Source organism: Hyphomicrobium sp. B1, assembly GCF_049532635.1.
In the GTDB taxonomy this organism is placed as follows: domain Bacteria; phylum Pseudomonadota; class Alphaproteobacteria; order Rhizobiales; family Hyphomicrobiaceae; genus Hyphomicrobium_B.
Window position 1 is genome coordinate 2209894 of sequence record NZ_CP134871.1, and the last position, 56004, is coordinate 2265897.

Sequence of the window (56004 nt, forward strand, 5' to 3'; positions counted from 1 at the left end):
ACCGGCACGACGAACGAGGAGAAGGACGTCTGGTTCATGGGCTATACGCCGACGATGGTCGTCGGCGTTTACATCGGCTACGACATCCCCAAGCCGCTTGGAAAAGGCAACACCGGTGGCGCGATTGCAGCGCCGATCTTCGGTGAGTTCGTCAAGGATGCGCTGGGTGACACGCCTCCCGCACCGTTCCGCGTTCCGCCTGGCATCAAGTTCGTGCGTGTCGATCTGAAGACAGGGTTGCGTGCCTCGGCTGACGATCCGAACACGATAATGGAAGCGTTTAAGCCCGACGAAGAACCCGACGACGCCTACTCGATGATCGGTGTTAACGGCATGACGGCAGACGCGTCTTCGTCGATGTCACCGCCGCCGGTCAGTGAACGTGTGGCGCGTCCCGCACCGCCGATGAGTCGGCCGGACAGCGGCTCTCTCACGCCGAACGGATTGTGGTAACCAAATGCGCGCCGATTGCCGCGCCGCCGAACGCGCGCGTTTACACGGCGACCGCGCGTCACTATACGTCCGCACCTGATTTCTGAGATTGATCCACTTTGCCGGCGAGAGCCGGCGTCGGAGGCTCCCATGCGCGCAGAAGCGCAAAAACTTTCGGACGGCATCGAGGAGGCGTTCGCCCTCCTGAGGAGGTCTCTTTGACTGGGAGACGGCCGAAGACCGTCTCGCCTCGCTGAACGCGAAAGCCGAAGACCCCAATCTCTGGAGTGATGCCAAGGCTGCGCAGAAGGTCATGCGCCAGCGCAATTCGCTTGAGCGCTCCGTCTCCGAATTCAAACGTCTGCAGCGCGACTACGAAGATGCATTGACGCTGATCGAGCTTGGCGAAGCCGAGAACGACGAGGCTAGCGTCAGCGAAGGCGAGTCTGCGCTGGAACGGATCGACCACGAAGCGCAGCGCCGCTCGATCGACGCCATGCTGTCGGGCGAAGCCGATGCGATGAACACCTACATCGAAGTGCACGCCGGCGCCGGCGGCACCGAGAGCCAGGATTGGGCGTCGATGCTTGCGCGCATGTACGTGCGCTGGGCGGAGCGGCGCGGCTACAAGGTCAAGCTGATCGACGAAAGCCCGGGTGAAGAAGCCGGCATCAAGTCGGCGACCTACGAGATCGAAGGCGAGAACGCCTATGGTTGGCTGAAGACCGAGGCCGGCGTCCATCGTCTTGTGCGCATCTCGCCATACGACTCGAACGCCCGCCGCCATACCAGCTTCGCGTCAGTCACCGTCTATCCGGTCATCGACGACACGATTGACGTCGATATCAATCCTGCTGACGTCGACATTTCATACGCGCGTTCGTCCGGCGCTGGCGGTCAGCACGTCAACCGGACGGAATCGGCCGTCCGCCTCGTGCACAAACCATCGGGCATCGTCATTTTTGCCCAGGAGCAGCGGTCGCAGCACCAGAACAAGGACATCGCGTTCAAGCGCCTTAAGGCGCGCCTGTACGAGATGGAATTGAAGCGCCGAGAGGAAAAGGCGAGCGCTGAGCAGGCGGCAAAGACCGACATCGGCTGGGGACACCAGATCCGCTCTTACGTGCTGCAGCCGTATCAGCTCGTGAAGGACCTACGCACCGGCGCCCAGTCTACCAATCCCGATGAAGTCCTGGACGGCGATATTGACCAGTTCATCGAGGCGGCGCTGTCACAGCGCATTAAAGGCGGCGGTGAAGCCGTGACAGTCGAAGATCTGGAATAACCGGATGAGCCGGAAATCCGGCTCAGTTGCGATCGCGAAGAATGGGTGTGTTGAAGGGCGAGGCGGGCTCGGCAGAGGTGCTCTGCGAGCCGGTGAAGCCGAAATTCGGCGATCCCGGTCCGTTCAGCCAATTCGTCCGCGCGCCGTCGGCATTATCCGGTGCGGACCCGGCTGAAAAATTGAAATTGCCGAAGGGTGACGACGAGGACGTCGATGGCGCGAGCGCCGCGCCCAGTTCGTCCGGATCCTTGTAATTGGCGGTCCCTGATCCCGGAGCACCACCGATAGACGTCGTTTCAAAGGCGTTAGCGCCGCTCGTCACCAAGAGCGCCGTGGCAAAAACGGCCGCCGCAATGGAACGATGAAATTGCATCAAGACCTCCGGTAACGTCCCGCCAACGCGCACCATCCTATTGTCGGCTAACGCTGATTTGCGGACGGATCTAGGCGGCGACAGACTTTTCTCGAAAGTGTTGCAACCATGCCGCGCGGTGGGCGGCGTCTAGGCGCTCCGCCAGATCGCCGGCAGCCGCCGCTTCAAGCCGATCTTGGCCGCAGCCGCGTGAGAACCGCCCGTCGCCTGCGCGTCGAATTTCGCGCGCGCTGTTTCAACGGTTCGCCGATTCTCGACGGCCCAGTCGCCGAGCGGTTTCAGAATGCAGATCAGCGTCCGGCCAAGCTCGGTCAGCTCGTAATCCACCCGCGGCGGAATGGTCGGATAGACGGTCCGCGTGACGAGGCCATCGCGCTCGAGACCGCGCAGCGTCAGCGTCAGCATCCGTTGCGAGATGCTGCCCACCGCCCGGCGTATCTCATTGAAACGCATAGGACCATTCGAAAGCAGCCCGACGACGTAGACCGTCCACTTGTCGCCGATCCGAGACAGCACGTCGGAGACCGCACGGCAGTGCTCGGTTTCATGTTTGATACCGGCTTCCAAAAATGTGCCTCCTTGCGGGGTTTTTGCCAGTGAACAATTTAGCTCTGGTCACAAAATGTGACTGGCTGAGGCTCGGCTGTCAAATGGCCCGCTCCAGTCTCCGCCCAACCGTCATGGATGGAGATCCTCCTATGAAACTTTTGCATGTCGACTCGAGCATTTTGGGTCCGGGCTCGGTCAGCCGCCAGCTTTCGGCCGAGATCGTCACTGCCGAGCAGCGCCTGCACCCCGGTATCGAGGTCGTCTACCGAGACCTCGCGGTCGCCCCGGTCGGCCATTTGTCCGGTGCGCATCTCGCAGCCGCCCAGGGCGCCGCTCCGGAAACAGTTGATGTTCAACAAGATGTCGCGGCGGGCCAGGCAGCGCTAAACGAGTTCTTGGCGGCTGATATCGTGGTCGTCGGCGCTCCGATGTACAACTTCGCTATTCCGAGCCAGCTCAAGGCCTGGATCGACCGCCTCGCCGTTGCCGGTAAGACCTTCCGCTACTCCGAGAAAGGCGCTGAGGGCCTCGCAGGCGGTAAGAAAGTCATCATCGCGTCGTCGCGCGGCGGCTTTTACGGCCCGCAGACACCCATCGCCTTCCTGGACCATCAGGAAACCTATCTCCGCAATATTTTCGGCTTTTTCGGCATCACGGACGTGACGTTCGTTCGCGCCGAGGGCCTGAATCTCGGCCCCGACCAGCGGGCGCAATCGATTGCAGAGGCGCAAAGCGCCATCGCTGGGCTGGCGGCCTGAATTCCCGCGCGGCGGAGGCTGCGACAGTCTCCGCCGATATCCGCCGGACGTTTGATTTCTCGACATAAGCGACAGTCGTGTTAAAGCGCGGACCCGTCTTTCCGTTCGAACCGTCCGCTGCCGATGCCACCGCCCGATCATTTGCACCTCGTCACATCCCAAGGCTTCTCCGACTACGCCCTGCTTGATTGCGGTGCGGGCCGTAAGCTTGAGCGCTTCGGCAAGGTCGTCGTCGATCGTCCCGAGCCGCAGGCTCTCTGGCAGCCGAAGCTCGCGAAGTCCGAATGGGCAAAAGCCAATGCCGTCTTTTCGGCATCCGGCGAAGACGACGAAAAAGGCAAATGGCGCATCGACAAGCCAGTGCCCGATGCCTGGCCGGTCAAACTTGCACTTGGCGATACCAACAAGAGTTCCCCTCACCCTCGCGGGGAGGGATTAGGGGCGGGCGGCTCCCAGCCCGTCACCATGCTCTGCAAACTCGCGGGCCTCTGGCACTTAGGCCTCTTCCCCGAGCAGGAACCGCACTGGACATGGATGCTCGATCATCTCGCCAAAGTGAAAGGCGAGACGCCACGCGTCCTGAATCTCTTTGGCTATACGGGCGCGGCGTCGTTGCTCGCCGCGAAAGCTGGCGCTGAGGTGACCCACGTCGATGCCTCCAAGAAGGCGATCCAATGGGGCAAGGAGAATCAGGAAGCCTCCAAGCTCGGCGCCGCGAAAATCCGCTGGCTGCTCGATGACGCCGCGAAGTTCGCAGCGCGCGATGTCCGTCGTGGCAAGACCTATCACATGATCCTCGTCGATCCGCCGAAGTTTGGGCGCGGCCCCGAAGGCGAAATCTGGGACCTGTTCCAGAACTTGCCGTCGCTGCTCGCCGATCTGGCGAAACTGCTCGCACCCGAACAGGCTGCGATGGTGCTGACGATCTACGCCATTCGCGCCTCATCGCTCGCCTTTGACCAGCTGCTGCGCGAAGCATTGGCGAAGCGCGGCGGCACATTCGACAGCGGCGAGCTTGCCATTCAATCGCGTGCCGGCCCGCTCGTGCCGACATCGCTGTTCGTGCGCTGGGTTCAGACATCATGAAGCCAAACGCCAATACGCCAAAGATCATCACCAGTCTGACGAACGATCGGATCAAGGCGATCCGTGCGCTGGAGATGCGCAAGGTGCGCAAGGAAACGGGCCTGTTCGTAGCCGAAGGCACGTCGCTGCTCGTCACTGCACGCGATCATGGTTTCGCTCCCGAAACACTCGTCTATCAAGCGGGCGCTGCGGCGGGCGGCGTCGCGCGCGGGCTGGTGAAGCATGCGCTTGAAGCGGGCTCGGAAGTTCTCGAAGTCTCCGAAGCCGTGCTCGCGAAACTTGCCTCGAAAGACAATCCGCAGTCGTTGCTTGGCGTCTTCAAGCAACGCTTCGTGCCACCCCCGGATCCCGCCAAGCTCACAAACGCCGACACGTGGCTCGCGCTCGAAGAGATCCGCGATCCCGGCAACCTCGGCACGATCATTCGCACTGCGGATGCCGTCGGCCTGTCCGGCATCATCCTCGTCGGCACGACCTGCGATCCATACGCATTAGAATCTATCCGCGCCACAATGGGCTCGATCTTCGCCGTGCCGCTTGTGAAGCTCGACCGCGAAAGCTTCTTCACGCTTGCGAAGGCATGGCCCGGCGAAGTCATCGGCACGCACCTCGATGCGCGCGAAGATTTCCGTCAGACGCAATATAATGGCCGTGAACTGATCGTCATGGGCAGCGAGGGGCCGGGCCTCTCGGGCGGCGCCGCCGCAGTCTGTTCGACGCTCGTGAAAATTCCGATGGCGGGCGCGCTGGACTCTCTCAACCTCGCGATCGCGACCGCCCTGATTCTCTATCAAGTCCGCGGCCCTAGTCTGAAGCTCTGATCATGCGCATCGAATATCACCGCACACTGATCGCCGATCAGGTCCGCAACGAAGCGTTCTTCGCCGCGCTGAAGGCCGCCATCGTTCCCGGCAAATCCGTCGTCGCGGACATCGGCGCGGGAACGGGCCTGCTCGGGCTCATGGCATCGAAGCTAGGGGCCAAGGAAGTCTTTCTGTTCGAAACCGCTGAAGTCGCGGGCGTCGCCGCCGCCGTGCTCAAAGCCAACAAGGCGAAACGCTGTCATCTGATCCCATGTCACTCTACGGAGTTTCAGGACAGGCTCGCTGTCGACATCATCATCTCGGAAACGCTCGGCAACTACGCGCTCGAAGAAAACATTATCGCGACGCTGGCGGACGCTCGTCAGCGCTTTCTGAAACCGGGCGGCACTGTCATTCCCGACCACATCATTCAATACGTGGCGCCCGTCGTTACGTCACGTATCGACGCCGATCTGCGCGCCTGGGACCGCGTCGGCCACGAGCTCGATCTCTCAGTCGCGCAGACGATGTCGCTGAACAACGCTTACGTCCGCGCGTTGCAGCCCGCCGAAATCCTCGATGGCTGCCGCAGCGCCATGGTCTGGGACGAAGTCGATCTGACGACGGAGACGAAATCGAAGCGCCGCGGCGAAGCGGAATGGCGTCTGCCGCGCCCGGCGAAGATCTATGGCTTCGCGACCTGGTGGAAAGTCGAGCTGGTGCCGGGCATCGGCTTTTCGACCGGTCCGCTATCTCCGCGCACGCATTGGGAGCAGCTCTATTTCCCGCTCTCCGCGCCGATGGACGCCGACGCCAGCGATCTCATCGCTATCGATCTTCGTTCAAGTTCGTCCGAGGAAGCGGGCACCTATCTCGCGTGGACGGCCATTCACAAGAACGCCGGCGGCAAGGTTCTGGCGCGCCAGGCGCACGATCTCGACAAGGGATATCTGCCCTAGCCGCCCCTAGGCCTTGAGCCTGGCTGGCCGCGGCCCATTTATGATGCTATCGGGGCGAGCAATTTCCAGGGGAGGGCCTATGCCATGATGGTGCTGATCGTCGGTTTGATTTTATTTCTCGGCATTCATCTGTTGCCCACATCACCCGAGCTTCGTGACGGATTGAAGGAACGCCTTGGCGAGACGACTTACAAAATCCTGTTCTCGTTGCTGTCGCTGGCCGGACTGATCGTCATCGTCCTCGGCTTTCACAAGCTGCAGCTTCACCCCGGCAAGAACCCGATCCTGTGGTATCCGCCGATCTGGACGCGCCACATCGCCGTTGGATTGATGCTGCCCGCGATGATCCTGCTTGTTGCTTCGCTCATTCCTTCGCGCATTCGTACGGCGACGCGGCACCCGATGTTGATCGCTATTAAGATCTGGGCGCTGGCGCATCTTTTGGCGAACGGCGATCTCGCAGCGCTTCTGATCTTCGGATCGTTCCTCGCGTTCGCGGTTTACGACCGGATCTCGGTGAAGAAGCGCGGCGCGGCGGGTCCGCTCGGTACGGCGCAGCCCACAAGCGCATTGAACGACGTGCTCGTCGTCGTCATCGGTATTGGACTTTATGCAGCGCTACTCTTCGGCGGCCATCAATGGCTGATCGGCGTCTCGCCGATGCCCGAGCTTGGCTGAACCGGCGCAAAGACTTTCGCTGGTATAATGCGCTTGATGACAAAGCCGATCACAAGCGCAATCCAGGTTCCGCAGCCGATGATCCAGGCGACCGGATCGATGATGTAGTCCCAGAGATTCCTGCTTGCGCCAGCCTCGAGCAGGAACCCCGCAATTCCGACGTTCAGCGCCAAGGCGGTGATGAAATATCCGCGCCATAGCGCATAGGCGATCACAATCGCGACCGCCGTCGGCAACAGATAGCCGCTATAGCCGATGACATACGGGTCCGCATTCAAAAAGCCCGTTGCGCCGGGATAGAGCGCGATGCCTGCCAGCGCCAGCATCAGTGTCGCAAAGCGATATTCCGCTGACGTTGCAACCCGCCTGCCGGTCGTTGCCGAAATCGCGAGCACGGCAAGCAGCACGAAGCCAGGAAACGATGGCCGCTCGATCGCGGAAACCATCCACGCGAAAAGCGAACGCGGCCCGGCCGAAACGCATAAACTTGCCGCGACAACAGCAAGTCCGGCACCAAAACGGAGGGGCGGTGATTTCGTGAACGCGGCGGCAAGCGCAGCCGCAACGGTAAAGAGGATGAGCGCCGCATTGGTGCTGTTCAGCAGCATGTTCAGTGTGTGAGTCATTGTTGCGCCGTGCTCTGCTGTAAGCCGTGTTCGATCCAGGCGCTCGACACGCGCACATGGTTGATCGTCTTTATCGGGCGCGAATACATCACGTCGAATTGCCCCGGTCCGGACTGGATCAGAAACGGATAGGCAACGATGTGGTCTTGTCTATCCGTATCCATGCGCGCAATGACGCCGATGCGGCGGAACGTCTTTCCATCGAGATCGGCAAGTGCCAGCGTGATGTTTCTCTCCATCTTGGCATCGTCGTTGAACGCCATCAGGATATGCGTTGCATCATACCGGATTGCCGAGATCGGGCCGCCGGGGTTGGGAAGGTTGGTGGGCTCGACTGGCGTCCATGTCTGGCCGCCGTCGGTCGTCCGGGTGATGAGAATTTCCCGCGGTCTTCGGCTCTTCAGCGGACGAACGAATGCGATGGCTGTCGACTGTCCGGTGGCCACGATCATCGGTTGGTAACCGATCTTGCCGGCCTTTCCCATGCGTCGCCGGTCGATGACATGGCCATCTGCATCGAGAACGAGCAGAACCGGGAATTTCCGGTTCATCTCCTGGTAGACAGGCAGACCGATGCGTCCGTCCGAAAACAGGAACGGCGTCGATTTCGTGAGGTGAGACATGTTGAAGAACGGCGTCGCATAGAGGCTTTCAGCCGGTCCCCACGTCGCGCCGTTGTCGAAGGAGCGTATCAATCCGATTTCGCAAGTCGCCCAGCCGCTGAGACGCGACGTTGCGAAGAACAGCCAGATTTCTTTGTCGGAACGGCGAAATGGCACAGGGTTGGCGAGCGACTTGATCCTGATTGCCAAATCGTGGCTGACGCGTGCGCTCGTCGTCACGACATGCGTCGGCGACCATTCCTTTCCGTCGAAACGCGCTGACACCAGTTCGGCATCGTTGGCGCCCTCGTAAGGCGCGCGATACCAGAACGCCTGCAAGCCGCCATTTGGCATCGCGACGGCGGAGGCGCCATGTACGAATTCGCTCTCACCCTTCGGCGTTACGATTTCGCTGCTCAGATCGAGCGGTCCTCGGACGGGTTGCTCAGGAATAGAGACGGCAAAGGTCCACGGCTCCGAGCTTGGCCGCATCTTTTGAAACAGCAGAACCATCAACGCTGCCGAGCACAGCAGTATGGCCCAGCCCACGAGGGTGCGCGTTCCGCGATCTAAAATCAAATGTGGTCACCGCCGATTGTGCGTGGCTTCGGTTGAGGGCCAAGCCGTCCCGCTTCAAGTAGCAGGTGGAACGTCGCAAGAGAGGCTGTTCCAGCGCAACTGAAAAAAAGTACCGTGCAAGTGTGGCTAACGGGTCAGCACGACAAATTCAGTACCGCTCCCGTTTTCGTGGAGCGGCAGTTCGCGGTCCGATACGATCAGCGACGAGCCCGGCCGCGCCAGCTCCGAGATTGTCTGCTGAATATCGTCCGGAATTGTAAACGCATTCAGCGCCTCATTCGCCATTTGGACGTCAAGCTCGCGCCCCCGCGCCAGCGCGGTCCGGCGGCGTTTCTTCTTGCCCTCGTCGAATGCTTGGCCGGGCGAGGGTGTTTGCGCGCTGACCAGACGCCAATCGAACGTGTTCGGATCGGTGCCGTAGTTCATGGCCGTGAACACGTGTGTTCCGACCTTATGCTTGAGCGGAGCAACCTCGATCGGCGCTTCGAGCAAGGGCTCGAAGCCCTGGCGCACATAGATCCTTTGAGCGCGCAGGCTGATGAGCACCGCGACGGGCTTCGAACGTAGCCGCATTTCCTTGTTGACGTCTGTCAGCGCCGCCTTCGCCGACTTCAGATCCGACTGCGCATCGCGCAAAGCATCCGCGGCGCCATCGCGCGCACTCTGTGATGACGAGTAGGCACCTTGCACGCCGGCAAAACTTAGTTCGTTCGCCGCAGCATCGGCCCGCGCCTTATCGGCTTCGATCGTGGCGTCGAGCAGGGCGTCTTCGAGATCGCTCTCCCGGTCCATGTCAGCATTTTCGCCAGCAGACGCGGACTTGCTGTTATCCGCCGCGTCCGCCATGTAGGCCTCGAATGCCTTCATCGCCGCCGTCTGCAGGGCTTCTGCCGATTTGACGGCTGCTCTTAACGGTTCAATCGAACGCCGCGCGGTTTCGAATTTCTGGTTCACGTCCGTGAAGTCTTTCGCGGTCTGCTGGGCTTTTTCGTCGGCGGACTTAAGCGCGGCTTCCGCGGTTTTGACGGCCGCCCGCGCGCGATCAAGCTTTTCCTGCATGATCTGATCGGCTTCGGCCCGTGTCGTCGGCCGCCGCTGCAGATCCTTGGGCATGTCCGCGACGGCGCGCAGCAGCGCCGGAGAAATGCCGATCAACCGCACGCCTGCGCCCGCTGCCGAATGATCATCAGGCCGGTCGTTCACCGCGATGAGCTGCGGTTTCGCCAATCCGCCTTGCATCGCCGTTGCGTCGTCGAGCGGCAGCGGCTTGAACAGCTTCGGGCTGTCGAAGGGAATCGGATCGGGATCGTCATACGAAACGACCACGCGGTTGCCGATTTTGGTTAAGCCGTAGAGTTTGCGCGCAAAGCTATAGGGCAGCCGGATGCATCCGTGCGACGCGCGGTAGCCCGGCAGATCGCCGGCGTGAAACGCGATGCCCGACCACGTGATGCGCTCCTGATAAGGCATCGACGCGCCGGAATAGATATTGCTGACGTGATAGACGTTCTTCTCCAGGATCGAAAACACGCCCGTCGGCGTATCGTGGCCCGGCTTGCCCGACGAAATTTTCGACGATGCGATTTCGCCGTTCATGTCGTACACGCGAAGGCGCTGCTTCTTGATGGAAACGACAATGAGAAGCGGTGATTTCGACTGCGCGGCGGCGGAAGCGGCGGCCTGCGATTGAAGTCTCAGCAGACCGGTTTTGGACTTCGCGTCGGCTGCGATCGGATATGCTGCTATCGCAGCCGCGACCGCATAAACCGCGATCGAACGCAACGCCGGAGATATTCTGCCGCTGACATTCTCTGCACGACGCACGCAACCACCCCGACGTTAAAACTAACGAAACCGTCGCAGCGACATGATCAGGCCGGAAACTGGCCCCCGATTTTTGGCGCTGATGATTGGCTAACAGACGCCAGTCAGAGCGCGCAACGAACTACCGCTCAGGCGGAGCATTCGACATTCGCGATGTTGCGCCAATTCAACGCTTTCGCGGGCTTTACAGAAATACTTGTGGACGGGACGTGGAAAAATTTACCATTCCGCCGGTTCTTCGTCGCCCCTGTGGGCACTGGCCAGAAAGCCTGGGGTTTCGTAAACTCTGTTTAGCTGACCTGGGGTGACGTTGAAGCGTGCAAACCCCACATTATGACGGCTTATCGCTCGACTTGAGAGCGCCTGAACGGCCTCGGGCCGATGGAGTGAGATGTCTATTCACATCAAGCGTCGGCGGCTCATGGCGCCGGATATTGCGGGCCGCAAAGGCGGCGACCCGATTGTCGCGCTGACCTCCTATCACGCCCACACGGCGGCCATCGCCGACAACCACTGCGATTTTCTCCTCGTCGGCGACAGCCTCGGCATGGTCATGCACGGCTTCGAGACGACGGTGCCGGTTCCCCTTGAGCTGATGATCATGCACGGCCAGGCAGTCGTGCGCGGTTCGAAAAAAGCCCTTGTCGTCGTCGACATGCCGTTCGCAACCTACGAGGAAAGCCCTCAGGTCGCGTTCCGTAACGCCGCCCGCGTTATGAAAGAGACCGACTGCGGCGCCGTGAAGCTCGAAGGCGGCCGCCGCATGGCGGAAACGATCCGCTATCTCGTCGATCGCGGCATCCCGGTGATGGCGCACATTGGCTTGACGCCGCAGTCCGTGAACGTGCTGGGGGGCTTCAAGACCCAAGGCCGGACGGTCGATCAGTGGGACGCCATAGAGGAAGACGCCCGCCTGGTTGCGGAAGCCGGGGCCTTCGCCGTCGTCCTCGAAGCCATGACCGCCCCTCTCGCCGAGCGCATTACCAGGGCAATCCCGATCCCGACCATCGGTATCGGCGCCTCCGCCGGCTGCGACGGGCAGATCCTTGTCATGGAAGATATGCTCGGATTGTCTCCAAACGTGCCGAAGTTTGTGAAGAAGTTCGGGGCCATAGCTTCCGCGATCGACCGTGCCATTGCGTCCTACGCCGACGAGGTCCGCGCCCGGACGTTTCCGGCCCCCGAGCACACCTACGCCCTGAAATCCCCCGATATGGAGGCGTCGGTCTCGCCGGTGCGAGCCACGAAAAAGCCGAAGACGACGAGCACTTAGCGTCGTCGGGCCTAAATTCAGGCGAGGATTGCGGCGCGAAACGCGCAGGAAACTTGCGGTCAGGGCTTGCCCGGAGCGCTTGCTCAGTTATCTATGCCCCCGAACCGGCGTGGCCGTGGGAAACCCCGCGTTCCGAGTTTCGGACTGAATGAGGTTAATGGTTTAATGGCCGAGAACGACGACAGTCTGTTTCGCGAAATCAAAGAAGAAATTCGCCGCGAGCAGATGGAGAGAATTTGGAAGCGTTACGGCGGCCTGATCCTTGGTGCTGCAGCACTGATCGTGCTTGGCGTTGCCGGCTTCCAGTATTGGCAAACGCACCGCGTTGCGTCGGAAGAGGCCGCAGGCGCTAAGTTCGCCGCCGCCGAGACGCTGAGCGACGACAAGAAGAAAGACGAAGCCGACAAGGCCTTCCAGGCGATCGCTGACGGCGGTCCGGCCGGTTATGCAGCGCTCGCAAAATTGCGCTTGGCCGGTGCCGAGGTGAAGGAAGGCAAAACCTCAGACGCCATTGCAACTTATGACGCGCTCGCCAAGCAGCCGGGTGCGGATCGTCTGTTGAAAAGCTTTGCAGAACTGCAGGCGGCATCACTGCGGATGGCCGATGCCGACTATACCGAAATCCAGAATCGCCTGACACCTCTCATGGGCGATGGCGAACCCTTCGCCAATACGGCGCGCGAATTCCTTGGAATTGCCGCTTACAAGGCCAAGAAATACGACGAGGCACGAAAGTATCTGGAGCCGCTTCTGATCGATCCGAACGCATCTGCTGACCTGCAGGAACGTGTTAAGATCATCATGGGAGAGATAGCGGCGGCTGAGGTCGCAGCGAAAAACCCGGCACCCGCAGCAACGGCTGCTCCGGTACCAGGGATTTTGGCGCCAGAAGCCACGGCACCGGCACCGGCAGCTCCTGCCGCTTCGGCGGCGCCGGTCAAACCGGCCGAGCCGGCCACGACGACGGAGGCGCAGCCCAAGACGGGAGAGGCTGCGGGAACCGACAAGAAATAAGCCGCGAAGCGGTGTGAGGGGAGATTGGGGTTGAGATCAGGGGGAAGGCAAATGCGTTTCGGCGCCGCGTCGCTTTTGGCGGCCGCTGCCGCCGTTTTGCTCGCCGGCTGCGCCAGCGACGGGCCGACACTTCCCAAGATCAGCGAACTCAATCCGTTCAAGACCAAGCAGACGCCGCTGCCCGGACGCCGCATCCCGATCGTGGAAACGACGGAAAGCATTGGGTCCAATCTGGCGGAGGCCAACAAGCCCATCTCGCTGCCGTCACCGCGTATGAACCAGTCCTGGTCGCAACCGGGTGGCGACGCCAACAACGCCCCCGGCAATTTGGCCCTGACTGGCTCACTGCATCAGCTCTGGAGCGCCAGTGCAGGTGAAGGATCGTCGAAGACCGGCCGCGTCACCGCCAGTCCGATCGTCTTCGGGGATCGTATCTATACGCTCGATGCCGCCGCCAACGTCGCCGCCTTCACCCTGACTGGCAGCAGCGTTTTCACCGTTTCGACCAAGCCTGAGACTACTGTCGGCCTCGGCGGTTATGGCGGCGGTCTTGCCGCTGATAACGGCCGCCTGTACGTCGCCAACGGCTACGGCGTCGTATCCGCGCTCGATCCCGGCACGGGCAAGGCGATCTGGACGAAAAACCTCGACGTGCCGGTGCGCGCTGCGCCGACCGCAGCCGGTGACCGGCTTTACGTCATCACCATCGACGGGCGCTTTTACTGCTTGAGCGGCATCGACGGCTCCGAGCTTTGGGCGGCACGTGGCCTGCCGCAGAGCGCCAGCCTCATGACTTCGACAAGTCCCGCGGTAGACGGTGATGTTGTCGTGGTTCCCTATCCGTCTGGTGACATCATGGCGTTCAAGCTGTCCGACGGCTCGACCGTCTGGACGGAAAATTTGGCCCGCACGCGCCAGACCTCGCAAATCGCCTCAATGAGCGATGTCGCGCGCCCTGCAATCGACGACGGCGTCGTCTATGCGATCGGTCACGCGGGCCGCATGGTGGCAACGCAGGCGAAGTCCGGCGATCGGGTCTGGTCGTTGAGCATTCCCGGCTCTGAGCCGCCGTGCGTGGCGGGAGACACCGTGTACGTCGTCGATACCGGCGGTCGCCTGATGGCGCTGCAGAAGTCCGACGGTAAGACCCGCTGGCTCACCCAGCTTCCGGCCGCGAAAAACTACGCCGGTCCCGTTCTGGCCGCCAATACGCTCTTCCTGGTGTCGAGCACGGGCGAGGTGGTCAGCGTCGATCCGATGACCGGCAAGGTTGGGGGTACGATGCAAATCGGCGATAAGGTTTATATTCCCCCCATCGTCGCCCAGGGTCACATGTACGTTTTGACCGACTCCGCAAAACTCATCGCTCTCAACTGAGAATTGGGTTAGGAGGGCATGTTCGCCTTGCCGCGGTACCCCCGCGCAGGCGTTCTTCCCATGTCCCCAGCAGCCCCGGTTTCTCTTTTGTCGTCGTCCCCTGAAATGCCTGTTGTCGCAATTGTCGGCCGTCCGAATGTCGGCAAATCGACTCTGTTCAACCGCCTGACCGCGACGCGTGCCGCGCTCGTCTCCGATTTACCGGGGCTGACGCGCGACCGTCGCGAAGGTATCGCCAACCTGTTCGGCGTCGATGTCCGCCTGGTCGATACCGCAGGTCTTGAGGAGGCGCAGCGCGGCTCCATCGCTGATCGCATGCGCAAGCAATCGGAACAGGCGATCTCGGAAGCCGATCTCGTGCTCTTCGTCATCGATGCCCGCGCTGGCGTCACGTCGGCAGACACCGGCTTTGCCCGCATCGCGCGGCAGTCCGGCAAGCCCGTCGTGCTTGTCGCGAACAAGGCCGAAGGCAACAAAGGCACCGACGGCGTGCTCGATGCTTTCTCGCTCGGCCTCGGGGCGCCGATCGCGATTTCGGCTGAGCACGGCGAAGGCATCGGCGATCTCGCCGAGGACATGCTGGCCGCGCTGGGCTTGAAGTCCGCGCCGACGACGAAGAAACGGCGCAAGGGCGATGACGCCGAGGAAGAAAAGCCGCAAGAGCGCCCGGCTGTCGTCAAGCCGATCCGCGTTGCGATTGTCGGGCGTCCGAATGCCGGCAAATCGACGCTCGTCAACGCGCTGCTCGGCGAAGAACGCATGATCACCGGACCCGAGCCGGGCCTGACGCGCGACAGCGTCTCGACCGACTTCGAATGGAAGGGTCAGAAGATCCGCCTGTTCGATACGGCCGGGCTTCGCCGCAAGGCGAAAATTACTGAAACCGCCGAAAAACTCTCCGCCAGCGACGCCGTCCGCGCCATCCGCTTCGCCGAAGTCGTTGTGCTTCTGATCGACGCCGAACGTCCGTTCGAGCATCAGGATCTCACCATCGGCCATCGCGTGACGGAAGAGGGACGCGCCCTCGTCGTCGCGGTCAACAAGTGGGACCTTGTCGAAGAAAAGCAGAAAACGCTGCGTGAGCTGAAAAAGACCGTCGCCGAAAGCTTGGCGCAGGTTCCCGACGTGCCTTTCGTCGCCATTTCGGCGCGCTCCGAGAGCGGGCTCGATCAGCTCATGACGGCGATCTCCAAGATTTACGCGACCTGGAACCGCCGAGTATCGACGCCGCAACTGAACCGCTGGCTCAACGAGGCCCTGAGCCGCCATTCGCCGCCTGCTGTGCACGGCAAGCGCATCAAAATCCGCTATGTCACGCAGCCCTCGACGCGGCCGCCAACGTTCGTTGCCTTCTCGCAGCGCGCGGAAGCGCTGCCCCAGTCCTATGTGAAATATCTGACGAACTCGCTGCGCGACACGTTCGATCTGCCCGGCGTGCCGATCCGCTTCAGCCTTCGCAAAGGCGAGAACCCGTACTCAAAGAAATGATGGGCAGCATTGCGCTGTGCTTATGAGTGGCTGTGTATAGACTGCATTTATAAGGAAAAGTCGCAGCGGGAGGGGAGCAAACAGCAGCGAGAATGCTCTCGAACCGCCACGCTCCCCGCCCGCACGGGCGTCAGCCGATTAAAACTGGCGCCGCTCCGGACGGGGTTAAATAGGGTACCTTGCGCCGACGTCAAGAGGTGGCGCGAGTGTCTTGCTTTTCGCCGTTGCCTGCGCCATCCGAGACGTATGGACGTTTTTTTCTACCACCTCGAACATCAGCCGCTTGATCGTGTGCTGCCGAGCCTTCTGGAGAAGACTCTGGCGCGCGGTTGGCGTGCCGTCGTCCAAGTTGGAAACGAAGAGCGCCTGGAAGCTATCGACCATATGCTTTGGACCTACACCGACGACAGCTTTCTGCCGCATGGCACCGCGCGTATCGGCCATTCCAGCGACCAGCCCGTCTATCTGACGACGACCGACGAGACGCCCAACGGCCCGGGCGTTCGTTTTCTTGTCGATGGCGCCGAGGCGCGCGAATTTGCGGGCGCGGAACGCTTCGTCTACGTCTTCGACGGAAATGATGCGGACGCCGTCGCCCTGGCGCGCAGTCAGTGGAAAGCAGCGAAAGCAGCGGGCTGCGCTGTCACCTATTGGCAGCAGTCGCAAAGCGGGCGATGGGAGCAGAAGGCGTGAGCCTTCGTAGAAACGATCCCTGAGCATGAATTACCATCACGATTATCACGCCGGAAATTTCGCTGACGTCTTGAAGCACGTCATTCTGGCGCGCGTCGTGACGTACATGAAGCAGAAGCCGAAGCCATTCCGCGTCATCGACACGCACGCTGGCGCTGGGCTCTACGATCTCGAAAGCGACGAAGCGGCGAAGACGGCCGAATGGCAGGACGGTATCGCCCGCATCTTCGACGCCGAGATGCCAACGGACGTCGCTGGGCTTCTGGAGCCTTATCTCGATGCCGTGCGCGCCGTGAACGGCGTCGGTCTTAAACACTATCCCGGCAGCCCACTGATCGCGCGCCACCTGATGCGCGACGACGATGTGCTGGTCGTCAACGAGCTTGCAGACGTTGAATTTCAGCGGCTCAAGCAGGAATTCCGCCGCGCCAAATCGACGACCGTGCTGAACATCGACGCCCGGCATGCGGTGAAATCACTGCTGCCGCCGAAGGAGCGTCGCGGCGTCGCGCTGATCGATCCGCCATTCGAAGACAAAAACGAGTTTGCAGATCTCTCGAGCGCCATCGACGACGCACTGACGCGTTTCGCGACTGGGACCTATCTCATCTGGTATCCGCTGAAGGATGAAGCGGCCGCCGATCGGTTCGTCGCCCTCACGATCTCAAAGCCCGGATTGGAATATCTTGATGTGAGGCTCTGGGTCGCAAAGCCGTTTCCTGGCCTCGGGTTGACGGCAACCGGCATGCTCGTTCTCAATCCGCCTTTCGTCTTGAAGGCCGAGCTTGAGACGCTGCTGCCATGGCTCGAAGAGCATCTCGCAGAAGGCCCCGGCAGTCGTTTCGCGTTGCAAGCCAGCGTTCAATAATGGGTCTCGTCGTTGCTCTGCAGCATTTCGCCTTGCAAGAAGCGCGCATTTACAGGATAAATTGCCGCACGCTAAGGCGGGCCACGGCACGGGAGCTCCCGACGCGTTCGACGTGACCGGAAGCGTGTTTGTGCGATCCGGTAGGGAGGCGCTTGGAATTTTCCGGCTCCGCAGTCCGCCACGGCTGTCGATGCGAAGCTATTTTGCTTCACTCGTCGGCCGGGCTGCCAGGAGACGATGCATGCGCCAGACAGGTACCGTAAAGTTCTACAATTCCCAGAAGGGCTACGGCTTCATCAAGCCGGATGCCGGTGGCAACGACGTGTTCGTTCACGTCACCGCTGTCGAGCGATCGGGAATCGGCGAGCTCAACGAGGGAATGCGAATTTCGTTCGAGACCGAACCCGATAAACGCGGCAAGGGACCAAAAGCCGTCGATCTGCAACGCGCAGGCTGACGTTCTACGCGGCCGAGCTTGCGCACGCTGCGGCCTTCGGTTGCGGCGATAGAGAGAGTCGTGCCTGCATTTGTCGATCGTTCCACGTCGCTTTGGCCGCGGCGCCAGAACAAGCAAAAACAATTCGGCTTACGGCTGATTCGCAGCGTTTCGCGATAAAAGCGATAGATAACAAAAAGCTCGCCGGGCTTCGCCTGGCGAGCTTTCCGCATGTGAAGATGGGTCGACGCGTTACTTCGCGATGGCGCCGCGGAGAGCCCCGACGATCGCCATCAGGATGCCGCCACCCACGCCGCCGCCAACGATTTGCGTGACGATCGAGACGGGATCGAGCGCGCCGCCCGCCACGGCCGTATGAAAGACCTGCTCGAGAATCTGGCCGCCGATGCCGCCGCCGACGATCCCGGCAATGGAATTACCGAGCGTCCCGAGGCTGATATTTTTCATCAGGCTGCCAGCGACGTTGCCGCCAACGGCACCGCTGATGAGCTGGATAAGCAACGGAAGATATTCCATGTGAGGTCTCCACGAGCTAGGTGGGACAACGGCGAGCCGTGCGTTTACCGCATCGATAAGCTGCGCACCCAGATGGGTTCCCACAAAGGGAATCGTATCATAAGACCTGCGACAGGACGTCTTTGGCCAGTGTTCATCACGGCGTATCAGGGGATGCGTGTTCGAGAAGTGACATACGGTACCGAAATAAGGCCGGAAAACTTTTCTTGAGGCAGCGCAATGATAAATATTCGTAACTTTGCGCTATATAGGATGACCACGTGAACGGCGGCGGAAAGGCCAAACCATGATGTCGAGATTGATTTCAGCCTTGATTGCGGGCGTATGCCTCATCGGGTTGGTCGCGCCGGCCTTTGCCGACCCCGAGGACAACTACTCGATCCGCCGCAAGAAGGGCGGATACTCGTACGACAAGTCCGAGTCGGTGAACACGTACGGTGGGCCACGCAAGCCAAAAAGCGCACCTCCCGGACCGCCCGACTTCCGCGATCAGACGCCGTCAGGTCCGTTCGATAACAGCTTCTTCTTCGACTCGGGCGTCGGCAGCCTCTACGGCGGTAACTCACCGTATATGCACTAAAAAACCTGACGGTTGTCGGTTTGGGAAGATTGCAAGCCAGGGGCCGCGGTATCGCGGCCTTTCGCATATCTGTGGCTTTCGCGGCCTAGTACCAGAATCCTGTCAACTGATGCCGATGCGCCACTCGCCCTGGTGCCGCCATTGTGCTGTCAATATAAAGGCAGCCTGATCCCAGGGTGGGCTATGAGGGAGAACTTCGTTATGCGCTTCTCGGGCAAAATCTTTGCCGCATTTGGCTTGGCCGCAACCATCGCCGTTGCCTCCGCCGCGTCCGCGAACGCGGAATGCAAGCGCTACGGCTTCTCGGTGAATGACTACGGCAAGGATGGCCCGACGAACGACGCCAAGAGCCTTCTCGACAAACTGATCTCCGACAAAATGGCGGAGAAGGGTGTGAAGGACTATCACACCGGCAAGAAGAGCGTGTCTTGCGAGCTGTTCCTCAACTTCATCGTGTTCGACGAGCACACCTGCACGGCCGAAGCCACCGTTTGCTGGGGCGGCTCGAAGCTTCCTGGCGCTGAGAAAACGTCGGCCGAAGACGTCGCGCCCGCGAAGAACGACGAAACGGCGTCGGAAGAAAAGCACGCCAAGAAGAAGGCCGTGAAGGAAGCTGCGGTACACACCGAAGCCGCTCCGGTTCACAAGACGGCTGCCGCTCAGACTGTGCCTGATCCCAAGTCGCTCATTTTTCGCAAAATGAAGAAGCCCGCCGGGAGCAAAGAGGCCTCGGCAACATCGCCTGTCGAGACGGGCTCTCTCGCTGAGACAAAGCACACGACACACAAGTCTGGCGACGTCGCGCCGGTCAAGGAGACGAGTGGTGGCGAGGGCTATCCGACGCCGGAAGCGCCGGCAGGCGGCGACGCCGCGCAGTAAGCGCAGCACCACTGCACCGACCAGATAGCGCGCCGTGGCGGATCAAGCTGCGGCGCGAATTTCTTGCAGCTTTATTTCGATAATTTGCCGGTTGTACGGCTTCAGCAGGAACGAATCTGCTCCACGCGAAATCGCGCGCTGAATTTCGAGCGGATCGTTTTCGGTGACCATGTAGATAATGTACGGACGCGCGCTACGCGGCAGCGCTCGAATCTTTTCGAGCAGTTCGATGCTGTTGGTCTCCGGCATCCGCCAGTCGAGCAAAATATAATCCGGCGTTTCCGATCTGAGCCGCTCCATCGCTGCGATGGCGCTATCGGCTTCACTGACGCGGAAGCCGAGGCTTTCGAAAATGAGGCGCGTGTATTTCCTGATAATTTCGGAATCGTCGATGACGAAGCAATGCTGCATGTAAAGAGCTTCTCGTAAGCGAGGCGTTGCCCAACCGGCAGCAGGGCAACTGGAAACTCAAACGAATGCGTCAAAAAATGCCTCTAAACTGTTAAGGGCCTCTTAAGACGTATGGCAGAATCCGGTCACGCAGCTGAACGTCGGGCCGCTCTCAGCTCGCGGGTTTTGCCACCAGCAGAATGTCGGCGCCGTCCTTCAGGATTTCGAGCTTCATCCCGGCGGTCGGAGCGATTCGCCACGTGTAGTAGGCCTGGATGGTGATGGCATCGAGCGCCAGCGGATTGCCGGCGACGAAATCCGTCAGATACTGAGGCGGCCGCGCGCCGGTGCCCTTACAGCGAATGAGAAATGTTGGCTGCTCGAACGACCCGCCGATCGACACGTCGATCTCGCCGCCGCGCGGCAATGCCGTGACGGCCGAAGCAATGAGATTGAGAAGAAGCTTCACCTTGTCTTTGGGAACCAGACCAGGCGCGCCGCGCCACGTCAGCTTGTGTTTCCCTTGGGTGATGCCCACGAACCCACGAGAAATTTTCTCGGCCGTCGTCAAATCAATGACGCTACCTGCCGAGCCGGCGGCGCCAAAAGCGAAGCGTGCGAATTCGAGCCGGGCGGAGGCTTGCTCCGTCACGTTACGGATCACGGTCATCGCATAGCTTTTCGCCTGCTGATCGTCGTCCTCGTCAAGGATTTCCAAACCGTTGACGATCGCACCGACCGGATTGATGATATCGTGGCATATTTTGCTAGAAATCAGCGCTGCAAGTTCAAGATCGGTCGGCGGAACGCGCTGGTCCATCATTAGTCCTTCGTCGTGATCATTGTGTCGCTACGTTGCGGCAGTTTAAGCGCGACAGCGCGACGCGAATACAACGTGGCCGCTTGCGACAATGCCCTATGCTCTGATACATGCGCCGTACAACGGTTGCCAAGTCTTGTAGCCGGTGGGGTCATTGACCTCCGTTTTTCATGGAAGACATGAGTCTTGCGTGCCACGGTTTGAGCCGCGGCGCGATAATCGCATTGATGGCGCGAGCATCTCTCGCGCAAAATGATTCGGATTGAGGTTTTGAAGCGCGCGATGGTGCCGATCGACGTCAAAGACTACGACGCTCTCATTGCGGCATTGCTTCCTGCGGTTCGAGAAGCCGGGCGCCTTGAGATGGCGCACTTCAACAATGGCGTCAGTTTCGAGCAGAAAGCCGACCGCACGCCTGTCACCGTTGCCGACAAAGAGGCGGAGGCAATCATTCTTGCCGCGCTCGCACGCATTGCACCCGAGGTGCCGGTCGTGGCGGAAGAAGAAATCGCCGCGGGCAAGGTCTGCCATTACGCCAGGCGTTTCTTTCTCGTGGATGCGCTCGACGGAACGCGCCTCTTCATTCGCCGCAAGCCCGAGTTCTCGATCAATGTCGGCTACGTCGAAGACGGCAGAACCAAGTTTGGCTTGATCTACCTGCCGCCGTCCGAGCGTCTGTTTGTGACACGCCCAGACGGCGCGTACGAAGCCCACATGCCGATCGCAGGCGACGTGCAGTTCGCGGCCCTGCGTTTCAAGCGGCTCACAACGCGAAAACCCGATCCCAATGCACTCGTGGCCTTCAACAGCCGCGGCGCGGGGGCGGCAAGCTCGGGTCTGTTGGCGCTGCTAAAAGTTCACGATGCCAAGCCGATCGGGTCGTCGATGAAGTTCTGCCTGATCGCGGCCGGCGAGGGCGATCTTTATGCGCGCTTCGGCGAAACCTGTGAGTGGGATACGGCAGCCGGGCAGGCGATCCTCGAAGCCGCTGGTGGCTCGGTCACGACGCTTGACGGCGCACCGCTGACCTACGGCCATTATGATCGCGCGTTCCGTAATCCCCATTTCGTCGCCTGGGCACGCCAACCGCTGTGGCGCGGAGCCGTTGCAGAATTGCCCTCCGTAGGCGCATAGACAACGCGAATTAGCCATACTTTAGCAACGAATACTCGCGATTCTGTATCCTAGGATTCGAGTGGTCCTCGGTCATGGGTGGCCTGCGCGTTCGCGCGTAGATGGCTTGGGGCGCAGTTCAATCTCGAACGCAATGAGAAGAGGGAACTCGCCGATGCGTTTCGGCTTCGAGGGAATCTCGCGAATAGCACCTGCCGTTTTTCGGGTTCGCAACTGCGTGCCGGGTCTGGCGTTGCTGGCTTGCCTGGCGTTCGGCGGTTCGAGCGCCAATGCCGTCGACGATGCTTATCGGCCGCCTGAGGACACTTATTCGGGCCAGGGTTATTCCGGCCAAGGCGGCAGCGATGCCTATCAGCCCGATAATGGCTATCGAGGGAACAACCCGAGCAACTATCAGGCTCCCCCGCCAGGCCCTTCAGGCGGGGCTTATCAACCGCCACCCTATAACGGCGCGCGCGGTCCGGACAGCGATCCCGGTGGTTATGGTGCGCCCTATACGCCGCCGAGCGCGAGTCGCGACTACAATTCGGGGCCGCCTCCCGGAGACGGGCCGCCGCGCGATTCATACTCGCAAGACGAAATCATCCACGCCGGCAATAAATTCTTTGGCTCCATCAGCGGCGGTCTGGCGTCGGCCATCGAATGGACGTTCCAGAAGGCGGGGCGGCCGAATGGCTACATCCTCGGCTCGGATGCGGGCGGGGCGTTCATCGGCGGCTTGGCGTACGGCGAAGGTATGCTTTACACGAAGGACGCCGGAAACTTCAAAGTTTACTGGCAGGGTCCGTCGGTCGGCTACGATTTCGGCGGTGACGGCTCCAAGGTCATGACGCTCGTCTACAACCTTCGCGATCCTTCCGACATTTACGAGCGTTTTGGCGGCGTCGAAGGCTCAGCTTATCTCGTCGGCGGTGTAAGCGTGCAACTTCAGAAAGCCGGACATGTCACACTGGCGCCGATTCGGGCCGGTGTGGGGCTGCGACTCGGTGCGAATATCGGCTATTTGAAGTATACAAGAAATCCAACTTGGAACCCGTTCTGATTGCAAGCAATGCACGCGGCGCGAGTAAAATATTGCAGGGAGGCAGAAAACCGGGTTTCTCTGTCGCTTAAGGGACGTTTGGAGCGGCGGGGGCCGCGAAGTTATTCATTTCAGGACGAGTATCCGTGATCAATCTGTATGCCGCGATGCTCGTCACGTTGGGCTTTCTCGTCGCGGCCCTGATTGTCGTTGTCCTGTTGCCGGCCTACCGGCGGCGCATCGAGCGCTTTACGGCCGAAGCCCTGAAGCGGACGCTTCCCCTCACCGAAGAAGAAATACGCGCCGATAAGGACCGCCTGCGTGCCGATTTCGCGATGGAGGTCCATCGCCTGGAGTCGAAGCTGGAAGATGCCGGGCTGATGGCAGCCCGCCAGCGCGTCGAGGTCAATCGCCGCGACGCCAAGATTCAGGAACTTTCCGAAGCCATCGCCGATCAGAAAATGAGCGTCGAGGAGCACGAGAACGCCCGGCGTGTGCTGGAGCAGGCGATTCTCGATCGCCTTCCGAAAGTCGAGCAGCGCCTGTCCGAGACGCGCAAGCTGCTCGCAACCCGCGACCGCGAGATTAAGACGCTCGCAGCCACCGGCGCCAAGCAGGCGGCCGCTCTCGAAGAAGCATCCCAGCTCAACAAGCAGCGCGAACGCGAAATCGCGCAGTTGCGCACCACGCTTGATACCCGCGCCGTTCGCAATCGCGACAGCGTGAAAGGCGCAGCCGCTGACGCCAATGTCGCCCTGCGCACCGAGCTTGAGGCTTTGCGTGAAAAAAGCCGCGAACAGGCCGCCATGATCGAGCGTCTGCAGGCCGCCGGGAAAATGGCGTCGAACAGCGAGCAGAGCGCCGAGATCAAGCGCCTCATGCTGGCCCTGGCGAAAACCGAAGCCGAACTCAACGGGATCAAATCGGGCCTCGATGGCGACGACGCGGAGCGCATGGCCCTCGAAGACCGCATCGCCGATATTCAGGTCGCAAGCGACGCGAAGTCCACCGAGATCGCCAAATTGAAGGCGATGCTGCAGGCCTATGAGGATCGTGAGCATCCGCCGGCCGACTTCGCCCAGAAGGCGGACATGGGCGCGCTGCAAGCCGAGATCGACCACCAGCGCCAGGTCATCATCGAGCTTCGCGCCGAAATTGCCGCCGGGCAGGAGCGCCTGTCGCGGCAAGCCATCCGCTTCCATGAAGAGATGCGGCGCGTCGGTCCGGCTGGAGAAAATGGCGCTCAGGCGACGCCGCCCGAGCTTCCTCGACCATCGCTTGCCGAACGCATTTCCGCGCCCCGACCGCCGAAGCTCGCCGCCAACGATACCGAGGGCTCGGCCGCCAGCGAAAGCGCCCGTGAGCCGCGCCAGGGATCACCGCCGATACGCGCCCTCAAGGTGCCCTCAAACGGCGCTGGGGAAGTCCCGAAAGCGGATCTCGACGGACCGCCGCCACTCCCCGCAAGTGATGGGGAACCCGCCCAGGGTGTGCACGGCGCATCGCCCCGCCGTCCCCGCCTGCTTGAGCGCATCAGCGGCGTCGATAAGGGTTAGTCGCCGCGGCGCGGCATAGGCGCTATTCGATTGCCCAGTGCCGCCGGATTGCGACACCGTCTATAAACCCCATTTCAACGATGGGGACGTTCTCCTCCAAGGCTTGAATTTCGACTGAGCGGTAGACCATGACAACCCCACACGCTGCGCACGGTGATCACGACCACAGCGGTCATGACCACGCGGGCCATAGCCATGATGGCCACAGTCACGGTGGGCTTGGTCACAGCCACGCGCCGAAGGATTTCGGGCCCGCATTCGCGCTGGGGACGGCGTTGAACATCGCGTTCGTCGTTGTTGAAGTCATCGCAGGCTTCATGGCGAACTCGATGGCGCTCGTCGCCGATGCCGGACATAACCTGGGAGACGTGCTCGGACTGCTGATGGCTTGGGGCGCCAGCATTCTCGTCAAGCGCCGCGCGACCTTCAACTTCACCTACGGCTTCGGTTCATCGACTATTCTCGCCGCGCTCGCCAACGCCGTGCTCCTGCTTGTTGCGGTCGGCGCTATAGCCCTCGAAGCGGTTCAACGTCTGATCGAACCGGCGCCCGTCGTCGGCAGCACCATGATCATCGTCGCGTCGATTGGCATTCTGATCAACGGCTTTACAGCGTGGCTGTTCATGTCCGGCCGCGAGCGTGATGTGAATATCCGCGGCGCTTATCTACACATGGTCGCCGACACTGCCGTCTCGTTCGGCGTCGTCCTGGTCGGCATCGCGGTGCTGCTTACCGGGTGGGACTGGCTCGACCCGCTCGTCAGTCTCGTCGTCGGCGGTATCATCGTTTGGGGCACATGGGGCCTGCTGCGCGATTCCATTCGCCTCGCAATGCAGGGCGTTCCGGTGAATATCGATCCCAGTAAAGTGCAGGCTCGTCTCGCTGCGCTGCCGGGCGTCGCGAGCATTCACGACCTGCACATCTGGCCGATGAGCACCACGGAAACTGCGCTCACCTGCCATTTGGTCATGCCCGGTGGACATCCAGGTGACGCCTTCATCGCGACGGCCGCCAAGATGCTGCACGACGAATTCGAAATCCGCCATTCGACGCTGCAGTTTGAGGTCAGCGCCGATGCACCTTGCGGTCTGGGTCATGGCTGCGCGCCAGCACTCGAACCGATGCCCCACGGCCATTAAGGGCCAATTACAGCCTAAAATTGCATAATGATCGCATCGCCCCCTTATTTTTAGTGGGCGAGGCGATATATTGCCGACCGATCAATAAAGAAAATCGATTGAAACCAGCGGGGCTTTGCGTTGGAATGGCTTAAAGGAGAACGTCATGCTGCGGCAGATTTCGGAAGGAGAAAATCATGCCGCCCGCCATCCAAGCTGACGTTACCGTCGCTTCAACAGAAGCTCCCTCGATAGAAAACCGGCATCCTCGAAAGAAGCCGGCATTTCACGCGATTTACACGCAAGGCGTATGGCCCGGTCTTTTTCTCACCGCGACGATAGCAGGCTTCGCATACTGTCTCCGCGAGCTCCCCGGTGTCGGCACATTCAGCCCGATGATCCTTTCGATCATCATCGGCATCGCATTCCACAATATCGTCGGCACCCCGCGCCGCGCCAAAGAAGGCGTGACGTTCTCGCTCCGCCGCATCCTGCGCTTCGCCATCATCCTGCTGGGCTTCCAGCTGACCGCACAACAGATCGTCGAAGTCGGACCGATCGGATTTGCCGTTATCGTCGCGACGCTCGTTGCCACCTTCGCCTTTACAACCTGGCTGGGTCACATGGTGGGCGTTGATCGTAAGCTGACGCAGCTCATCGCCGCCGGGACGTCGATCTGCGGCGCATCCGCCGTCATCGCCACCAACACGGTGACGAAGGGACACGACGAAGACGTCGCCTATGCCGTTGCGTGCGTGACCATCTTCGGCTCGATTGCCATGTTCACGTATCCGCTGTTCCCGGCAATCTTCCATCTTGATCCGCAGGCTTTCGGTCTCTGGGCCGGTGCATCGATCCACGAGATCGCGCAGGTCGTCGCTGCATCGTTTCAGGACGGTCAGGCATCGGGCGAATACGGCACGATCGCCAAGCTCAGTCGCGTGATGCTGCTGGCGCCTGTTGTCATTACGCTCGGATTAACGACGGTACGTCGCCAGCAGCCCCACCATCATCACGGCGCGGCGAACGTCTCCGGCAAGGCGCCGATGCCCTGGTTCCTCGTCGGCTTCATCGCGCTCGTCGGCTTAAACAGCCTCGTCGTAATCCCTCCGGACATGAAGCACGTCATCGTGCCAGTGACGACATTCCTGCTCTCCGTGTCGCTCGCCGCCATGGGGCTCGAAACCGACATCATGAAGCTCAAGGCCAAGGGACTGCGTCCGCTGTTGCTCGGTGCAGCTTCATCGCTCTTCATCGCCGGTTTCAGCTTGGGCTTGATCAAGGTAATCGTTTGAGAAGAACGCGAGGATGACATGACGCTTGAACAACTTCGCATTTTCGTCGCCGTCGCCGAAAAGCAGCACGTGACGCAGGCCGCCCACGAAATCAACATCACGCAGTCGGCGGCCAGTTCCGCCATTGCGACCCTTGAAGAACGTTACGCTGTAAAGCTGTTCGACCGCATCGGCCGCCGTATTGAATTGACCGATGCCGGCCGCGTCTTCCTCGTCGAGGCTCGCGGCGTCCTTGCGCGCGCGGCAACTGCGGAAAAGGCGCTTGCCGACCTCGCCGGGTTGAAGCGCGGCTCGCTGTCGATCTATGCCAGCCAGACCATCGTAAATTATTGGCTGCCGCCGTTCCTCGCGATCTTCAACCGGCGTTATCCCGAAATTCAGCTGAAGCTCAAGGCAGGTAATACCCAGCAAGTGGCGATTGCGACGCACGATGGCATCGCCGACATCGGCTTTATCGAAGGAACGATCGACGATCCGCATCTTTCGGTCCGGACGGTCGAGGGGGATCGGCTCGTCATCGTCGTCTCCCCGAACCATCCGTTCGCCGGCAAGGAGAAACTCGAACCCGCCGACATCAAAGCCATGACCTGGGTGATGCGTGAGCAAGGATCTGGCACCCGTGGCGAATTCGAGACCGCACTCAAGGATCATAGTGTTGAGACAGCGGATCTCAATGTCGTCCTTGAGTTGCCGTCGAACGAAGCCGTGTGCGCGGCCGTCGAAGCGGGCGTCGGTGCCACCGCAATCTCTAACCTTGTCGCCGAGGCCGGGCTACTCGCGGGCAAGCTCGTGGCGCTCGAATTCCCGCTTCCACAGCGCTCGTTCTACATTCTGCATCACAAGGAGCGCTACGCGAGCCAAGCCGAGCTGGCGCTTCTGGAACTCATGGGAGCGACAGGCAGGCCATCCGTCCGCCGCCGCGAAAAAGCAGTGTGAGAGAGGCGGTTCCGGCTCACAAGCCACGCGCAAGCCGAAGCAGAAACAGATCGAACTGCTAGGCTTGGCGGGCGGTAGGGAGCGGCCATGAAAATTCTTCTCGTGGGGCATGGCTATGTGGGGTCGTTCCTCCTCTCTGCGCTGACGAATGCCGGTCACGATGTTTCTGTCTGCGATCAGAACGTCGACCGCCTTGTCGGTGTCCGCAACGCCATGCGCTGCCGCTACCAGGAACTGACGATCGCCGATCTCGCTGACTTCGGCGTGATCCTTTGGTTCGCAGGTCATTCCAGCGTGCCGATGTCCTTGCGCGATCCGGACGGCGCACTTGCAAACAACTGTCTCGATCTGCTCCATTTTGCCCGCCGCAAGCAGCTCAACGCCCGGCTGATCTATGCAAGCACCGCAAGCGTTTATTCCGTGATGCAGGCCGAGGACGGCACGCCGCCATCCCCGCTCGATGAAACGGAGACGCGTCTCGATCCGGTCAATCCCTATGATTGCTCCAAGATCTCGATGGACGCGCTCGCCCGCTGCTTCGCCAACGCCATCACCGGCCTTCGTCTTGGTACGGTTTGCGGTGCGAGCCCTTATTTGCGCGGCGAATTGATCTTTAACGCCATGAACATCGCAGCCATGCGCGATGGTTTCGTGCAGGTCCGCAACCGCCAGTCCTATCGCAATATCCTCTTCCTGGAGGACCTCGCGCACTACGTTCTGCGCCTGATCGAGCTGTCAGACACCCTGCCGCCGATCCTCAATACCGGCTCGCTCAATATCGGCATCGGCGATCTGGCCGAGCAAATCGGCGCGTTCCATGGCGTGCCCGTTGTCGATAACGGCAACTCCGTGACGTATTCTTTCCAGATGAACTGCGCACACATTCAATCCCTGTGCGGCGCCCCCCGTCCGATGACCATCGCAGAGCGCTGCGCGCGTTTCCGCGAACATTTCCGTCCCGAGCTGCAAGCGGCATCATGAGTGCAATCTGCGAACCCCAACGCTCCTGCATCGTTTGCGGAAGCGACGTAACGCCATTGCTCGATCTCGACGTGCAGCCGCCGGCGAATCTGCTTCTCGAAAAGCCCGGTGACGCCTACGAGGCATTTCCGCTCGGATTTGCGAACTGCCCGTCATGCACGCACGGCCAGCTGACGTATTTCGTCGATCCCGCCAAGCTCTTTAAGCACTATCTCTACGCCAGCGGCACGAGTGGAACGCTCAAGGCCTATTTCGAGTGGTTCTCCGACACCCTGCGGCGCGCCTGCAAACCGGGTGCACGCGTGCTCGACATCGCGTCCAACGACGGCAGCTTGCTCGGCATTCTGGAATCCCGCGGTTTTGAAGCCATTGGCGTCGACCCAGCGGAAAATCTCAACAAGGTTGCGATCGCTGCGGGACGAAAGGTCGTTACCGGTTTCTTTCCGGCGGCGAGGCCCGAAGGGCTATTTGACGTCATCATAGCGATGAACGTCGCCGCGCACACGCCCGATCCGTCGACCTTCATGAAGGGCGTGCGCGAGTGTCTCGCGCCGGGTGGCGTCGCGATCATTCAGACCAGTCAGGCAATGATGATCGCCAACGGTGAGTTCGACACCGTCTATCACGAGCACTATTCGTTCTACACGGTCGCGTCGATGGCGCGGCTTGCGGAAAAGAGCGGCCTGCGAGTCGAGGCATCACGGCTGACGTCCGTTCACGGTACAAGCCTGCTTTCGTTTCTGCGCCGCGCCGATGAGGATGTAGAATCGTTCGCGTTTGAAGAAAGCGCGCCATTCAGTGTGATGTGGCCATCTCCGACGCCGCCCTTCCTTCTGCCCGAACTTACACTCTCCGAGGCTGATGCGGCCTATGCAAAGTTCGCCGACGGCGCGAAAGGCGCAATGCAATCGGCCGCCGAAGCCGTCGCACGCCATCGCGCGTCCGGCCGCAAGATCGCGCTGGTCGGCGTTGCCGCGAAAGCTTTGACCTTCATTCGCGCCGCCGGCATCGAGCCCGATGTCTATCTCGACGAAGCCGCGCTGAAAGTCGGGCTTACAATTCCCGGAACGTCCCGGCCGATCGAGCCGTTGCAGAACGCAGGCGCGATGGCAACCGATACGACGTTCCTCATCGGGGCCTGGAACTTCGCCGACGAATTGATGCGGAAAATTCGCAACGTCAGCGGCCCCACGACACCGAAATTTATCATTTACTTCCCCACGCTCACGGAAATCGGATAGCGCCGCGATGGCACAAAGGGTCGTCATTTCTCACTTCTTCAATGAGGCCTATCTGCTGCCGTGGTGGCTTCGCCATCACCGCGAAATCTTCGATCATGGCGTGCTGATCGATTATCATTCGACGGACGCCTCCGTCGAAATCTGCCGTGAGCTCGTGCCGCATTGGGAAATCGTCCCCTCGGAAAACGCGACGTTCGCTGCACTTCTTTGCGATTTCGAGGTCATGAAGCACGAGCAGCGTTTTCCCGACGCTTGGAAGCTTGCGCTCAACACCACGGAATTTTTCGTGGCGCCCGGGCTCGCGAAAATGGAACGCCTGATGCTGCAGCACGATCTTGTCGGCGCACGCCTGCCGGGCGCCGTCATGGTCGATACCGATCCCGATAATCCTCCGGACCCCGATAAGCCGCTGGTCGACCAGAAGGCGACGGGCATCTGGGAAGACGAGATGGACTTCAAGCGCCTCGCCATTCCCGGACTCACATTTCCGACGCGCAGCAGGCTTTATCATCGCTATGCCATCGGCGCCTACACGCCGGGTAGGCACAGTTCGCATCTCCCGCGCCAATGCAACGGCAGCCGCGACCTGGCCTCGATCCGCTGGTATGGTTTCAGCCCTTGGTCGAACGCATTCAAGGCGCGCAAGCTGCAGATCTCGACGAAGCGCGATTCATTCGATGTAAAGAACGGCTTCGGCGCTCAGCATCAAGCCGATATCGCTGAGCTTGACGGCCGTTGGGCCAAGCTCGCGCCGCTGAGTACCGCGCTGCATAGCGCGGCCTGACGATCCATCCACCTTCAGACAGTCGCTTCCGGAAGCACCGTGGCTGCGATGGTGTCGCGCAGGATTTTCACCTGATCGCGCCTGACGAACGTCGCGAACGCCTGACGCTCCAACTCGCGCCGCCGCGACTCGTCGCGCACGAGCATAACGCAAGCCTGCACGAGATCTTCATAAGGCACGGCGAACATCGAATGTCGGATGTCTTCGTCAATTTCGGTTTTCGGTCCGCACTCGGAGACGACGGCCTTGCTGTTGGCAAGCAGATATGACGTGCGGACGATCTCGTGAATGCTGTCCTCATAGAAGTGCACGTTGAGGACGACCTTGGCTTCCGCAATCGCCTGATCGCGCTCGCTGCCGTACACGCTGAACATATGCTTGACGTTGAGCCCGGCCTTTGCGAGCCCCTGCAGAACCGCGATGCGGCGTGGATTGGTGCTGCCGTAGAACAGGACGTCGACCGGCTGTTCAAATGACGGAATGCGGCGCGTCATCTCCGGAACGTATCCGACGCTGAAATGGCGAATCAGCGGGTTCTGCGTCAAACGCCGAAGTTCAACGATGTTGCGGACGCTATAATCCCAGATGGCCAGCCGCTTCAGAAGGCTGAAATAAGCGGGCCGTCCTTTAACGTCGAAACCCGTCACCTGTTCGAGATTGACGACGACGGTGTTCGCCGGAACGCTGTCGGCCTCATCTTGCGAAGCGAGCAGATGGGCGCCGAACAGAATGTTGATGCCGGTCTCAGCGAAAGAATTGATCCTTCGGCTCACTGAAACGCCCAAAGCCCGAAGCGCGCTTTCGAAACCCAGCACAAGATCATCGAATGCGGCCGAGTGCGGGTTGCCCGCGGGAACGATGGTGACAATGCTGACCGATTGCCACGCAGGCGGAACAGGATCGGCGCTCAGGAACTCGGATCCGAAAATATCCGCCTCGGCCTTCGAGTGGGAAGCGGTTCCCAAAGCCTTCGAGCGCAACCCGCGAACCCGGGCCGCTTCGAGCTTGTATTCCAATTCCGTTGATGTGGGCTCGAGGTCGAGCGCCGTCTTAAAGGCGTCCGCCGCGTCGTCGAACTTGCGAAGGCTCACCAGCATTTCGCCGAGCATGTCCCACGACTGGGCAGAATTATAGCCAAGGCTGATCGCCTTCGCCTTGGCACGGCTGGCAAACTCGATCTTGCCGAGCGGGACGAGGACCGTCGCCAGCGCTTCGTAGGCCTCGGCCGATTCCGGATCCTTTAGGATAGCCTTCGCGAAAATTTCCGCAGCGTCGTCGAAGCCGCCCGACCGGGCAATCCGCAACCCAGCAAACAACAGCTCCGACACGGAAGCGGTTTCTGGATCGAAGGCGGCCGTCGTTTCGGATGCAATCTCAGTCTCGTCCGGAAGATCAGCAAGCGAGGGCCACTGTTGGTTCATTGCCATCGAGATCTCCGAAACGGCGCAAACGATCAGAAGCCGGACGCTGGTGCGGACCGGCCCAATCTTTCACCTAACGGTTTAACCCTGCGCGAGACTGGCAATGGAAACCAACCAAGGTCCATCGGATGCCCCACGTCCGGCGCGCGTCCCGGCTCAACTTCTGGCGCGGTCCTTGGCGAGAGATACGAGAGCCAGCGTCCTGGTGCGTTCGATGGCGCGCGCCTGCTCAAGCAGAAAGGTGTAAGCAGGGTGATCGTCCGTCAAAGGCTCCAAAAGCTTCACGCCCGCCTTGTGCCAGACGGACCAGGCAATCTGTCCTTCTATGATCAACGCGGGCGCCAGTGAAATGTGCACCGGGTCGCCGGTCGCAAGTCCCTTGATGCTGTCCAGGCGAACGCCGAAGGCGGAAAAATCGATAACTCTGACCTTTTGGGTCGCGCCGCGGCATTCGACGATTGCAGGCAGCATGACCCGCCGCCGCTCGTCGCGTCGTCGCAAATAATTTCTCGATAAAATAGTTGCTGCCATCTCGCCTCCGAATGTCTCGCTTTTACGTGAGAGAAGCGCTGCGGAAACATTGAGCGCACAAAAGGGTATCCGCGCGCCTAACTCGGCCATTTTTGATCAATAAGTACTATAATCAAATTGTTCGGATCCTCAGCGGATCGAGAAAAATTCCCGAACATCTTGGATTCGCTTGGCATCCGATTTTCGTCTCTTGGATCACGACGGATGGATCGTTGCATTTTACGTGTAGGACTAGTTAACTAGGGCTAGTCATATATGATTCTAGGAGAATGCGATGCGGCCCGAACTCGAAGCTGTTCTGGAAGCCTACCGGCAGGATGCAGCACTTGAAGAGCAGTTGATCCAGGAAATCTTGACCGTCCTTGCCGTTACCGGAGCGGCGCGAAAGCGGACTGTTCAGGAATTGTCTCAGATCGTCAGTCGTCACACGATGAAGGCCGCCGAAGAGCGCGACTATCGGCAAAGCTCAGAGGATTTGGCGCGTTTCGATTTTCATCAGCCGCTGCGGCAGATGGCCGCCATCGCATGGTAGAATGTGTGAGGCGTGCAAAAAGATAGCCTGGAAAAAGCGGACGCAATACCTCGCGCACTTGTCGAGCATGCCGGATTTGTTTCCGCAGCACGGGAACGTAGACCTCGTACCCCTGATTGCGAAGATGCATTTCCGCGGTGTGCTCGCGATTAGGATGCACGTTGACCGCGATCCACGCGGCATCGTCAGCAGTCGAAGAATCCACGAATTGCCCCTCATGGCTCTAAAATGATCCATAAGTATCATAACAGAATTTCTGGATGTCTAAATACTAATCTCGCCCCTCAGTCCAATTTTGCCCACAGAACCTCGAAAAACGCGAATTTTCGGAAGCGGATGAAGGGTGTGGATGAACATTAGTAATGGGTGCATTTATGATTAAAAAGGACTAGATATAAAGAGTTCGATTCGCTTGGGTGGTCGGAATGCATTGTTTCGTTTTGCTTGTCGTCGATCTCTTGCTCGTTTCGATGTCGACGCTTATTGCCGTCGTTGTCACGCTGCCTGGACCGGTCGCGTCCGCAATAGCGGCGGCAAGCGCGTATGGGGCTTTCACGCTCTCGGCGGCCATTCCTGTAATGCTGATCTTCGGTCTCAACCGCACCGTCTGGCGTTTCACGTCCCTGGGTGACGGCGTGCACGTGGCCGGCGCCGCCGTGGGGATTGTCGCGCTCACGACAGCGCTGGCGCTCGTTTTAGATCAGACGGTGCTGATCACGCCCAATCTGCTGATCTTGCAGAGTCTGCTGATGCTCTACGCGTTGATCGGGGTGCGCGTCGCAATGCGCATCCGCCACGATCGCCGGCGCCGCGCACGGGTACCCCATGGAAGTGTCGGTGGCTTTCGCAAAAACGTATTGATAGTGGGGCTCGGTCCGCAGACCGACATCTTTCTCTGCGGCGCTGCCAAGGAAGCGGGAGGAGAAAACGAAATCGTCGGCATCCTGTCTCCCTCCCGCCGTCACCACGGCCGAAGGCTGAGATCGCGTAAAATTCTCGGGACGCCGGAAGCGGTTTATGAAGTTCTGCACGACCTCGCTGTCCATGGCATCATCGTCGACCGTATCGTGGTGACATTGCCACCGGCCGCACTTTCGGGAAAAGCACAGGCCGCGCTGGTGCAGTTGCAGGATGGCGGCCTGCTTCGCGTCGACTGGCTGCCGCTACGCCATAGTCTACGAGAGAATGCCGATGCCGCCATCGATGCCGCCAGCGATGGCCTGGAGCCTTCGGTCAACACCTATTTGCCCTGGAAGCGCTTCATCGATGCCACCGCTGCGCTTGTTGGCATTGTGGTATTTGCTCCGTTGATTCTCGTCGTCGCAATGGTGGTTCTTCTCGACGTCGGCGCTCCGGCGATATTTTGGCAGCAGCGCCCTGGTGCACGCGGCAAGCCGATCAAGGTACTGAAATTCCGCACGATGGGGCCGCCGCGGGATCACGCAGGCCGTGCCCTGACAGATGCTGAGCGCGTCTCTACGGTCGGTCGCCTGTTGCGACGGATGCGTCTCGACGAGCTGCCCCAGATCTATAACGTGCTCGTCGGCGACATGTCGTTCGTCGGTCCACGGCCCCTGTTGCCGGTTGATCAGCCGTCCGCGCCTGCTGCCCGCTTGTGTCTCCGTCCTGGTCTGACGGGCTGGGCGCAGATCAAAGGAGGCCGTGACATTTCGAGTGAAGATAAAGCCGCTCTCGATCTTTGGTATATCAGGAATGCATCCTTCACACTCGACGTGAAAATACTCGCGCAGACCGCACGCATGGTTTTATTTGGCGAGAGGGTCGACCCGAACGCGATTCACGAGGCTTGGCAGCTCGTTCGCAACGATCGGCCGTCTATTCTGTCGGCCGATATGGCGGAACATAAACCCGTATGAAATATCTCTTTTCATTCCGACGACATAGCTTCGATTGGCCCGTTCTTCCAACGCCCGGAACCTAACGGCTTTCACCGCGTTAAGAGCCGTCGGGAAAATGGAAATGAACGGCGGGCCAATATCAACGATTGAACGGTCTTCTCTCATCTGGGACGCATGCATAGCGCGCGTTCCTATTAGAAAGAATTAGACCCGGTTCAAAAAATGCGGCAAAATAAAAGTCGTACGTCTATTGCGTGTTGATCGCGATATCGGTATTGCCCTGCACGAACATTTCATTCCTTTCCGAAAGATTTTCCCTGGCGCCGCGTGGTTAACTAGTCGGCAGGACAAACATATTTGCAGTGTGGAGTTCAGGTATGCTGCGGATGGACATAGCCGGTGACGGCAACGGGGCAGGCGCCGCCAATGTCGCCGCGCTGACAATTCAAGACACAGATACCTCGCTCCGAACCTTGGCCCGCAATGAGCTTTTGTTCGAGGCCGGCGATATCAAAACAAAAGTGTATCGGGTCGAGTCCGGCGCGCTGTGCATTTACCGTATCCACCCCGACCTCCGCATTGAGATCATCGAGCATGTGCTCGCTGGCGAGCTGGTCGGCATGGGCTTCCTCGACCGGCACACCGCCAACGCCCGCGCGACCGTCGACGCGACGATCCGTTGTTTCGAACGCGATGCTCTTGAAGGGCTCATTGAGGACGACCCGCACAATAAAGCGCGCTACCACGACGCCGTCGAACGCGAATTTGCCTTCCGTCGCGAAAGCTTGGCGAGTGCTGCACGTGAGCGTCCAATGGTTCGTCTGGCCGCGTTTCTCGTCGCTGTATCGCATCGTATTCGCGACGAAGGTGGTGATCCGAGCTTCATCGATGACTCCGTCGATTGCGGAGTCATCGCCGATTTTCTCGGCCTTAGCGTCGACCTTCTTGCGCTCGCGTTGATGCAACTCGAGATGCGCGGACTGATCGAGACGGCACCGCTTCACGGTCTCCGCCTCAAGGACGTACCGGCCCTGGAATCCATTGCCGAGGAACGTGAGAACGTCCCGGTTAAGTGGGCCGCGGCGACGGACGAAGAGTTGCGCGCCACTCTTCAATAAGTGCGCCTGCCGCCTAGGTACCGTGCGCTCCGGTAAATCGAGTGGGTTGATGACGACGTGCAGTTGGCTGACCGGTAGGCGACGGCAGCGCTGCTTATGTTCGCGGACCGACCAATAAGCCTCGACGTTCGCTCAGCTTCCTGGCCTTGACGCGAGGGGAAGAATGCCCGTTGTTCGTTCCCGCAATCGAAGGGAGCGATCATGAGCGGATTTCCTTTTACGGCATTGAGCAAGCCGGGTGCGGTTTCGCGGCGTGGCTTTCTTGGCACGTCCCTGGCGGCCGCTCTGATTCCATCGGCAGTGACAGCCGAGGAGGCGGTGACCGCGCCGCCCGCGTCACCTTCTCAGCCTCAGCCCACAGCTGGTCCGCCACCCCGCAAAATCCCCGCACGCGTGCTGCCCGTTCCCACCACCGTGAGTCCGGAGCTGCAGGCGATCATCGGCTCGCCATATCCGGTAGGCTGGGACGACATTCCCCAGGACGCGACAGCCTGGAAGCAACTTGCTCTCAAGAGCGCGGCGTCAGTGGCGAGCAATATCGCCGCGATCAAAGAGAAATTTTCCCTTCACGTCGAAAGCACGACGATGGCCGGCGTGCCAGTGTTCGTCATCACGCCGCCGGAAATCGCGCCGAACAATCGCAATCGCTTGCTGGTTCACATTCATGGCGGCGGCTTCGTGCTGTTTCCGGGCGAAGCTGGCGCGGGCGAGGGCATGCTGATGGCGGGCTACAGCAAATGCCGCGTCGTCTCGATCGATTACCGGATGGCGCCCGACTATCTGTTCCCGGCAGCGCTCGACGATGTAACGGCCGTCTGGCGCGTGCTGCTGGCATCGTATGAGCCAAGCAAGATGGCGATCTTTGGTACGTCGGCGGGCGGCGGGCTGACGCTGTCGACGATTTTACGCGCGAGATCCCAGGGTTTGCCGCTGCCCGGCGCCATCGCTCCGGCAAGCCCATGCGCAGACCTGACATGGTCCGGCGACACCGTCATGGCGAACGCGTACGTCGACAATGCGCTTGTCTCGGGGGCGGGCTGGGCTCACGGGGCTACGACGCTGTACGCCGGAACGCACGATCTGACCTTTCCCGAGTTGTCGCCGATCTTCGGCGATTTCCGCGGCTTTCCGCCCGCCATTCTCACATCGGGCACGCGCGATCTGATCCTGAGTGACACGGTCCGAACGCACCGCAAGCTCAGGCAGGCTGGCGTCCATGCTATCTTGCAAGTCTTCGAAGGCGAAAGCCATGCCCAGTTCCTGACGCCGTTCGTCCCGGAAACGAAGGAGGCCTTCGATGAGATCGTTGGCTTCTTCGATACGCATCTCAAAGCGTGAGAAACGTCAAAGCCCCATCATAGCCATGACTTTGTCGACGGCGAGCGTTGGCAGGAGTGTGCCGTTGCGCACGGCCGCTTCAATTTTCGGAAGCTCGGCTCCGACCTGAGGATTGGCCTTGAGCGCGCCCATAAGCCGGTCTTCCAGCATGTCGCGCATCCATGACACGGCCTGAACCTGCCGCCGCTTGGCAAACTCGCCGGTCTCCGACATCGTTTTGCGATGTTCGAGAACCTTTTCCCAAAGCTCTTTAAGTCCGCGGTTGTCGCGCCCCGAAACCGTCAGCACGGGCGGAAACCACGTCGCGCCATGGGGTGTAAAAATCTGCAGCGCGTTCTTGTAGTCGCCGGCCGCGCTCTCCGCCCGTTTGACGTTGTCGCCGTCAGCCTTATTGATGGCGATCATGTCGGCAAGCTCGATAATGCCTTTCTTGATGCCTTGAAGATCGTCTCCGCCGCCTGCGAGCAGCAGCACTAAAAAGAAATCGACCATGTCGGCAACGGCGACTTCCGATTGCCCGACGCCCACTGTCTCCACGATCACCACATCGAAGCCTGCCGCTTCGACGAGTGCCATGGTCTCGCGCGTGCGCCGCGTCACGCCGCCGAGCGTGCCGGACGAGGGCGACGGGCGAATGAAGGCGTTCCGCTCCTGCGCCAGCGAACTCATCCGCGTTTTGTCGCCCAGAATGGAGCCACCCGAACGCTTCGACGTCGGATCAATCGCCAATACCGCCACGAGGTGCCCCTCGGAGATCAGGTTCATGCCGAGCTGATCGATGGTCGTCGATTTGCCGACGCCCGGTACGCCGGTGATGCCGAGGCGAACGGCATTGCCGGTTTTCGGCAACAGCTCCTGCAGCACCTTCTGCGCGAGGCGGCCATGCTCCGGGTTCGAACTTTCCACAAGCGTGATGGCGCGCGCCAGCATCGCCCGGTCCCCGCCAGCAATGCCCGACACATAGTCGGCAACCGAAATTCTGTGTGCTGGGAGTGCGGTAACGGCCATGGCTTAAATGCTGAATCCTGTTCGTTCACAAAGGGGACGTTGGACAAGAAAAACGACGCCGCTGCAAGCTGCGATTTCGCTCTTCGCCGTCACAATCACATGCCATAGATCCGGTTGCTTGCGGAGCCCAAGCTCCGTAGCCTTAGGCGGGGCGTTGGAGGGAGGGTAGCGTGACGTGGGTTACCGAACGCTGGCGGCGGCCGGCATCGCTCGCAAGGATCGGCCTGACGGCCATTATCGCATGCGGCCTGCTGACGGCCTGCTCCGAAGTCCCCAAAATCGGCAAGACAGCCGATAATCAATCGCGCTCCATCGAGGAAGCGCCTGCGGGCTCGCCCGCACCTGCTGCCCCTCCTGCACCGGAGGCGAGCGCGCCTAAGCCAGCGGCTCCCGAACCATCCGACGCGCAAGAGCAAAGCCAAGCCTCAGGCGGCGAAGAGAAGCCTGGAACGTATCATTACTATCGCAAGAAGAAGGCTGCCGCGCCGGATGAGGATGCCGATACCGCAGCTGAACCGCCATCGTCCGAACCTTCACCCGCCGGCGCTGCTCGGCCACCTGAGGAAGAATCTGCCGGAGCCGCTCCCACCGCTTCGCCATCTCCAGCACCGCCGCCGCCACCACCCGTCGTTGCGATGCCGCCGCCAGCTGCACCGGGCGCCGCCGGTCGCGCTGCCGTCGAAACCGATCCGAACAAGAAATATAAAGTCGTTCCGGTTTTTTACGGAACGGATCGCGCGGTCGAGCCCGATCCAACGCGCCTTCAGTTCGGTTCCGAACGCGGACACAAGCTGCAGCTTGGCCGTGCGCTTATCACCGTGCCGTTCAGCCATAAAGTCCCGCACATCGAGCGGCCACGTGTGATCGAGATTCCGTATTTCAAGATCAAGATCTACGCCGAGAAGGAAGATCCCGATAAGCACTTCACCGTGCAGGAGATCACCAGCCTGACGGAAGATCAGATGCTGGCGCTCGTGAAGGAACAACTGGCGAAATCATCTACGTTCAAGAACCACGCCTTCGTCTTCATCCACGGGTTCAACACGTCGTTCGATTGCGCCCTCTACCGGACGGCGCAGATCACTTACGACCTGGGCTTCGACGGTGTGCCGTTCCTCTATAGCTGGCCATCTGGCGGCAATGTCGCGAGCTATACGTATGATCATGGCAGCGTCGAGCAGGCCGAGCCGATGCTTGCCGAATTTCTCGACATGGTCATCCAGAAGAGCGGCGCAAAGTCCATCAGCCTCATCGCGCATTCGATGGGCAACGAACTGCTGCTGCGCGTGCTCGAACGGCTGCGGCCGAAAATTCCGCAAGGCGTTGTCATCAGTCAAGTCATTCTTGCGGCTCCGGATGTCGACCGAGACAAGTTCAACATCATCGCGCGTGAAATCAAAAACTTCGCCAAGGGTGTAACGCTCTACGCCGCCTCAAACGATCGGGCGCTTGGATATTCTCAACGGTTCTGGGGCGGCGTTCCTCGCGCGGGCGACGTTCCGAAAGATGGCCCGTTGATTATTCCCGGCGTCGACACAATCGACGTAACGGCCGTCTCGACCGATGCGCTGGGGCTCAATCATTCAGGCTACGCCGAGAACCCGGCGCTTCTCGATGACGTCAAGGCGCTTGTTGAATTTGGTGTCCGGCCGCCGGACAAACGCTTGAAGAGTATTCTTGCCGTCGAAAGTCCGGGCGGACTGTATTGGCGCTTTCAAGCAACCAACTGACGGCGAACGTCGCGCGGCGTTCGCTTGATACGCTTAGCTACGCCGATTTGGCGCCCGCATCTCCTCCAGGCTGTGCATTTCCCGAGCTCGACCCTGGTTGCTTGCCGGGCTCGCCCTCATCGTGATGGTGGCGATCTTTGATTGTCAGTCCGTAATACAACAACACGCAAAAAATGATTGGCGCTGCAATCACGGAAAGCACGAGCAGGATGTCGTTCAGATATCCATCCACTGGTCAAACTCCGGCAAGATTGCAGTTCAACGGAGAACCCGATCCAAAGTTCCAGGATTGGGGACTAAGAACTATCCTTCCAAAGACTTACATCACGGCGTTTGCGGCCTGCGCGTGAAAGAAAAAACCGCGGAGGCCTCGTCTTCGTGGCATATGCCACGAATGTAAATTTCGTTCAGAAAATACGAGTTGCGAAACTTTTTGGCTTGTCCGGAATGTCAGTATTCTTGACACGCTCAAGAAAACCGCGGCGACCGCCACCGATGGTTCCGGCAAAATCGTCTAGAAAGCCGAAGCTGTGCCGCGCGACGCATGCTTTTTCGTGACGGACGGCTTATCGGCACGCCGCGCCTTGCCTGATTGTCCGCGCAAGTGCTCAGTCTCTTGTCGGACGTTGCGACGGATGGCCTGCGGCGGCTGCCCCAACACACGAAGAAACGCGCGGCGCATCCGGCCGCGATCGGCAAAGCCTGTCTGTCGCGCAACGACGTCGATCGAATGTCGTGACTGTTCCATCAAAATGCGGGCCGCCTCCACGCGAAGCGACTCGATTGCCTTTGCGGGAGATTGCCCCGTCTCGTCGCGAAAGGCGCGCGAGAATTGCCGCGGGCTTAAATGCGCAGCTCCGGCGAGATCCGTGACAGTGAGTGGGCGATGCAAATTCTTCTTCGCGTAGTTGAGGGCCGTTTGAATGCGGTCGGACTTCGGCTCCAGCTCCAAAAGCTCGGAGAACTGCGATTGTCCGCCAGACCGGCGATGATAAAGCACGAGCTTCCGCGCCACTGAGCGCGCGGTCTCCGCGCCGAGATCGGCTTCCACCAATGCCAGCGCGAGATCGATACCCGCGCTCATGCCCGCCGACGTCCAGATCTTGCCGTCGTTGATGAAAATGCGATCCTCGTCGACGAGGGCCGTCGGACATTTCTCCTGCAGCGTTCGGGCAAAAAGCCAGTGCGTCGTTACCCGCTTGCCGTCGAGTAGCCCTGCATCGCCGAGCACGAGCGCCCCTGTGCAGGTCGCGGCAACGCGTCTGCACCGGCGCTCGGATGCTTGCAGGTATTTGACGACGCCGGGCGATGCCGGCTTTGGATCATTGGCGCCATCGACGATGAGCGTATCGAACGCGAGGCCGCCGGCCCGCTTCGTATCGAAAACCAATCCCGCCGAGCTTTTGATCGGGCCGCCTTTTTCCGAAACGAAATGAAGCTCGTACACGGGTTCGCCGTGCACGAAATTCGCCATTTCGAACACCGTCGTGACAGCAAGGCCCATGATCGAGCAGTTCGGGTAGATCAGAAATCCGACGCGCATTGTCCCGTCCTAAAAAGAGCCATGGCTTAAAACGCCTCATATATGTCGTTTGAGCCAAGCCGCTGCAAGCCTACGTAATCGCCGCAGCATGCAGCAATTACGGAGATTGACCATTATGAGCGCATCGAAAGGCACCGCCGTCGTTACCGGCGCGTCGAGCGGCATCGGCGCGATTTACGCCGACCGTCTCGCCAAACGGGGTTACGATTTGATCCTCGTCGCCCGCAACGAGGAACGTCTGAAAGACGTCGCGGCGCGGATCGCAAGCACGACCGGCCGCTCAGTCACAATCCTTCCCGCAGATCTGAACGACAGGGCCTCGCTGGCCAAAGTCGAAAGCGTGCTGAAGGAAAATCCAGCCGTTACGATGCTCGTCAACAATGCAGGCTTCGGTTCCGCTGTACCGCTCCTTCAATCCGATATCGGCAAGATGGTGGAGATGATCGACCTCAACGTCACGGCGTTGACGCGTCTTGCGTACGCGGTGGCACCCGCCTTTGCGTCGCGCGGGAAGGGGACGATCATCAACATCTCGTCTATCGTCGGCATCGCGCCGGAACTGCTCAACGGCGTCTACGGCGGCTCGAAGGCTTATGTGCTCGCCTTTTCGCAATCGCTTCAGCACGAATTGGCCGACAAGGGCGTGCGCATCCAGGTCGTTCTGCCCGGTGCAACCGCCACCGAATTCTGGGACATCGCCGGCTTTCCGCATTCGAACATGCCGTCGTCATGGGTGATGTCGGCCGAGGACATGGTCGATGCCGCGCTCGCCGGTCTCGACAACGGTGAGGTCGTGACGATCCCGGCGTTGCAGGATGCTGCCGACTGGGAGGCATACGAGGCGGCTCGGAAAGCGATGTCCGGCAAGCTCAGCAACGTCAATCCGGCGCCGCGCTATGGCATCAAGGCCGCGCAGACGGCGTGAGCGTTAGACATCTGGTCTGACCAATCATCAGCCGCCCGCCCTTGAGCGCGCGGCGCTTCACCGCGCCGCGTCGCTTGCTGAGCGCCGCTCCGGAACTTGTGCGATTTGACGGCTGCCCGCTAGAAGGTGAGCAGTTCGCAAATGGCATGATGGAAAGTTCGGTGAGCAAACTTCAGACGGTGGTCGAAGAGATAGTGGACGAAATGCGTGGCATGTCTGAGCGCGGCACGGTCGCCTCGTACATCCCAGAGCTTGCCCGCGTCGATCCCAAGTACTTCGGTATCGCCGTGATCGAATCGGACGGTAACGTCATTGTCGGCGGCGACGGCGACGTTCCGTTTTCCATTCAGAGCATCTCGAAGGTCTTCACGCTGACGCTGGCGCTGGGCAAGGTGGGAAACCGGCTCTGGACGCGCGTTGGCCGCGAGCCGTCTGGCAGCCCTTTCAATTCGATTGTCCAGCTTGAACGCGAGCAGGGGATCCCGCGCAATCCCTTCATCAACGCCGGCGCCATCGCTGTGACGGATTTGATTCTGTCTGGTCACCAGCCGCGCGAGGCGCTGGGTGAAATTTTGCGATTTATGCAATTTTTAGCCGATGATCCGACCGTCACCATCGACCACGAAGTCGCCGCATCCGAGCATCGAACCGGCTTCCGCAACGCTGCTCTCGCCAATTATATGAAATCTTTCGGCGTTCTCGATAACCCGGTCGATTTTACTCTAGGTGTCTATTTTCACCACTGCGCCATCGCCATGTCGTGCCGCCAGTTAGCCATGGCGGGACGCTTTCTTGCACAAAATGGCAGCAATCCCTCAACCGGCCTCGCCGTTGTGCAACCGGAACGGGCGCGTCGGATCAACGCGCTCATGCTGACGTGTGGCCACTACGATGGCTCCGGGGAGTTCGCTTATCGCGTGGGTCTGCCGGGCAAGAGCGGCGTCGGCGGTGGCATCCTGGCTGTCGCCCCCGGAAAGGCGTCGATCGCCGTCTGGTCGCCGGGATTGGATACTACCGGCAATTCTCGGCTGGGCCAGATCGCGCTCGAAAAGCTCGCCAAGAAAATGGGCTGGTCGATCTTCGGGGCGTAAAGGCTGTGCATCCGCCAAATCAGTAAAGGTGATGACACGCGCAAAAACGGCCGAACATCGCATCGGGATGCTCAGGAAAGAAATCGCATTTGATTTTATGGAAGTTCAATGAAGCGGATGAGATTCATCCGTTTCGCGCAAAAGGTTCGAGCCAACCCTTCGCGCGATCATTCAGCGGACGTGTCGTCGATTTTTCGGAACGGACGAGCGCAAATGCTCAACTCCAACGCACCACTCGCGCGTCTTCTTCGACGGCTTCTTCATGATACCAGCAATCGCTGAATCCGACTTTACGGAAATGCCATGCCGGCAAGATTGCAGCGGCAGACTTAACCAAGCGCTCCTGACCATGGAGAGCCGTGCGTCCGCCCTTGGGGAACTGATAAATTTTAGCAGTCGGTCGTAATTGCCTTTCTTCCATTTTTGCCTCGCGTTTCGCTTCGCCGGTGTCAAAGATGACCGGCTCGTCCTTCATGATGGCCCGATTTTCCTGATGCCTCAATTGAAATCAGCAATTGCCTATATTATGGGCATGCTAGGTTTTGCATCTTTCGGTAGCATTGCCAGCGCTGTTGAACGCACGTAGTCATCGTTGTGTTCCGCCGCAAGCCTTGGCTCCGATGGCCATGCTTCATTTGAGGAGGTTCGATGCTGACTGACGATTCCCAGGTCGAGAGCGACTGCCTCTTCGCCGGGAATGTGTCTGGAGGCATGTTCGAAGCCGCTGTTAACGTTGCCCGACGGCGTGATGGCGGCTTCACCATGGATATCTCAATGAGCGCCATGTTCCATCGACGCTGGTGCGCGTACGTCGCGCCCAACGCGCCTTCGGGTTCACGCAGCCAGCCCTGCGATCGGCGGCCGCGCATCCAATAGGAATTCCACAGACGTCAACTTAGGGAGCTGTCCAGAATGACGAAGTACAAACTTGAGTATATTTGGCTCGATGGCTACACGCCCGTGCCCAACCTGCGCGGCAAGACACAGATCAAGGAATACAGCTCGTTCCCTGATCTCGCGGATCTCCCGCTGTGGGGCTTCGACGGTTCCTCCACGAAGCAGGCTGAGGGCTCGAGCTCTGACTGCGTTCTGAAGCCGGTTGCTCACTATCCCGATCCGGCGCGCACCAACGGCGTACTGGTCATGTGCGAAGTCATGATGCCCGACGGCGTCACGCCGCACGTTTCCAACAAGCGCGCGACCATTCTGGACGATTCCGGCGCATGGTTCGGCTTCGAGCAGGAATACTTCTTCTACAAGAACGGCCGTCCGCTCGGCTTCCCGGCTGAAGGCTATCCGGCACCGCAGGGCGAGTATTACACCGGCGTCGGCTACAAGAACGTTGGCGACGTTGCCCGCTCGATCGTCGAAGAACACCTTGATCTCTGCTTGGCTGCCGGCATCAACCACGAAGGCATCAACGCCGAAGTGGCGAAAGGCCAGTGGGAATTCCAGATCTTCGGTAAGGGCTCCAAGAAGGCTGCCGACGAGATGTGGATGGCGCGCTACCTGCTTCTCCGTCTCACGGAAAAGTATGGCGTCGATATCGAGTTCCATTGCAAGCCGCTCGGCGACACCGACTGGAACGGCTCGGGCATGCACTGCAACTTCTCGACCGAGTACATGCGCACGGTCGGCGGCAAGGATTATTTCGAAGCGCTGATGAAAGCCTTCGACAAGAACCTGATGGACCACATCAACGTCTACGGCCCGGACAACGACAAGCGTCTGACCGGCAAGCACGAGACCGCGCCGTGGAACAAGTTCAGCTACGGCGTTGCCGACCGCGGCGCTTCGATCCGTGTTCCGCACTCGTTCGTGAAGAACAACTACAAGGGCTACCTTGAAGATCGCCGCCCGAACTCGCAGGGCGACCCATACGCGATCGCGTCCCAGGTTCTGAAGACGATCTCGGAAGTGCCGGCTGGCGCTGCTGCGAAGGCTGCCTAACGCATTATCGTGGCGCCGGCTCTTGCAGTCGGCGCCACGAGTTTATCTGGGACGAGGCGCCCCTTCTGGCCCAGGCACTCAAACACCATTTTGCGCTGCGCATTCACGTCTGGGACCGCCTCTATTTTGGGTGAACACCCGCGCCGCGTGAACATTGTAACGTCCGATCTCGACGCCACGTACTGATGAGCAACGGCCATAGCTTTCGATTGAGAGCTGGCTCATGACAGTTCGTTTAGGATAGAGACCGGAAATGCTCCTGCTCCTCCTCGCATACGTCGGCGGTGTCCTCACCATCGTCAGTCCGTGCATTTTGCCGGTGCTGCCATTCGTCTTCGCGCGAGCCGATAAGCCGTTCCTGCAAAGCGGCTTGCCGACTCTCATTGGCATGGCGGCGACGTTCGCTGTCGTTGCGACGCTGGCGGCTGTCGGCGGCGGTTGGGCCGTTGCCGCAAACGAATATGGCCGCTATGCCGCGCTCATTCTGGTCGCGCTGTTCGGCCTTGCGCTCGTCTTCCCCGGCCTTTCCGAACGTCTCACCCATCCGCTCGTCACGCTCGGCGACCGGCTATCGAAACGCGCTGACAGCGCCGCCGCTGGCCATGCCGCGATTTGGCCATCGCTGCTGCTCGGTGTCGCCATCGGCTTGCTATGGGCGCCCTGTGCCGGTCCCGTGCTCGGTCTCATCCTGACAGGTGCTGCACTTAACGGCGCAAGCGCGACGACGACGTTGCTACTGCTCGCCTATGCGGCGGGCGCAGCGACATCGCTCGCTCTGGCACTGCTGGCGGGTGGACGTGTATTCGCCGCCATGAAGAGCTCGCTCGGAGTCGGTGAGTGGGTGCGCCGCGGCGTCGGCGTCCTCGTCTTGGTCGCGGCGGGCGCCATCGCAATGGGCGCCGACACGGGCGTTCTTACCCGTCTGTCGCTTGCTAGCACGGCCTCTCTCGAACAGCGTCTGGTCGATATGTTCGGCGGACGCTCCATGATGCCGAATGCCGAAACCGCCGTCGCGTCGAACGACAAAGGCGAGCTTCCCATCGAAGGCAAGATGCCCTCAATCGATGGCGCGGTCGAATGGCTCAACTCTCCGCCGCTGACGCGCGAGGCGTTGAAGGGCAAGGTCGTCCTGATCGATTTTTGGACCTACTCGTGCATCAACTGCTTGCGCGCACTGCCGTATGTCGAAGCCTGGGCAAAGAAGTATAAGGCCGAAGGTTTGGTCGTCATCGGCGTCCACGCGCCAGAGTTCGCCTTCGAGAAGAAGATCGCGAACGTCAAGCAGGCGGTCTCGGATCTCGGTATCACGTACCCAGTCGCCATCGACAACAACTACGCGATCTGGCGCGCCTTCAATAACGAGTATTGGCCTGCGCACTACTTCATCGACGCCAATGGCAACATCCGTCACCATCACTTCGGCGAGGGAGACTATGATGGCTCCGAGCGCGTGATTCAGAAACTGCTTGCTGAAGCCGGACACAAGAATGTCTCGACCGGCATCGTCTCGGTCGATGGTTCGGGCATCGAGGCGCAGCCATCCGAGACGGTCAAGTCACCCGAGACGTATGTGGGTTACCGTCGCGCGGAAAACTTTGTCTCGCCGGGTGGCGCGATCCGCGACGCCTCCCACGATTATACTGGCAAGCCCGATGAGCTGAACGACTGGGCCCTGAATGGCAACTGGACCATCACGCCGGAGCATGCCGCGCTAAATGCGGCAGGTGGCAGCATCAGCTTTCGGTTCCATGCACGCGATCTGCACCTCGTTTTGGGGCCAGGGCCGGACGGCAAGCCCGTGCGCTTCAAGGTCACGATCGATGGGAAAGCGCCGGATGCCGGTCACGGCGAGGACACTGACGCGAGCGGCAATGGCACGGTCACGACGCAGCGGCTCTATCAGCTTGTCCGTCAATCGGGAACGATCGCAGATCGCACGTTCAAGATCGAGTTTCTCGATCCCGGCGTGCAGGCTTTCGCTTTCACGTTCGGCTGATAGCCCCTGCGACGGCAGATCTATCAGACGGATTCTGTTTTCTGCTGTGGGTGCTCCAGAGTGGCTCCCACAAATCGCCAGAACGCGGCCAATTTGGCGGCGTCGTGGAAGTCCTGGATCTCTGCGATCAGAAATCCCCTGAAGCGGATGAGCTGCCGAAGCCGTACGGTCAATTCGATGCCCGTTTCGCGATGCCGCATCGTGGCGACAAGCCGTGTCCGCACGAGGCCATTGTCCCACCGAACATATTCGATGCGTGAGCGACTTTCGATGAGTGCCATAGCGCCGAGATAGCGGCGGCGAACATCTTCCTTTCCCCGAATAGTCAAAGATTCGCCGTTGGGACCACCGGTATTCGTAGTGTAGATGACGTCTTCTAGGTATTTAGCCAGCACGCCTTCGACGCTTCCGGAGTTCCATGACTCCTGGGCGGATTCCAATATCGCTCTGATGATTTCGATATTGATGGGCGATGATCTCTGGCTATTTCGCATTCGTTCCGCACGGCGCCGAAACACTGTGCCGAATGTTAACAAAATGGAGGCTCGCCCGGATCGACGTTCAGTGCAAATCAAAATTGCTTATGGCGGTATGCGCGCAATGCATGTGCGATCATGCAGTGTTGACGGATGACGGCCATACGCTATTCGACGAGGGCTGATTTTCGTCGAAGCGAAGCCCTTCGAGCGTGTGAGGAATATTTTGTATAAGCCTTGCGTTTGATCTTTCGCGAGCTGCGCTTGGTGACCGGCTTCGGCGCCGGCGGCGATACGTCGGCGATGACCTGCACCGGCGCCTTGGCTTTGAGCTGAACGACCTTGTAGCCCCCCGCCTTCAGCTTTGCGAGCAGTTGGGGAACGGCGTCGGCCGTCCACTTATGAATGTCATGCATCAGGATGATGCCGCGACCGCGCGCCTTGAGCCCCGCCATCACACGCGCAATAACCGGAGCCGAACTCCGCACACGCCAGTCGTTCGAATCGACGTCAACCGCGAACTGAGCAATGTTGCGGCTCTTGAAATAGTCTTCCGACAGCTTGCTGCTGCTGAGATAAGGATAGCGGAAAAACGGCGCGACCGGTTCGGGGCTGTTCTTCTGGACGATATCGAAAGTCGCTTCGACTTCCTGCTTGATCTCGGGAAGCGTCAGTCGCGCGACGTTGGGATGAGACCAGGTATGCGTTCCGATCGTGTGTCCCTGTTCGGCGACTTCTTTGACGACCTCCGGATGGAGGGCCACCATCTCTCCAACCATGAAGAACGTCGCCTTGGTGCATTCCTTGGCGAGAGCGGCCAAAACCTTGCGCGTGTCCTGCGGCGAGGGGCCGTCGTCGAAGGTCAATACGACTTCGCCCGGCGCGAGAAATTTCGGATCCCCATGCGGCTCGCCAAACCACGGGCCGCCCGTCGTATCCACTTCGATCGTTCGCGATACTCCGAGCGTCCCTTTCGGGCACGTGTCCTCGGCGCGCACTGCGGTGGGCATCTGCAGGCCTGCTGTCATTACGGCCGACATCACAAAGCTTAGCTTCCAAATCAGCCGCATGTCGCCCACCCCCAAAGGGCCATGAAATCAAAGCAGGTAGAGGTCCAGAAACGACCACCGTGAGTGAGACTTCTGCTCAGCCTGAGATGGTTCGTCAATACAACACGTCGTGGCAATAGCGCATACATCTTAAGCTGCCCGACAAGTGTCCTGGCATGAGTCAGGACACCGCACCCGGCATTGGTCGTATAGGCACGTTCATTTACCCGGCTGCAATCGAATCTCTGCCACACTTAGCTAGCAAAGTCTTTACCTTGACCCGTGCAGGAGCTGATGTGCGTAAATTCGTTCTGTTGCTTGGCTGTTTTGCTGCAAGCCCCGTCGCGGCTGGCGAGGTCCAGCTCACGGGCGAAGCCATCAAAACGACGCTTGGCGGATCGCATTTGGCACTCGACACACCTGTCGGGAGCACCGTTTCTGTTCACATCGGCCACGATGGCCTGATGTCAGGTGAGGCAGGCACCGCCCTGGGCGCGGTACTGGGTGCCTCCAAGGATCGTGGCCGCTGGTGGGTCACCGAAAATAAAGTTTGCTTCAAGTGGTTTCGCTGGTTTGACGCCGAGCAGCGGTGCGCCACGATCATTTTGAACGGCGACCGCTTCACTTGGCGGAAGGACAACGGCGACACCGGCACCGGAACCATCGTCGAACGTGGCACGCCTGTCGCCAAGCCTGCCACGATCGTCGCCGAGGCAAAGAAGCCGGCGGCTCCGGTACGCAAGCGCGTGGAAAAGAAGCCTGAGGTCGCGGTGGCTGCGAATGAGCCGGAGGCGAAACCTTCGACGCTTCAGGCTTCTGCACCCACGGCCGAGGCCAAGACTCGCGCCTCCCAGCAAGCTTCTCATTCCAATACGTCGACAGTGGCTGTAGCTGCGGCCGCGCCGAAACATATTGACGCCGAGACGACGACCGTCGCCTTCCATGTTCCCGCGCCGCGTCCGGCGGTCCGGCCGCAACATCACGATCCCGTCGCCGTCGCATCGGTGAAGCCGCAGTTTTTTACGTCGGTCAAGGTCGCCGCCAGGACCCATCGCGCAAAAGTCGAAGTCGCGAAGATCCAAGCCCCGCGCGCTGATCGGAAGCCGTTTCGCGTTGCTGGCGTCGATCCGAGCGACGTTCTCAACATTCGCACCGGTCCATCGTCTGACTACGAGACCGTCGGCGGCATTCCGCCCAACAGCCGCGGCATCACCATCACCGGGCCATGCCAGAACGACTGGTGCCCCGTGAAGCACCAGACGCTCGTGGGCTGGGTCAATCGCCGCTATCTCACCGAAGAGACCGCTGCAAACACCGCTGCGGTTTCGGAGCCGAATTACTGGGATCCGGCTCCCTGATGCGCTTCAGCGGCGCTTCCTGACAGAAATGCTTTCGCCGTTCCGCTCCTAGGCGGTCGGCGGCGTTTTGCGTTTGACCGTCGTGCCTCAAAACCTTGCTGTGAAATGCTGCCGCGCTAGCGCGTGCAGCTGACGGCGCGCCACTCGCGCATCGGCGCGAGCAGCACGGAGACAAACAGGCCGCCAAACCTCGTATGGCGAGACATCAGCGCTCGTTCGCGATGGCGGCCCCGCAACTGGGTGGCAGATCTTGTGCTTCATGCTCCGAGCGGGGCAAATAACATCGGATCACAATTGATTGCGAATTGCGGTTCAATGTGATCCGGGTGTTTTTCTGGTGCGGAATAGGTGATTCGTATTTAGGCTCATGGGCATATGCCGTGAGATATATTTTGTCGTATATCCGGCAATTGATTTTCTTCTGCAGAATAAACGGTGCTGCCGAATAGATAAAACACGCATGTTTTATATTTGTGAAATATCGGACACATAAAAAACTATTGTTTTTCAGGTTGATGGTGAGTTTTGAAGGATTCAAAATGGCATGTGGAATGCAGCGCGCTTTGTCGCTTTTCTTATGTGGTTATGCGAGTCAAATAAGAATTATTGCGTCAAATATAATGTGCTGAAATCATTGAATATCGATGCGAAATAAAAAGGGAAAAATAATCTGAATTAGGACCTGGAATTGAGCGGACTGAATGCCACCTAACAGACGCCGTCGGAATGGCGGCCCGTGTCGCAAGGCACGTCTCCAAGAGGCGCACCAAGGTCTTGGTGTGGCTCCGTTCATCGATGGTCATGCATCGCTCGAGGAGTACCTGACTATGATTCACAGCGATAACCTCCAGAACGCCTTTCAACAGAATCCCAACAGCTACTACGGCGGCTGGAACCCGAACCCCGCGCAGGCTTGGGGTCAGGCATGGGGTGCACAGGCTTTCTCCCAGCCTCAGCACGCCTGGAACGCCGGATTAGGGCAGTCGGCCTTCGGCTATGGTCCGAACTTCGGCGGCCAGAATTTCGGTGGTCAGTTCGGCGGCCAGCGGCAGCTGTCTCATCACGACGTCGGTGAGGTCGTTCGCCAGCTTATGCCGATCCTGCCGCAGGTCATCGCTCAGGCCCAGCAGTCGCAGGCTGCCTTCGGTCAGGGCGGTTACGGCGCTGGGTTCGGAGCAGCTTATGGCGGAGCCGCGCGCAATCTTTCGCAGCAGGATGTGAATGAGGTGGTTCGCCAGATACTGCCTGTCATTCCCCAGATCGTCGGCCTCCTGCAGCAACAGGGCCAGCAGGGGTCTTATGGTAACGCCGCCTACGGCGGCGGCCAGGGTCTCAATCTCGGCTGGGGCAACCCGGGCTGGAATAACCAGGGTTGGAACAATCCGGGTCAGCACAATCAGGGCGCCTACGGCTACAGCAATCAGAACCCGTATCAGTTGTCGCTCTTTGGTCAGAACCAACCGAACGCGTTCGGACCGTTCGGTCAGGCAGCCTTCGGCGGCAATCAGGGCCACGCCGCCTTTGGTGGCAATCAGGGCCACGCCGCCTTTGGCGGCAATCAGGGCATGGGCCAGCAGCGTCAGCTGAACCAAGTCGAAGTCGGCGAGATCGTCCGTCAGTTGACGGCCGCCCTTCCGCAGGTGATCGCGAACCTCCAGACGATCAATCAGCAGCCGAACATGCAGCGCGGCGCCTGCTGACGCCCGCATTCGCTCTCCCCAAGCCAACCGGAAGCGCCGCCCTTTCGTGGGCGGCGCTTTCTTCCCCATTTCAAGAAGTGAGGATCACGCATGTCGAACGAGTCTCAGCGCTCCGATCAGGGCGGCAGATCGCAGGATACGCGCGCGGATACGCAAGCGCTCATCGGGCTACTCGAAAATCTCGTGCCATTATTGATGCGCTTTCAGTCTGATGCTTTCGGTCAGCAAGGTCCGTTGCATCTTGCTGGTGGTAACGCCGCGCAACTTGAGCAACAAGCCGCCGTTGCCTTCACGGAAGATATCATCCTCGACTCACTCCGAAACGTCTCGGCATATCTTCAGCGAAACGCCAGCCGCTATCCCGGTCTCGATACCTATAGCGGTGTCGTCGAGCAGGCGCGGCGGGCGTTCGATGCGCGCGATTATCAATCGGCGCTTGCTCTGATCCTGCAGGCGTATCGCGCGATCACCGTCGTTCGCTCCATTCGCCCCGAACTGCCGCCCATCCGCGAGAGGGCACAGAACGAGCAAAACGGATCGGGGCGAGCCGTGCACTGAGTGCGCGAGACGAGACGGTTGAGCTGAGGCTTTGTCAACGGACGCGCCGGGCGATTCGTCCGCGCGTTTGTGCTGCTTGTCTGCGTGCGCCGACGCCCGAGATCACTGCTCTAAACCGTGACCGATAATCCTCAGTCCTGTGGTCGTCCGGCATTTTCGTCAGTTTTTTGACGGAAAATGATGTGACTGGCGCGAAATTCGCAAAACTCCTGATAAGCTTTTTGTCGCTTATCGGGGAACAGCGAAAATCGTGGATTTACCGGGAGATTTCGGCACCTTCCTTCGCGCCAATCGATGGCCGCCATTCCATGTTGATGGAATTCCAGGCAGCCCGGCTGCGTGCGGCATGGTCGATACCTCCCGCGCGTTCGCGCCTTGCGACCGCTCAGGCAATTCGTCCGCTCCGTTTCAGCCGCAGTCACAACGTGCCGAAAACGACCGGCTCTCCCGTCACGTCCGTGCGGGATTGCTGTTGCTCCTCGCATCATGCGGATGGATCGTCGGCGGCGACGAGGGCGTAAGACGCGCCGTTGCGCGCGGCACGCCGTGTCGTGATCGCGGCCCGGAAATGCAAAACACTCCGCGTGATCATTTTGCGATCCGCACGCTCGAGCCCGCGGACGCTCCCGAGCTGTTCGCCGAAATCGATCGCATCTGCTGGCGCGCAAAGCTGCCGCAACGGCCTCGCATCTGCGTGCTGATCGGGCAGAGGGCGATGAACGCCTACGCATTCGGCGGTCCGAACGATGCGATCGTCACCTTCACCGAAGGGTTGCTGCGTGGCATGACCACGAAAGAAGTTGGGGCGATTTTCGCGCACGAGATCGCGCACATCTGCAATGGAGACAGCGCGACGATGTCATGGGCAGCGCAGTTGCAGCGCGCGATCAATGACGTCGCTGCGGCAGGCCTTGCACCGATCCACGCTTTCGGCGCCGTCAAGCAGCAATCCTCGCTGCAGTGGGTGCTCACGCGAGCCCCCGCAATCGCCGAGCTGTTGATGCTTGCGCTATCCCGCTTCCGTGAAATCGAGGCCGACGCATTCGCTCTCGGGTTGACGGGCGATGCAAACACGCTCGAAACGGCGCTTGCCAAGCTTGAGCATCATCATCGTGCGCTGAGCGGTATCCCCGAAGGCTATATCGAGGACCGGCTCGCGTCGTATCTGCGCAGCCATCCGGTTACCAGCGAGCGCATCGGCCATCTGCGCGCCTCGCCGCTCTACGGCGCAGCCCAGTTACGCCGACCGGCGTAGCGGTTGGGTCGACGCCCTCTCGGCCCGCATCGGCAACTCGACGATGACGCGAAGGCCGCCTCGCGGCGAGTCTCCCAGCGTGATGGACCCATTGTGAAGCTCGACAATCTGCTTCGCGATCGCAAGCCCGAGGCCGCTGCCGCCGGTCTCGCGGCTGCGCGAGGGTTCGCGGCGGTAGAACGGCTCGAAGACCAACGCGCGCTCGGCAACGGGAATGCCGGGGCCATCGTCGTCGATCAGAACGCGCACGCGTCCGCCGATTGCGCCCGCCGTCACTTTCGGAGCTTTCGCACCGTAGCGGAGCGCGTTGTCGATTAGGTTCGTAAAAAGCCGCCGCAGCGCGACCTCGTCTCCCATCAGCGTCAAGGTATTGCCTGGAAGCTCCAACTCGACATTCGGATGATCGGCGCAGAGCGTGCCGAGCACTTCACCAAGATCGACGACGCCCGTGCGAACCTGTTCCGACCCGCCACGTGCTACCGCCAGAGCATCGTCGATGAGAACCGTCATGTCGTCGAGATCGCGCTCGGCGCGCGCCTGCTGATCCGGATCCGAAATCATCTCGGTTCTGAGCTTCAGTCGTGTGATGTACGTCTTGAGATCGTGCGACACGGCGCCGAGCAGCACGGTCCGGCCTTGGAGGAGCGTCGCGATGCGCTCCTGCATCCGGTTCGTTGCCTCGATCAGCCGTTTGAGTTCCGGCGCGCCGCGCGGCGTAATCACAACCGGCGTCCCATCGCCTGAGAACCTCGTTACCGCGCGCGACAGCTCTTTCAGAGGCCGCGCCTCGCGCCAGACCGCGAACAACGCCGCGATGCCAACGAGGGAACCGAGCACGGCCAGCCAATAGCCGGCCGGAACGCCGAAAAATCGCCGCGAAATCTCGCCCCGCGGCTCAAAGACGGCGTACCCGCCGCTTCTGAGAGCCACTGCGATTCGGACGATGCGGCGCGTCAGCATCCACCGGCTCCCTGGGCGAATGTCGGCAACCATGCCCGTGTCGGTCGGGCCGGAGACCGCAATCACCTCGCGGTTGCCGAGTTCATTGACGTAACGTTCGACCAGCCATTCAATCCCCTTGAGCCGCCGTTGATCGACGGCCACTACCGGAGCTTTGTCGGCAATCTCGACGCCGAGCGTATCGCTTCTCACAGCGTTGAGAACAGTCTCTCGGCCGGCACCATCCGTCGTCTCGAGCAGCTCGACGATGGCAGCCATTTGGTTCGGGAGCGGAAACGCGCCAGGCGTCGTGACCAAAGGTGAGCGTGTGACGTAGGACAGCCCGGCGCCCACCGCCCACAGACCTATCAGCGCCAGCAAAATGATCGCCGAGAGACGGCCGACGAATCCAAGACGTGACAGCACGCTCAAACCTCCTCGATGCGCGCCGCCAGAATGTATCCGACATTACGCATCGTCTTGAACATGGGGACCTCGCCGCGGTCTATTTTCTTTCGCAGCCGGCTGAGCTGAACGTCAATGGTGCGGTCGAGTGGTTCGGAGCGACGTCCGCGCGTCCAGTCCATTAATTGCTCGCGCGACAGAACGCGTCCCGGCCGCGTCACAAAACATTCGAGCAAGTCGAATTCGG

General features: G+C 60.3%; 56 protein-coding genes (2 of these 56 cut by a window edge). 38 read left to right on the forward strand and 18 right to left on the reverse strand.

Annotation, left to right across the window (positions count from 1 at the left end; translation table 11 throughout):
• Both RLW55_RS10615 and prfB read left to right on the forward strand, forming a co-directional pair.
• Nucleotides 1-453: the 3' end of a penicillin-binding protein 1A gene (locus RLW55_RS10615; RefSeq protein WP_409560831.1), read on the forward strand. 2127 nt of this gene lie to the left of the window's left edge; 453 of the gene's 2580 nt are visible here — the last part of the coding sequence; the start codon falls outside the window, past its left edge; it ends in the stop codon at nucleotides 451-453.
• Nucleotides 454-582: 129 nt separating this feature from the next.
• Nucleotides 583-1717 (forward strand): peptide chain release factor 2 gene (gene prfB, locus RLW55_RS10620; protein ID WP_409560830.1). Its coding sequence is split into 2 segments (ribosomal slippage): nucleotides 583-651 and nucleotides 653-1717, totalling 1134 coding nucleotides; the frame shifts between segments, so codons are not numbered across the junction.
• Nucleotides 1718-1739: 22 nt separating this feature from the next.
• Here the strand turns inward: prfB and RLW55_RS10625 are convergent.
• The gene (locus RLW55_RS10625; protein WP_409560829.1) at nucleotides 1740-2090 is read right to left on the reverse strand and encodes a hypothetical protein; all 351 of its coding nucleotides are present in this window, start codon (nucleotides 2088-2090) and stop codon (nucleotides 1740-1742) included.
• A gap of 129 nt (nucleotides 2091-2219) precedes the next feature.
• A complete protein-coding gene (locus tag RLW55_RS10630) occupies nucleotides 2220-2657 on the reverse strand; it encodes a winged helix-turn-helix transcriptional regulator (protein WP_409560828.1) in 438 nt (145 codons plus the stop codon).
• A gap of 131 nt (nucleotides 2658-2788) precedes the next feature.
• Here RLW55_RS10630 and RLW55_RS10635 point away from each other — a divergent pair, with 131 nt between their 5' ends.
• The 5 genes from RLW55_RS10635 to RLW55_RS10655 all read left to right on the forward strand — a co-directional run bounded on the left by RLW55_RS10635 (nucleotide 2789) and on the right by RLW55_RS10655 (nucleotide 6923).
• Nucleotides 2789-3397, forward strand: a complete 609-nt coding sequence (locus RLW55_RS10635) for an FMN-dependent NADH-azoreductase (RefSeq protein ID WP_414463518.1) — start codon at nucleotides 2789-2791, stop codon at nucleotides 3395-3397.
• 123 nt (nucleotides 3398-3520) lie between these two features.
• Nucleotides 3521-4483 (forward strand): class I SAM-dependent methyltransferase, encoded by a 963-nt coding sequence (locus RLW55_RS10640; RefSeq protein ID WP_423414150.1) that lies wholly within the window; start codon nucleotides 3521-3523, stop codon nucleotides 4481-4483.
• Nucleotides 4480-5304 (forward strand): TrmH family RNA methyltransferase, encoded by an 825-nt coding sequence (locus RLW55_RS10645; protein ID WP_423414151.1) that lies wholly within the window; start codon nucleotides 4480-4482, stop codon nucleotides 5302-5304. The genes RLW55_RS10640 and RLW55_RS10645 overlap by 4 nt, the downstream gene beginning before the upstream one ends.
• Nucleotides 5305-5306: 2 nt before the next feature.
• Nucleotides 5307-6245, forward strand: a complete 939-nt coding sequence (locus tag RLW55_RS10650; protein WP_423414152.1) for a 50S ribosomal protein L11 methyltransferase — start codon at nucleotides 5307-5309, stop codon at nucleotides 6243-6245.
• 84 nt (nucleotides 6246-6329) lie between these two features.
• On the forward strand, nucleotides 6330-6923 hold the full coding sequence (locus RLW55_RS10655) for an NnrU family protein (protein ID WP_423414153.1): 594 nt from the start codon (nucleotides 6330-6332) through the stop codon (nucleotides 6921-6923).
• Here RLW55_RS10655 and RLW55_RS10660 read toward each other — a convergent pair.
• From RLW55_RS10660 to RLW55_RS10670, 3 genes are all read right to left on the reverse strand, one after another.
• Nucleotides 6881-7549 (reverse strand): hypothetical protein, encoded by a 669-nt coding sequence (locus RLW55_RS10660; protein ID WP_423414154.1) that lies wholly within the window; start codon nucleotides 7547-7549, stop codon nucleotides 6881-6883. The genes RLW55_RS10655 and RLW55_RS10660 overlap by 43 nt on opposite strands.
• A complete protein-coding gene (locus tag RLW55_RS10665) occupies nucleotides 7546-8700 on the reverse strand; it encodes a sialidase family protein (RefSeq protein WP_423414155.1) in 1155 nt (384 codons plus the stop codon). The genes RLW55_RS10660 and RLW55_RS10665 overlap by 4 nt, the downstream gene beginning before the upstream one ends.
• A 156-nt stretch (nucleotides 8701-8856) precedes the next feature.
• Nucleotides 8857-10554 (reverse strand): L,D-transpeptidase family protein, encoded by a 1698-nt coding sequence (locus RLW55_RS10670; protein WP_423414156.1) that lies wholly within the window; start codon nucleotides 10552-10554, stop codon nucleotides 8857-8859.
• Between the two features lie 391 nt (nucleotides 10555-10945).
• On the opposite strand from RLW55_RS10670, the gene panB reads away from it, so the two are divergent.
• The 7 genes from panB to RLW55_RS10705 all read left to right on the forward strand — a co-directional run bounded on the left by panB (nucleotide 10946) and on the right by RLW55_RS10705 (nucleotide 17724).
• Complete coding sequence (gene panB / locus RLW55_RS10675) at nucleotides 10946-11827, forward strand: 3-methyl-2-oxobutanoate hydroxymethyltransferase (RefSeq protein ID WP_409560819.1); 882 nt, start codon at nucleotides 10946-10948, stop codon at nucleotides 11825-11827.
• Between the two features lie 165 nt (nucleotides 11828-11992).
• Entirely contained in the window at nucleotides 11993-12841 is an 849-nt protein-coding gene (locus RLW55_RS10680) for a tetratricopeptide repeat protein (protein ID WP_423414157.1), read from the forward strand.
• Between the two features lie 51 nt (nucleotides 12842-12892).
• Nucleotides 12893-14218, forward strand: a complete 1326-nt coding sequence (locus tag RLW55_RS10685; RefSeq protein WP_423414158.1) for a PQQ-binding-like beta-propeller repeat protein — start codon at nucleotides 12893-12895, stop codon at nucleotides 14216-14218.
• A gap of 60 nt (nucleotides 14219-14278) precedes the next feature.
• Complete coding sequence (gene der, locus RLW55_RS10690) at nucleotides 14279-15706, forward strand: ribosome biogenesis GTPase Der (protein ID WP_423414159.1); 1428 nt, start codon at nucleotides 14279-14281, stop codon at nucleotides 15704-15706.
• 246 nt (nucleotides 15707-15952) lie between these two features.
• Nucleotides 15953-16399, forward strand: coding sequence for a DNA polymerase III subunit chi (locus tag RLW55_RS10695; RefSeq protein ID WP_409560815.1), 447 nt, complete (start codon nucleotides 15953-15955; stop codon nucleotides 16397-16399).
• A gap of 25 nt (nucleotides 16400-16424) precedes the next feature.
• Nucleotides 16425-17267: a 23S rRNA (adenine(2030)-N(6))-methyltransferase RlmJ gene (locus RLW55_RS10700; protein WP_423414160.1), complete on the forward strand. Its 843-nt coding sequence runs from the start codon at nucleotides 16425-16427 to the stop codon at nucleotides 17265-17267.
• Nucleotides 17268-17508: 241 nt separating this feature from the next.
• A complete protein-coding gene (locus RLW55_RS10705; protein ID WP_013948788.1) occupies nucleotides 17509-17724 on the forward strand; it encodes a cold-shock protein in 216 nt (71 codons plus the stop codon).
• A gap of 231 nt (nucleotides 17725-17955) precedes the next feature.
• On the opposite strand, the gene RLW55_RS10710 is transcribed toward RLW55_RS10705, so the two are convergent.
• The gene (locus RLW55_RS10710; RefSeq protein ID WP_409560813.1) at nucleotides 17956-18240 is read right to left on the reverse strand and encodes a hypothetical protein; all 285 of its coding nucleotides are present in this window, start codon (nucleotides 18238-18240) and stop codon (nucleotides 17956-17958) included.
• A 286-nt stretch (nucleotides 18241-18526) separates the two neighbouring features.
• Between RLW55_RS10710 and RLW55_RS10715 the strand changes: the two genes are divergently transcribed.
• Both RLW55_RS10715 and RLW55_RS10720 read left to right on the forward strand, forming a co-directional pair.
• Nucleotides 18527-18820: a hypothetical protein gene (locus tag RLW55_RS10715; protein ID WP_013948786.1), complete on the forward strand. Its 294-nt coding sequence runs from the start codon at nucleotides 18527-18529 to the stop codon at nucleotides 18818-18820.
• Nucleotides 18821-19021: 201 nt separating this feature from the next.
• Nucleotides 19022-19699 carry a hypothetical protein gene (locus RLW55_RS10720; RefSeq protein ID WP_409560812.1) on the forward strand — a complete coding sequence of 226 codons (678 nt, stop codon included), beginning with the start codon at nucleotides 19022-19024 and terminating at the stop codon, nucleotides 19697-19699.
• A gap of 42 nt (nucleotides 19700-19741) precedes the next feature.
• On the opposite strand, the gene RLW55_RS10725 is transcribed toward RLW55_RS10720, so the two are convergent.
• Together RLW55_RS10725 and RLW55_RS10730 are read right to left on the reverse strand one after the other, a co-directional pair.
• A complete protein-coding gene (locus tag RLW55_RS10725; protein WP_423414161.1) occupies nucleotides 19742-20110 on the reverse strand; it encodes a response regulator in 369 nt (122 codons plus the stop codon).
• A gap of 151 nt (nucleotides 20111-20261) precedes the next feature.
• Nucleotides 20262-20912, reverse strand: coding sequence for a histidine phosphotransferase family protein (locus tag RLW55_RS10730; protein WP_029671082.1), 651 nt, complete (start codon nucleotides 20910-20912; stop codon nucleotides 20262-20264).
• 249 nt (nucleotides 20913-21161) lie between these two features.
• On the opposite strand from RLW55_RS10730, the gene RLW55_RS10735 reads away from it, so the two are divergent.
• The 9 genes from RLW55_RS10735 to RLW55_RS10775 all read left to right on the forward strand — a co-directional run bounded on the left by RLW55_RS10735 (nucleotide 21162) and on the right by RLW55_RS10775 (nucleotide 30975).
• Nucleotides 21162-22043, forward strand: coding sequence for a 3'(2'),5'-bisphosphate nucleotidase CysQ family protein (locus RLW55_RS10735; RefSeq protein WP_423414162.1), 882 nt, complete (start codon nucleotides 21162-21164; stop codon nucleotides 22041-22043).
• A gap of 154 nt (nucleotides 22044-22197) precedes the next feature.
• A complete protein-coding gene (locus tag RLW55_RS10740) occupies nucleotides 22198-23085 on the forward strand; it encodes a DUF1134 domain-containing protein (RefSeq protein ID WP_423414163.1) in 888 nt (295 codons plus the stop codon).
• Between the two features lie 125 nt (nucleotides 23086-23210).
• Nucleotides 23211-24620: a hypothetical protein gene (locus RLW55_RS10745; RefSeq protein WP_423414164.1), complete on the forward strand. Its 1410-nt coding sequence runs from the start codon at nucleotides 23211-23213 to the stop codon at nucleotides 24618-24620.
• Nucleotides 24621-24748: 128 nt separating this feature from the next.
• On the forward strand, nucleotides 24749-25759 hold the full coding sequence (locus RLW55_RS10750) for a cation diffusion facilitator family transporter (protein WP_423414165.1): 1011 nt from the start codon (nucleotides 24749-24751) through the stop codon (nucleotides 25757-25759).
• Nucleotides 25760-25935: 176 nt separating this feature from the next.
• Complete coding sequence (locus RLW55_RS10755; RefSeq protein ID WP_423414166.1) at nucleotides 25936-27033, forward strand: YeiH family protein; 1098 nt, start codon at nucleotides 25936-25938, stop codon at nucleotides 27031-27033.
• 18 nt (nucleotides 27034-27051) lie between these two features.
• Nucleotides 27052-27969 carry a LysR substrate-binding domain-containing protein gene (locus RLW55_RS10760; RefSeq protein ID WP_409560806.1) on the forward strand — a complete coding sequence of 306 codons (918 nt, stop codon included), beginning with the start codon at nucleotides 27052-27054 and terminating at the stop codon, nucleotides 27967-27969.
• Nucleotides 27970-28056: 87 nt separating this feature from the next.
• Nucleotides 28057-28950 carry an NAD-dependent epimerase/dehydratase family protein gene (locus tag RLW55_RS10765; protein ID WP_423414167.1) on the forward strand — a complete coding sequence of 298 codons (894 nt, stop codon included), beginning with the start codon at nucleotides 28057-28059 and terminating at the stop codon, nucleotides 28948-28950.
• Nucleotides 28947-30191 (forward strand): class I SAM-dependent methyltransferase, encoded by a 1245-nt coding sequence (locus tag RLW55_RS10770; protein ID WP_423414168.1) that lies wholly within the window; start codon nucleotides 28947-28949, stop codon nucleotides 30189-30191. Before RLW55_RS10765 ends, RLW55_RS10770 begins: the two co-directional genes overlap by 4 nt.
• A 7-nt stretch (nucleotides 30192-30198) precedes the next feature.
• Nucleotides 30199-30975: a glycosyltransferase family 2 protein gene (locus RLW55_RS10775; protein ID WP_423414169.1), complete on the forward strand. Its 777-nt coding sequence runs from the start codon at nucleotides 30199-30201 to the stop codon at nucleotides 30973-30975.
• Between the two features lie 14 nt (nucleotides 30976-30989).
• Here RLW55_RS10775 and RLW55_RS10780 read toward each other — a convergent pair whose 3' ends face one another.
• Together RLW55_RS10780 and RLW55_RS10785 are read right to left on the reverse strand one after the other, a co-directional pair.
• Nucleotides 30990-32402 carry a tetratricopeptide repeat protein gene (locus tag RLW55_RS10780; protein WP_423414170.1) on the reverse strand — a complete coding sequence of 471 codons (1413 nt, stop codon included), beginning with the start codon at nucleotides 32400-32402 and terminating at the stop codon, nucleotides 30990-30992.
• Nucleotides 32403-32552: 150 nt separating this feature from the next.
• Nucleotides 32553-33017, reverse strand: a complete 465-nt coding sequence (locus tag RLW55_RS10785) for a PilZ domain-containing protein (RefSeq protein ID WP_423414171.1) — start codon at nucleotides 33015-33017, stop codon at nucleotides 32553-32555.
• A 184-nt stretch (nucleotides 33018-33201) separates the two neighbouring features.
• Between RLW55_RS10785 and RLW55_RS10790 the strand changes: the two genes are divergently transcribed.
• Nucleotides 33202-33459: a hypothetical protein gene (locus RLW55_RS10790; RefSeq protein WP_423414172.1), complete on the forward strand. Its 258-nt coding sequence runs from the start codon at nucleotides 33202-33204 to the stop codon at nucleotides 33457-33459.
• Here RLW55_RS10790 and RLW55_RS10795 read toward each other — a convergent pair.
• Nucleotides 33344-33589 carry a transcription termination/antitermination NusG family protein gene (locus RLW55_RS10795; RefSeq protein WP_423416403.1) on the reverse strand — a complete coding sequence of 82 codons (246 nt, stop codon included), beginning with the start codon at nucleotides 33587-33589 and terminating at the stop codon, nucleotides 33344-33346. The genes RLW55_RS10790 and RLW55_RS10795 overlap by 116 nt on opposite strands.
• A gap of 295 nt (nucleotides 33590-33884) precedes the next feature.
• Between RLW55_RS10795 and RLW55_RS10800 the strand changes: the two genes are divergently transcribed.
• The 3 genes from RLW55_RS10800 (at nucleotide 33885) to RLW55_RS10810 (ending at nucleotide 37774) form a co-directional block, all read left to right on the forward strand.
• On the forward strand, nucleotides 33885-35336 hold the full coding sequence (locus tag RLW55_RS10800) for a sugar transferase (RefSeq protein ID WP_423414173.1): 1452 nt from the start codon (nucleotides 33885-33887) through the stop codon (nucleotides 35334-35336).
• 359 nt (nucleotides 35337-35695) lie between these two features.
• Nucleotides 35696-36436, forward strand: a complete 741-nt coding sequence (locus RLW55_RS10805; protein WP_409560777.1) for a Crp/Fnr family transcriptional regulator — start codon at nucleotides 35696-35698, stop codon at nucleotides 36434-36436.
• A 201-nt stretch (nucleotides 36437-36637) separates the two neighbouring features.
• The gene (locus tag RLW55_RS10810) at nucleotides 36638-37774 is read left to right on the forward strand and encodes an alpha/beta hydrolase (protein ID WP_423414174.1); all 1137 of its coding nucleotides are present in this window, start codon (nucleotides 36638-36640) and stop codon (nucleotides 37772-37774) included.
• A 6-nt stretch (nucleotides 37775-37780) separates the two neighbouring features.
• On the opposite strand, the gene meaB is transcribed toward RLW55_RS10810, so the two are convergent.
• Entirely contained in the window at nucleotides 37781-38782 is a 1002-nt protein-coding gene (meaB, locus tag RLW55_RS10815) for a methylmalonyl Co-A mutase-associated GTPase MeaB (RefSeq protein WP_423414175.1), read from the reverse strand.
• 170 nt (nucleotides 38783-38952) lie between these two features.
• Here meaB and RLW55_RS10820 point away from each other — a divergent pair, with 170 nt between their 5' ends.
• Nucleotides 38953-40512, forward strand: coding sequence for an alpha/beta hydrolase (locus RLW55_RS10820; RefSeq protein WP_423414176.1), 1560 nt, complete (start codon nucleotides 38953-38955; stop codon nucleotides 40510-40512).
• A gap of 514 nt (nucleotides 40513-41026) precedes the next feature.
• Here the strand turns inward: RLW55_RS10820 and RLW55_RS10825 are convergent.
• Entirely contained in the window at nucleotides 41027-42055 is a 1029-nt protein-coding gene (locus tag RLW55_RS10825; protein WP_409560773.1) for a GlxA family transcriptional regulator, read from the reverse strand.
• Nucleotides 42056-42170: 115 nt separating this feature from the next.
• Between RLW55_RS10825 and RLW55_RS10830 the strand changes: the two genes are divergently transcribed.
• The gene (locus RLW55_RS10830; protein ID WP_409560772.1) at nucleotides 42171-42980 is read left to right on the forward strand and encodes an SDR family NAD(P)-dependent oxidoreductase; all 810 of its coding nucleotides are present in this window, start codon (nucleotides 42171-42173) and stop codon (nucleotides 42978-42980) included.
• A gap of 149 nt (nucleotides 42981-43129) precedes the next feature.
• Nucleotides 43130-44071 carry a glutaminase gene (locus tag RLW55_RS10835; RefSeq protein ID WP_423416404.1) on the forward strand — a complete coding sequence of 314 codons (942 nt, stop codon included), beginning with the start codon at nucleotides 43130-43132 and terminating at the stop codon, nucleotides 44069-44071.
• Nucleotides 44072-44288: 217 nt separating this feature from the next.
• On the opposite strand, the gene RLW55_RS10840 is transcribed toward RLW55_RS10835, so the two are convergent.
• On the reverse strand, nucleotides 44289-44546 hold the full coding sequence (locus tag RLW55_RS10840; RefSeq protein ID WP_423414177.1) for a DUF2735 domain-containing protein: 258 nt from the start codon (nucleotides 44544-44546) through the stop codon (nucleotides 44289-44291).
• 437 nt (nucleotides 44547-44983) lie between these two features.
• Here RLW55_RS10840 and RLW55_RS10845 point away from each other — a divergent pair, with 437 nt between their 5' ends.
• Together RLW55_RS10845 and RLW55_RS10850 are read left to right on the forward strand one after the other, a co-directional pair.
• Complete coding sequence (locus RLW55_RS10845; RefSeq protein ID WP_013948732.1) at nucleotides 44984-46021, forward strand: glutamine synthetase beta-grasp domain-containing protein; 1038 nt, start codon at nucleotides 44984-44986, stop codon at nucleotides 46019-46021.
• Between the two features lie 253 nt (nucleotides 46022-46274).
• Entirely contained in the window at nucleotides 46275-48017 is a 1743-nt protein-coding gene (locus RLW55_RS10850; RefSeq protein ID WP_423414178.1) for a cytochrome c biogenesis protein DipZ, read from the forward strand.
• Between the two features lie 23 nt (nucleotides 48018-48040).
• Here RLW55_RS10850 and RLW55_RS10855 read toward each other — a convergent pair whose 3' ends face one another.
• A complete protein-coding gene (locus tag RLW55_RS10855; protein WP_423414179.1) occupies nucleotides 48041-48511 on the reverse strand; it encodes a nuclear transport factor 2 family protein in 471 nt (156 codons plus the stop codon).
• A 149-nt stretch (nucleotides 48512-48660) separates the two neighbouring features.
• Entirely contained in the window at nucleotides 48661-49563 is a 903-nt protein-coding gene (locus RLW55_RS10860) for a polysaccharide deacetylase family protein (protein ID WP_423414180.1), read from the reverse strand.
• Nucleotides 49564-49838: 275 nt separating this feature from the next.
• Here RLW55_RS10860 and RLW55_RS10865 point away from each other — a divergent pair, with 275 nt between their 5' ends.
• The 4 genes from RLW55_RS10865 (at nucleotide 49839) to RLW55_RS10880 (ending at nucleotide 54413) form a co-directional block, all read left to right on the forward strand.
• Nucleotides 49839-50900 (forward strand): SH3 domain-containing protein, encoded by a 1062-nt coding sequence (locus tag RLW55_RS10865; protein WP_423414181.1) that lies wholly within the window; start codon nucleotides 49839-49841, stop codon nucleotides 50898-50900.
• A gap of 827 nt (nucleotides 50901-51727) precedes the next feature.
• Nucleotides 51728-52600, forward strand: coding sequence for a hypothetical protein (locus tag RLW55_RS10870; RefSeq protein WP_423414182.1), 873 nt, complete (start codon nucleotides 51728-51730; stop codon nucleotides 52598-52600).
• Between the two features lie 90 nt (nucleotides 52601-52690).
• Nucleotides 52691-53158, forward strand: a complete 468-nt coding sequence (locus RLW55_RS10875; protein ID WP_423414183.1) for a hypothetical protein — start codon at nucleotides 52691-52693, stop codon at nucleotides 53156-53158.
• A 250-nt stretch (nucleotides 53159-53408) separates the two neighbouring features.
• Nucleotides 53409-54413 carry a zinc metalloprotease HtpX gene (locus tag RLW55_RS10880; RefSeq protein WP_423414184.1) on the forward strand — a complete coding sequence of 335 codons (1005 nt, stop codon included), beginning with the start codon at nucleotides 53409-53411 and terminating at the stop codon, nucleotides 54411-54413.
• Here RLW55_RS10880 and RLW55_RS10885 read toward each other — a convergent pair.
• Nucleotides 54396-55631 carry an ATP-binding protein gene (locus RLW55_RS10885; protein WP_423416405.1) on the reverse strand — a complete coding sequence of 412 codons (1236 nt, stop codon included), beginning with the start codon at nucleotides 55629-55631 and terminating at the stop codon, nucleotides 54396-54398. The genes RLW55_RS10880 and RLW55_RS10885 overlap by 18 nt on opposite strands.
• A 149-nt stretch (nucleotides 55632-55780) precedes the next feature.
• Nucleotides 55781-56004, reverse strand: partial view of a response regulator gene (locus tag RLW55_RS10890; RefSeq protein ID WP_423414185.1) — the final stretch only. It continues 478 nt past the right edge of the window; 224 of the gene's 702 nt are visible here — the last part of the coding sequence; its start codon lies off the right edge, out of view; the stop codon is at nucleotides 55781-55783.

Excerpts from the sequence above, each read along its gene's own strand:
- RLW55_RS10870 (WP_423414182.1), top strand. The coding sequence starts at position 51,728 with ATGATTCACAGCGATAACCTCCAGAACGCCTTTCAACAGAATCCCAAC.
- RLW55_RS10770 (WP_423414168.1), top strand. The coding sequence starts at position 28,947 with ATGAGTGCAATCTGCGAACCCCAACGCTCCTGCATCGTTTGCGGAAGC.
- RLW55_RS10645 (WP_423414151.1), top strand. The coding sequence starts at position 4,480 with ATGAAGCCAAACGCCAATACGCCAAAGATCATCACCAGTCTGACGAAC.
- RLW55_RS10885 (WP_423416405.1), bottom strand. The coding sequence starts at position 55,631 with ATGGCTGCCATCGTCGAGCTGCTCGAGACGACGGATGGTGCCGGCCGA.
- RLW55_RS10650 (WP_423414152.1), top strand. The coding sequence starts at position 5,307 with ATGCGCATCGAATATCACCGCACACTGATCGCCGATCAGGTCCGCAAC.
- RLW55_RS10780 (WP_423414170.1), bottom strand. The coding sequence starts at position 32,402 with ATGGCAATGAACCAACAGTGGCCCTCGCTTGCTGATCTTCCGGACGAG.
- RLW55_RS10685 (WP_423414158.1), top strand. The coding sequence starts at position 12,893 with ATGCGTTTCGGCGCCGCGTCGCTTTTGGCGGCCGCTGCCGCCGTTTTG.
- RLW55_RS10750 (WP_423414165.1), top strand. The coding sequence starts at position 24,749 with ATGACAACCCCACACGCTGCGCACGGTGATCACGACCACAGCGGTCAT.
- meaB (WP_423414175.1), bottom strand. The coding sequence starts at position 38,782 with ATGGCCGTTACCGCACTCCCAGCACACAGAATTTCGGTTGCCGACTAT.
- der (WP_423414159.1), top strand. The coding sequence starts at position 14,279 with ATGTCCCCAGCAGCCCCGGTTTCTCTTTTGTCGTCGTCCCCTGAAATG.
- RLW55_RS10720 (WP_409560812.1), top strand. The coding sequence starts at position 19,022 with ATGCGCTTCTCGGGCAAAATCTTTGCCGCATTTGGCTTGGCCGCAACC.
- RLW55_RS10810 (WP_423414174.1), top strand. The coding sequence starts at position 36,638 with ATGAGCGGATTTCCTTTTACGGCATTGAGCAAGCCGGGTGCGGTTTCG.
- RLW55_RS10700 (WP_423414160.1), top strand. The coding sequence starts at position 16,425 with ATGAATTACCATCACGATTATCACGCCGGAAATTTCGCTGACGTCTTG.
- RLW55_RS10850 (WP_423414178.1), top strand. The coding sequence starts at position 46,275 with ATGCTCCTGCTCCTCCTCGCATACGTCGGCGGTGTCCTCACCATCGTC.
- RLW55_RS10625 (WP_409560829.1), bottom strand. The coding sequence starts at position 2,090 with ATGCAATTTCATCGTTCCATTGCGGCGGCCGTTTTTGCCACGGCGCTC.
- RLW55_RS10735 (WP_423414162.1), top strand. The coding sequence starts at position 21,162 with ATGATTCGGATTGAGGTTTTGAAGCGCGCGATGGTGCCGATCGACGTC.
- RLW55_RS10705 (WP_013948788.1), top strand. The coding sequence starts at position 17,509 with ATGCGCCAGACAGGTACCGTAAAGTTCTACAATTCCCAGAAGGGCTAC.
- RLW55_RS10640 (WP_423414150.1), top strand. The coding sequence starts at position 3,521 with ATGCCACCGCCCGATCATTTGCACCTCGTCACATCCCAAGGCTTCTCC.
- panB (WP_409560819.1), top strand. The coding sequence starts at position 10,946 with ATGTCTATTCACATCAAGCGTCGGCGGCTCATGGCGCCGGATATTGCG.
- RLW55_RS10845 (WP_013948732.1), top strand. The coding sequence starts at position 44,984 with ATGACGAAGTACAAACTTGAGTATATTTGGCTCGATGGCTACACGCCC.
- RLW55_RS10835 (WP_423416404.1), top strand. The coding sequence starts at position 43,130 with ATGGAAAGTTCGGTGAGCAAACTTCAGACGGTGGTCGAAGAGATAGTG.
- RLW55_RS10660 (WP_423414154.1), bottom strand. The coding sequence starts at position 7,549 with ATGACTCACACACTGAACATGCTGCTGAACAGCACCAATGCGGCGCTC.
- RLW55_RS10760 (WP_409560806.1), top strand. The coding sequence starts at position 27,052 with ATGACGCTTGAACAACTTCGCATTTTCGTCGCCGTCGCCGAAAAGCAG.
- RLW55_RS10710 (WP_409560813.1), bottom strand. The coding sequence starts at position 18,240 with ATGGAATATCTTCCGTTGCTTATCCAGCTCATCAGCGGTGCCGTTGGC.
- RLW55_RS10785 (WP_423414171.1), bottom strand. The coding sequence starts at position 33,017 with ATGGCCGAGTTAGGCGCGCGGATACCCTTTTGTGCGCTCAATGTTTCC.
- RLW55_RS10765 (WP_423414167.1), top strand. The coding sequence starts at position 28,057 with ATGAAAATTCTTCTCGTGGGGCATGGCTATGTGGGGTCGTTCCTCCTC.
- RLW55_RS10655 (WP_423414153.1), top strand. The coding sequence starts at position 6,330 with ATGATGGTGCTGATCGTCGGTTTGATTTTATTTCTCGGCATTCATCTG.
- RLW55_RS10860 (WP_423414180.1), bottom strand. The coding sequence starts at position 49,563 with ATGCGGCTGATTTGGAAGCTAAGCTTTGTGATGTCGGCCGTAATGACA.
- RLW55_RS10795 (WP_423416403.1), bottom strand. The coding sequence starts at position 33,589 with ATGCATCTTCGCAATCAGGGGTACGAGGTCTACGTTCCCGTGCTGCGG.
- RLW55_RS10830 (WP_409560772.1), top strand. The coding sequence starts at position 42,171 with ATGAGCGCATCGAAAGGCACCGCCGTCGTTACCGGCGCGTCGAGCGGC.
- RLW55_RS10725 (WP_423414161.1), bottom strand. The coding sequence starts at position 20,110 with ATGCAGCATTGCTTCGTCATCGACGATTCCGAAATTATCAGGAAATAC.
- RLW55_RS10840 (WP_423414177.1), bottom strand. The coding sequence starts at position 44,546 with ATGAAGGACGAGCCGGTCATCTTTGACACCGGCGAAGCGAAACGCGAG.
- RLW55_RS10790 (WP_423414172.1), top strand. The coding sequence starts at position 33,202 with ATGCGGCCCGAACTCGAAGCTGTTCTGGAAGCCTACCGGCAGGATGCA.
- RLW55_RS10855 (WP_423414179.1), bottom strand. The coding sequence starts at position 48,511 with ATGCGAAATAGCCAGAGATCATCGCCCATCAATATCGAAATCATCAGA.
- RLW55_RS10680 (WP_423414157.1), top strand. The coding sequence starts at position 11,993 with ATGGCCGAGAACGACGACAGTCTGTTTCGCGAAATCAAAGAAGAAATT.
- RLW55_RS10695 (WP_409560815.1), top strand. The coding sequence starts at position 15,953 with ATGGACGTTTTTTTCTACCACCTCGAACATCAGCCGCTTGATCGTGTG.
- RLW55_RS10715 (WP_013948786.1), top strand. The coding sequence starts at position 18,527 with ATGATGTCGAGATTGATTTCAGCCTTGATTGCGGGCGTATGCCTCATC.
- RLW55_RS10805 (WP_409560777.1), top strand. The coding sequence starts at position 35,696 with ATGCTGCGGATGGACATAGCCGGTGACGGCAACGGGGCAGGCGCCGCC.
- RLW55_RS10825 (WP_409560773.1), bottom strand. The coding sequence starts at position 42,055 with ATGCGCGTCGGATTTCTGATCTACCCGAACTGCTCGATCATGGGCCTT.
- RLW55_RS10740 (WP_423414163.1), top strand. The coding sequence starts at position 22,198 with ATGCGTTTCGGCTTCGAGGGAATCTCGCGAATAGCACCTGCCGTTTTT.
- RLW55_RS10730 (WP_029671082.1), bottom strand. The coding sequence starts at position 20,912 with ATGATGGACCAGCGCGTTCCGCCGACCGATCTTGAACTTGCAGCGCTG.
- RLW55_RS10800 (WP_423414173.1), top strand. The coding sequence starts at position 33,885 with ATGCATTGTTTCGTTTTGCTTGTCGTCGATCTCTTGCTCGTTTCGATG.
- RLW55_RS10755 (WP_423414166.1), top strand. The coding sequence starts at position 25,936 with ATGCCGCCCGCCATCCAAGCTGACGTTACCGTCGCTTCAACAGAAGCT.
- RLW55_RS10635 (WP_414463518.1), top strand. The coding sequence starts at position 2,789 with ATGAAACTTTTGCATGTCGACTCGAGCATTTTGGGTCCGGGCTCGGTC.
- RLW55_RS10775 (WP_423414169.1), top strand. The coding sequence starts at position 30,199 with ATGGCACAAAGGGTCGTCATTTCTCACTTCTTCAATGAGGCCTATCTG.
- RLW55_RS10875 (WP_423414183.1), top strand. The coding sequence starts at position 52,691 with ATGTCGAACGAGTCTCAGCGCTCCGATCAGGGCGGCAGATCGCAGGAT.